The organism is Arthrobacter zhaoguopingii, assembly GCF_009828605.1.
Taxonomy (GTDB): Bacteria; Actinomycetota; Actinomycetes; order Actinomycetales; family Micrococcaceae; genus Arthrobacter_D; species Arthrobacter_D zhaoguopingii.
Window position 1 is genome coordinate 1 of sequence record NZ_WIAE01000012.1, and the last position, 56,488, is coordinate 56,488.

54 protein-coding genes and 2 pseudogenes (1 of these 56 cut by a window edge) are annotated in these 56,488 nt (G+C 65.5%); 26 read left to right on the top strand and 30 right to left on the bottom strand.

What is annotated here, in order from left to right; genetic code table 11:
* Together GVV77_RS14420 and GVV77_RS14425 are read right to left on the bottom strand one after the other, a co-directional pair.
* Positions 1-160: MerR family DNA-binding transcriptional regulator (locus tag GVV77_RS14420; RefSeq protein WP_159619512.1), on the bottom strand; the 160-nt coding region annotated here is incomplete at its 3' end.
* 255 nt (positions 161-415) lie between these two features.
* The gene (locus GVV77_RS14425) at positions 416-964 is read right to left on the bottom strand and encodes a small multidrug efflux protein (RefSeq protein WP_159619514.1); all 549 of its coding nucleotides are present in this window, start codon (positions 962-964) and stop codon (positions 416-418) included.
* 608 nt (positions 965-1,572) lie between these two features.
* On the opposite strand from GVV77_RS14425, the gene GVV77_RS14430 reads away from it, so the two are divergent.
* Positions 1,573-5,016, top strand: coding sequence for a phosphodiester glycosidase family protein (locus GVV77_RS14430; protein ID WP_159619516.1), 3,444 nt, complete (start codon positions 1,573-1,575; stop codon positions 5,014-5,016).
* 93 nt (positions 5,017-5,109) lie between these two features.
* Here the strand turns inward: GVV77_RS14430 and GVV77_RS18620 are convergent, their stop codons facing one another.
* Positions 5,110-5,268, bottom strand: a complete 159-nt coding sequence (locus GVV77_RS18620) for a hypothetical protein (protein ID WP_425483373.1) — start codon at positions 5,266-5,268, stop codon at positions 5,110-5,112.
* A 102-nt stretch (positions 5,269-5,370) separates the two neighbouring features.
* Positions 5,371-5,640 (bottom strand): aldehyde dehydrogenase family protein, encoded by a 270-nt coding sequence (locus GVV77_RS18625; RefSeq protein WP_425483372.1) that lies wholly within the window; start codon positions 5,638-5,640, stop codon positions 5,371-5,373.
* On the opposite strand from GVV77_RS18625, the gene GVV77_RS18535 reads away from it, so the two are divergent.
* From GVV77_RS18535 to GVV77_RS14450, 4 genes are all read left to right on the top strand, one after another.
* Positions 5,529-6,065: a putative immunity protein gene (locus GVV77_RS18535; protein WP_343033060.1), complete on the top strand. Its 537-nt coding sequence runs from the start codon at positions 5,529-5,531 to the stop codon at positions 6,063-6,065. The two genes, GVV77_RS18625 and GVV77_RS18535, sit on opposite strands and share 112 nt — an antisense overlap.
* A gap of 101 nt (positions 6,066-6,166) precedes the next feature.
* On the top strand, positions 6,167-7,033 hold the full coding sequence (locus GVV77_RS14440) for a DUF2382 domain-containing protein (protein WP_159619518.1): 867 nt from the start codon (positions 6,167-6,169) through the stop codon (positions 7,031-7,033).
* A 156-nt stretch (positions 7,034-7,189) separates the two neighbouring features.
* Positions 7,190-7,813: a hypothetical protein gene (locus GVV77_RS14445; protein WP_159619519.1), complete on the top strand. Its 624-nt coding sequence runs from the start codon at positions 7,190-7,192 to the stop codon at positions 7,811-7,813.
* A gap of 1,173 nt (positions 7,814-8,986) precedes the next feature.
* Positions 8,987-9,835, top strand: a complete 849-nt coding sequence (locus GVV77_RS14450) for an SGNH/GDSL hydrolase family protein (RefSeq protein WP_246199851.1) — start codon at positions 8,987-8,989, stop codon at positions 9,833-9,835.
* Between the two features lie 173 nt (positions 9,836-10,008).
* Here the strand turns inward: GVV77_RS14450 and GVV77_RS14455 are convergent, their stop codons facing one another.
* From GVV77_RS14455 to GVV77_RS14480, 6 genes are all read right to left on the bottom strand, one after another.
* The gene (locus GVV77_RS14455; protein WP_159619520.1) at positions 10,009-10,365 is read right to left on the bottom strand and encodes a YciI family protein; all 357 of its coding nucleotides are present in this window, start codon (positions 10,363-10,365) and stop codon (positions 10,009-10,011) included.
* 412 nt (positions 10,366-10,777) lie between these two features.
* Positions 10,778-11,986, bottom strand: coding sequence for a cysteine desulfurase-like protein (locus GVV77_RS14460; protein WP_159619521.1), 1,209 nt, complete (start codon positions 11,984-11,986; stop codon positions 10,778-10,780).
* 67 nt (positions 11,987-12,053) lie between these two features.
* Positions 12,054-12,944 (bottom strand): ketopantoate reductase family protein, encoded by an 891-nt coding sequence (locus GVV77_RS14465; protein WP_159619522.1) that lies wholly within the window; start codon positions 12,942-12,944, stop codon positions 12,054-12,056.
* 403 nt (positions 12,945-13,347) lie between these two features.
* Positions 13,348-13,569: a GNAT family N-acetyltransferase gene (locus tag GVV77_RS14470; protein ID WP_343033061.1), complete on the bottom strand. Its 222-nt coding sequence runs from the start codon at positions 13,567-13,569 to the stop codon at positions 13,348-13,350.
* Positions 13,566-13,916, bottom strand: coding sequence for an ArsR/SmtB family transcription factor (locus tag GVV77_RS14475; protein WP_159619523.1), 351 nt, complete (start codon positions 13,914-13,916; stop codon positions 13,566-13,568). The genes GVV77_RS14470 and GVV77_RS14475 overlap by 4 nt, the downstream gene beginning before the upstream one ends.
* A gap of 63 nt (positions 13,917-13,979) precedes the next feature.
* On the bottom strand, positions 13,980-14,720 hold the full coding sequence (locus GVV77_RS14480) for an aquaporin (RefSeq protein WP_159619524.1): 741 nt from the start codon (positions 14,718-14,720) through the stop codon (positions 13,980-13,982).
* 45 nt (positions 14,721-14,765) lie between these two features.
* Between GVV77_RS14480 and GVV77_RS14485 the strand changes: the two genes are divergently transcribed.
* From GVV77_RS14485 to GVV77_RS14510, 6 genes are all read left to right on the top strand, one after another.
* A complete protein-coding gene (locus tag GVV77_RS14485) occupies positions 14,766-15,437 on the top strand; it encodes an arsenate reductase/protein-tyrosine-phosphatase family protein (protein ID WP_159619525.1) in 672 nt (223 codons plus the stop codon).
* A gap of 190 nt (positions 15,438-15,627) precedes the next feature.
* Positions 15,628-16,050 carry an arsenate reductase ArsC gene (locus GVV77_RS14490; RefSeq protein WP_159619526.1) on the top strand — a complete coding sequence of 141 codons (423 nt, stop codon included), beginning with the start codon at positions 15,628-15,630 and terminating at the stop codon, positions 16,048-16,050.
* A gap of 35 nt (positions 16,051-16,085) precedes the next feature.
* Positions 16,086-17,087, top strand: a complete 1,002-nt coding sequence (gene trxB, locus GVV77_RS14495) for a thioredoxin-disulfide reductase (protein ID WP_246199841.1) — start codon at positions 16,086-16,088, stop codon at positions 17,085-17,087.
* A 43-nt stretch (positions 17,088-17,130) separates the two neighbouring features.
* Positions 17,131-18,462: an NAD(P)-binding domain-containing protein gene (locus GVV77_RS14500; protein ID WP_159619528.1), complete on the top strand. Its 1,332-nt coding sequence runs from the start codon at positions 17,131-17,133 to the stop codon at positions 18,460-18,462.
* Positions 18,459-19,121, top strand: a complete 663-nt coding sequence (locus tag GVV77_RS14505; protein ID WP_159619530.1) for an arsenate reductase ArsC — start codon at positions 18,459-18,461, stop codon at positions 19,119-19,121. Before GVV77_RS14500 ends, GVV77_RS14505 begins: the two co-directional genes overlap by 4 nt.
* A gap of 164 nt (positions 19,122-19,285) precedes the next feature.
* Positions 19,286-19,432 carry a hypothetical protein gene (locus GVV77_RS14510; RefSeq protein WP_159619532.1) on the top strand — a complete coding sequence of 49 codons (147 nt, stop codon included), beginning with the start codon at positions 19,286-19,288 and terminating at the stop codon, positions 19,430-19,432.
* Here GVV77_RS14510 and GVV77_RS14515 read toward each other — a convergent pair.
* On the bottom strand, positions 19,429-20,724 hold the full coding sequence (locus GVV77_RS14515) for an FAD-dependent oxidoreductase (RefSeq protein WP_159619534.1): 1,296 nt from the start codon (positions 20,722-20,724) through the stop codon (positions 19,429-19,431). The genes GVV77_RS14510 and GVV77_RS14515 overlap by 4 nt on opposite strands.
* Positions 20,725-20,786: 62 nt before the next feature.
* On the opposite strand from GVV77_RS14515, the gene GVV77_RS14520 reads away from it, so the two are divergent.
* Positions 20,787-21,449, top strand: coding sequence for a TetR/AcrR family transcriptional regulator (locus GVV77_RS14520; protein ID WP_159619536.1), 663 nt, complete (start codon positions 20,787-20,789; stop codon positions 21,447-21,449).
* A gap of 221 nt (positions 21,450-21,670) precedes the next feature.
* On the opposite strand, the gene GVV77_RS14525 is transcribed toward GVV77_RS14520, so the two are convergent.
* Positions 21,671-21,991: a hypothetical protein gene (locus tag GVV77_RS14525; protein ID WP_159619538.1), complete on the bottom strand. Its 321-nt coding sequence runs from the start codon at positions 21,989-21,991 to the stop codon at positions 21,671-21,673.
* Positions 21,992-22,278: 287 nt separating this feature from the next.
* Here GVV77_RS14525 and GVV77_RS14530 point away from each other — a divergent pair, with 287 nt between their 5' ends.
* The 3 genes from GVV77_RS14530 (at position 22,279) to GVV77_RS14540 (ending at position 29,443) form a co-directional block, all read left to right on the top strand.
* Positions 22,279-23,799, top strand: a complete 1,521-nt coding sequence (locus GVV77_RS14530) for a CYTH and CHAD domain-containing protein (RefSeq protein ID WP_159619540.1) — start codon at positions 22,279-22,281, stop codon at positions 23,797-23,799.
* A 314-nt stretch (positions 23,800-24,113) separates the two neighbouring features.
* Positions 24,114-28,046: a Pls/PosA family non-ribosomal peptide synthetase gene (locus tag GVV77_RS14535; protein WP_201293247.1), complete on the top strand. Its 3,933-nt coding sequence runs from the start codon at positions 24,114-24,116 to the stop codon at positions 28,044-28,046.
* 41 nt (positions 28,047-28,087) lie between these two features.
* Positions 28,088-29,443: a M1 family metallopeptidase gene (locus tag GVV77_RS14540; RefSeq protein ID WP_159619542.1), complete on the top strand. Its 1,356-nt coding sequence runs from the start codon at positions 28,088-28,090 to the stop codon at positions 29,441-29,443.
* 139 nt (positions 29,444-29,582) lie between these two features.
* Here GVV77_RS14540 and GVV77_RS14545 read toward each other — a convergent pair whose 3' ends face one another.
* The gene (locus GVV77_RS14545) at positions 29,583-30,296 is read right to left on the bottom strand and encodes a 4'-phosphopantetheinyl transferase family protein (RefSeq protein ID WP_201293248.1); all 714 of its coding nucleotides are present in this window, start codon (positions 30,294-30,296) and stop codon (positions 29,583-29,585) included.
* The gene (locus GVV77_RS14550; protein WP_159619544.1) at positions 30,268-30,798 is read right to left on the bottom strand and encodes a winged helix-turn-helix transcriptional regulator; all 531 of its coding nucleotides are present in this window, start codon (positions 30,796-30,798) and stop codon (positions 30,268-30,270) included. The genes GVV77_RS14545 and GVV77_RS14550 overlap by 29 nt, the downstream gene beginning before the upstream one ends.
* 151 nt (positions 30,799-30,949) lie before the next feature.
* Here GVV77_RS14550 and GVV77_RS14555 point away from each other — a divergent pair, with 151 nt between their 5' ends.
* Positions 30,950-31,432 (top strand): hypothetical protein, encoded by a 483-nt coding sequence (locus tag GVV77_RS14555; RefSeq protein ID WP_159619546.1) that lies wholly within the window; start codon positions 30,950-30,952, stop codon positions 31,430-31,432.
* Positions 31,433-31,496: 64 nt separating this feature from the next.
* Complete coding sequence (locus GVV77_RS14560) at positions 31,497-32,339, top strand: GAF domain-containing protein (RefSeq protein WP_159619548.1); 843 nt, start codon at positions 31,497-31,499, stop codon at positions 32,337-32,339.
* 192 nt (positions 32,340-32,531) lie between these two features.
* Here GVV77_RS14560 and GVV77_RS14565 read toward each other — a convergent pair whose 3' ends face one another.
* A complete protein-coding gene (locus tag GVV77_RS14565) occupies positions 32,532-33,080 on the bottom strand; it encodes a TetR/AcrR family transcriptional regulator (RefSeq protein WP_159619550.1) in 549 nt (182 codons plus the stop codon).
* Positions 33,081-33,139: 59 nt separating this feature from the next.
* On the opposite strand from GVV77_RS14565, the gene GVV77_RS14570 reads away from it, so the two are divergent.
* On the top strand, positions 33,140-33,973 hold the full coding sequence (locus GVV77_RS14570; RefSeq protein ID WP_246199843.1) for an SDR family NAD(P)-dependent oxidoreductase: 834 nt from the start codon (positions 33,140-33,142) through the stop codon (positions 33,971-33,973).
* A 366-nt stretch (positions 33,974-34,339) separates the two neighbouring features.
* On the opposite strand, the gene GVV77_RS14575 is transcribed toward GVV77_RS14570, so the two are convergent.
* From GVV77_RS14575 to GVV77_RS14585, 3 genes are all read right to left on the bottom strand, one after another.
* Positions 34,340-34,603, bottom strand: coding sequence for a toxin-antitoxin system YwqK family antitoxin (locus GVV77_RS14575; protein WP_159619552.1), 264 nt, complete (start codon positions 34,601-34,603; stop codon positions 34,340-34,342).
* 324 nt (positions 34,604-34,927) lie between these two features.
* Positions 34,928-36,160: a saccharopine dehydrogenase family protein gene (locus tag GVV77_RS14580; protein WP_159619554.1), complete on the bottom strand. Its 1,233-nt coding sequence runs from the start codon at positions 36,158-36,160 to the stop codon at positions 34,928-34,930.
* A 344-nt stretch (positions 36,161-36,504) separates the two neighbouring features.
* Positions 36,505-37,425 carry a LysR family transcriptional regulator gene (locus tag GVV77_RS14585; RefSeq protein ID WP_159619556.1) on the bottom strand — a complete coding sequence of 307 codons (921 nt, stop codon included), beginning with the start codon at positions 37,423-37,425 and terminating at the stop codon, positions 36,505-36,507.
* A 121-nt stretch (positions 37,426-37,546) separates the two neighbouring features.
* Here GVV77_RS14585 and GVV77_RS14590 point away from each other — a divergent pair, with 121 nt between their 5' ends.
* Complete coding sequence (locus GVV77_RS14590; RefSeq protein ID WP_201293249.1) at positions 37,547-37,990, top strand: ester cyclase; 444 nt, start codon at positions 37,547-37,549, stop codon at positions 37,988-37,990.
* A gap of 621 nt (positions 37,991-38,611) precedes the next feature.
* On the opposite strand, the pseudogene GVV77_RS14600 reads toward GVV77_RS14590, so the two are convergent.
* From GVV77_RS14600 to GVV77_RS14630, 7 genes and pseudogenes are all read right to left on the bottom strand, one after another.
* Positions 38,612-38,956: pseudogene (locus GVV77_RS14600) on the bottom strand (LLM class flavin-dependent oxidoreductase); the annotation flags it as partial.
* Between the two features lie 22 nt (positions 38,957-38,978).
* The gene (locus GVV77_RS14605) at positions 38,979-39,584 is read right to left on the bottom strand and encodes a TetR/AcrR family transcriptional regulator (protein WP_246199844.1); all 606 of its coding nucleotides are present in this window, start codon (positions 39,582-39,584) and stop codon (positions 38,979-38,981) included.
* A gap of 256 nt (positions 39,585-39,840) precedes the next feature.
* Positions 39,841-40,233 (bottom strand): ester cyclase, encoded by a 393-nt coding sequence (locus GVV77_RS14610; RefSeq protein ID WP_159619560.1) that lies wholly within the window; start codon positions 40,231-40,233, stop codon positions 39,841-39,843.
* A 289-nt stretch (positions 40,234-40,522) separates the two neighbouring features.
* Positions 40,523-41,197, bottom strand: a complete 675-nt coding sequence (locus GVV77_RS14615) for a DsbA family oxidoreductase (RefSeq protein WP_159619562.1) — start codon at positions 41,195-41,197, stop codon at positions 40,523-40,525.
* 112 nt (positions 41,198-41,309) lie between these two features.
* Positions 41,310-42,002 (bottom strand): NADPH-dependent F420 reductase, encoded by a 693-nt coding sequence (locus tag GVV77_RS14620; protein WP_159619564.1) that lies wholly within the window; start codon positions 42,000-42,002, stop codon positions 41,310-41,312.
* A gap of 132 nt (positions 42,003-42,134) precedes the next feature.
* Positions 42,135-43,352 carry an MFS transporter gene (locus GVV77_RS14625; RefSeq protein WP_201293250.1) on the bottom strand — a complete coding sequence of 406 codons (1,218 nt, stop codon included), beginning with the start codon at positions 43,350-43,352 and terminating at the stop codon, positions 42,135-42,137.
* A gap of 116 nt (positions 43,353-43,468) precedes the next feature.
* Positions 43,469-44,152, bottom strand: a complete 684-nt coding sequence (locus GVV77_RS14630) for an SDR family NAD(P)-dependent oxidoreductase (RefSeq protein WP_159619568.1) — start codon at positions 44,150-44,152, stop codon at positions 43,469-43,471.
* A 109-nt stretch (positions 44,153-44,261) separates the two neighbouring features.
* Here GVV77_RS14630 and GVV77_RS14635 point away from each other — a divergent pair, with 109 nt between their 5' ends.
* Positions 44,262-45,182 (top strand): helix-turn-helix transcriptional regulator, encoded by a 921-nt coding sequence (locus tag GVV77_RS14635; RefSeq protein WP_425483374.1) that lies wholly within the window; start codon positions 44,262-44,264, stop codon positions 45,180-45,182.
* A 354-nt stretch (positions 45,183-45,536) separates the two neighbouring features.
* On the opposite strand, the pseudogene GVV77_RS14640 reads toward GVV77_RS14635, so the two are convergent.
* Together GVV77_RS14640 and GVV77_RS14645 are read right to left on the bottom strand one after the other, a co-directional pair.
* Positions 45,537-45,686, bottom strand: a pseudogene (locus GVV77_RS14640) (IS982 family transposase); the annotation flags it as partial.
* A gap of 331 nt (positions 45,687-46,017) precedes the next feature.
* Positions 46,018-46,509 (bottom strand): hypothetical protein, encoded by a 492-nt coding sequence (locus GVV77_RS14645; protein ID WP_159619570.1) that lies wholly within the window; start codon positions 46,507-46,509, stop codon positions 46,018-46,020.
* Positions 46,510-47,270: 761 nt separating this feature from the next.
* On the opposite strand from GVV77_RS14645, the gene GVV77_RS14650 reads away from it, so the two are divergent.
* Positions 47,271-48,215, top strand: coding sequence for a metallophosphoesterase family protein (locus GVV77_RS14650; RefSeq protein ID WP_246199846.1), 945 nt, complete (start codon positions 47,271-47,273; stop codon positions 48,213-48,215).
* 728 nt (positions 48,216-48,943) lie between these two features.
* On the opposite strand, the gene GVV77_RS14655 is transcribed toward GVV77_RS14650, so the two are convergent.
* Both GVV77_RS14655 and GVV77_RS14660 read right to left on the bottom strand, forming a co-directional pair.
* A complete protein-coding gene (locus GVV77_RS14655) occupies positions 48,944-49,876 on the bottom strand; it encodes a DMT family transporter (protein ID WP_201293251.1) in 933 nt (310 codons plus the stop codon).
* 272 nt (positions 49,877-50,148) lie between these two features.
* A complete protein-coding gene (locus GVV77_RS14660; RefSeq protein WP_159619574.1) occupies positions 50,149-50,832 on the bottom strand; it encodes a histidine phosphatase family protein in 684 nt (227 codons plus the stop codon).
* Between the two features lie 200 nt (positions 50,833-51,032).
* Here GVV77_RS14660 and GVV77_RS14665 point away from each other — a divergent pair, with 200 nt between their 5' ends.
* From GVV77_RS14665 to GVV77_RS14685, 5 genes are all read left to right on the top strand, one after another.
* A complete protein-coding gene (locus GVV77_RS14665) occupies positions 51,033-52,004 on the top strand; it encodes a glucosyl-3-phosphoglycerate synthase (protein WP_159619576.1) in 972 nt (323 codons plus the stop codon).
* A gap of 2 nt (positions 52,005-52,006) precedes the next feature.
* Complete coding sequence (locus tag GVV77_RS14670) at positions 52,007-53,134, top strand: glycosyltransferase (RefSeq protein WP_246199847.1); 1,128 nt, start codon at positions 52,007-52,009, stop codon at positions 53,132-53,134.
* Positions 53,131-54,141, top strand: a complete 1,011-nt coding sequence (locus GVV77_RS14675) for a Gfo/Idh/MocA family protein (RefSeq protein WP_159619578.1) — start codon at positions 53,131-53,133, stop codon at positions 54,139-54,141. Before GVV77_RS14670 ends, GVV77_RS14675 begins: the two co-directional genes overlap by 4 nt.
* The gene (locus GVV77_RS14680) at positions 54,138-55,238 is read left to right on the top strand and encodes a zinc-binding dehydrogenase (protein WP_159619580.1); all 1,101 of its coding nucleotides are present in this window, start codon (positions 54,138-54,140) and stop codon (positions 55,236-55,238) included. The genes GVV77_RS14675 and GVV77_RS14680 overlap by 4 nt, the downstream gene beginning before the upstream one ends.
* Positions 55,239-55,387: 149 nt before the next feature.
* Complete coding sequence (locus GVV77_RS14685; RefSeq protein WP_159619582.1) at positions 55,388-56,077, top strand: Type 1 glutamine amidotransferase-like domain-containing protein; 690 nt, start codon at positions 55,388-55,390, stop codon at positions 56,075-56,077.
* Positions 56,078-56,334: 257 nt separating this feature from the next.
* Here the strand turns inward: GVV77_RS14685 and GVV77_RS14690 are convergent, their stop codons facing one another.
* Positions 56,335-56,488 carry the 3' portion of an MFS transporter gene (locus GVV77_RS14690; protein WP_159619584.1) on the bottom strand. 1,061 nt of this gene lie beyond the right edge of the window, so the window shows 154 of its 1,215 coding nt (coding positions 1,062-1,215); its start codon lies off the right edge, out of view — the gene reads right to left on this strand; it ends in the stop codon at positions 56,335-56,337.

Below are 56,488 nucleotides of genomic sequence, written 5' to 3' on the forward strand. Positions count from 1 at the left end.
GCCGGATTTTCAGGAGGCGGACGAGGTGTCTGACCTGGTATTGCTTATAGCCGTTGGACATCCGGTCGGGCTGCTCGAGAAGGCCGATCTGGTGATAGTGACGGACCGTGTTCACGGTGGTCCCGGCCAGATCCGCGATTTCGCGTGTGCTCCATCCCATTCCTGGTCCTCTTTCCTTGATTGCCCTTCGGCGGGTGGATATTGATGCGCCCCACCGGGGGTTCGTGATCGGGTGTCCGAGTGCTTGGACACCATGGTCTCATCAGGTTTTCGCCACCCGCTCATGGGAGGGGGGTGCCCCCGACGGGGGCGGGTCCGGGATGATCGAGCGGACCGCCTCGGTGACCGGGCCCGGGCCGCTGGTGAGTTCCGGGTTTCTGCCGGCCCGAAACAGGTGAGGAGGTCAGGGAACTCTTTACCAGCCGAGCAGGCCCAGGACTCCGGTTGCGGCCGCGGCGACGGCGGCGGTCCATAGGATGATGGCGATGGCCTGCCACACAAGCACCCGCTGCTTGCTGACCCCTGAGGCGATGAAGAACGCTGCGGTGAGCTGGGTGGGAAGGGCCAGCGGCGCCAGCAGGCTTGCCCCCGGCACGCCGAACCTGGTCAGCCATCCCCGCAGGCGGGTTTGGCCCTTGGCCTGCCGGGCCGACCGCGGGGCCGATCCCGGGGCCTCGAGCGTCTGGACGGTGCCGCCGTCGGGTCCGCTGCCGCCTGCCCGCCGCGCGACGACCATCTGGCGGGCACGCGAGCTCAGCAGCACCACCACGAGGACGCTGAGGAAATTGCCCACGGCGCCGGCGATCCCTGCAACGATCGGATTGACTCCCGCGATGATGCCCAGGGCCGCCGAGCCCTCGCCCTCGACATAGGGGATCATCCCGACAAGGCCCACACCCAGCGGCTGCAGAACCTCCGGGACCTGATTCACGAAGTCCTGAAGGCCTTCAGATAGAGCAGACATGCTATTCTCCTTGATGTTTCCCGGCCGGGAGTTCCCTCGCCGGCCTGGTCGGGCCCTCGTGTGAGGGCCCTGAATGTTCTGATGTCGTCATTGAAGACCCTGTGCCAACAACAGGGTCAAGGGCATGTGACCAAACCCACGTCGCACAAGCCGCGGACGGTGTCGGACTCCCCGCTTCAACGGGACAGCTAGTGGATGCACCACGCAATCGTCTGCCAGTTACGCGTACTTGTAATGGATTACCGCACTAGAACTGTCCTGATCTTGAAGGGAAGCTTTGGTCGTCCATTCTTCTTCTTTGGTAGTCCATTCCGGACTAAGTCGTTACGAGCGAAGTGGCAGACGGAGGCCGCGAACTCGAGGTGAATGGTCAGATTTGCGGTGGGGACTGGCTTGCGGGTGACGTACTGCCAGTCCCGTATGGTCGGGAGTCAAGCGAGCTCGGGGCAGTCCCATCCGGAGCCGGATGACACCCCCAGGCTGTCTGGTTCCGGCGTGTCTGCGATGCCGCGCTGAGCTAAGCGCCGGAAGGCGGTGGTTGCTGTCGGTTCACCGCGTCGTTGTGATTCGGTCATTTTTCGTTCCGGTTCGGCTGGGACGGTGGGTCCGTGAAACCTACATATAACCGAGCTTTACTTTCCGGCATCGTCGTCCCGATGGTGCTGCTCGCCGGTGCGCATCCGGCATCTGCTGCTCTGCGTCCGGTGAGCGGCGTCCTCGACAATGAATCCGTGCCCGTCCAGGAGGGCGCTGACAGCGCCCAGGGCCGCGGCCCAGCAGCCAGCTCCAACCTCAATGATTCGGGGATGCTGCTGAAGGAACCTGCAGGGCCCGGACGCATACTCCTCGAGGAGGAAGAGCGCCCCGTTGCTCCCGGTCTGGACCTGAGATCGTTTGAATGGCTCGACTCCGCCGGGTTCATGCGCGGAGATGTCCTCACCGCCAAGCTGGGTACCCCCGGGTTGAGCCTTGATTACGTGGACGGTGGGTCCGTCACCGCTCCGGGGCCGCTGGAGAACCATGTCGAGAAGGCGGGCGGGGTTGCCGGGGTCAACGGCGACTTCTTTGACATCAACAACTCCGGTTCCGCCCTCGGCGCGGTGCTCGGACGCACCAAGGGCGTTGTGAAGGGCCCCAACCCGGGTTGGCCGAACGCCGTCGGCGTTGACACGAACGGGCTCGCCCAGATGACCGAGATGCTTCTGGAGGGAAGCATCGTCACCCCGACAGCTACCCTTCCCCTCAAGGGCTTGAACCAGAATGTCCTGGCCGCCAACGACATTGGGGCGTATACGTCCCTCTGGGGTGCCTATTCGCGCGATCGGGCGACGACGGGCGTCGCCGCAAAGGTCGAGGTGTTGGTCACGGACGGCGTGGTGACACGGATTTCACCGACGCCGGGTGAGGGCACGCTCAAGGAGAACACCATCGCCTTGGTCGGACGCGAGAATGGCGCCAAGGCGCTCTCCGGGCTGAAGGTCGGGGACAAGGTCACGGTGTCCTACGGATTGAAGAGCTCCGCCGGTGAGATGGCGGTGGCCATCGGTGGCAGCCAGCCGCTCCTTCGGGGAGGGGAAGTGCTTCCCCAGGGCGACAAGAGCGTGCATCCCCGCACCGCGGTCGGGTTCAGCAAGGACCGCTCCACGATGTTCCTCGTGACCCTCGATGGCCGGATGGCCGACAGCCGGGGGATGTCCCTGGAGGAACTGGGATCCTTCATGAAGGAGATGGGAGCCGATACCGCCCTGAACCTGGACGGCGGGGGATCCTCGACGCTCGTGGCCCGCGACGCCGGCAAGGCTGGGGTCGATCTCGAAAACACGCCGTCCGACGGTTACCAGCGGGCCGTCCCGAACGGGCTGGCGCTGTTCGCCGAGAAAGGCTCGGGACGCCCGACCGGACTCCGGGTGGTCCCAGAGGCGGGCGACGCCGATGAGAACGCCCTCCGGGTCTTTCCCGGACTGACCCGCGAGCTCGACGCGCTGGCCCATGACGAAACCTACGCGCCCGTCGACGCGGGTGCGAAATACAGGTCGACCCCCGCGGCCGTCGGAGAGATCGATAATGACGGGACATTCACCGCACGGCGCAGCGGAGATGTCACCGTCACGGCCTCGACGGCCGGGGCCGCCGGCGAACTTCCCCTGGTCGTCCTCGGGGACCTTGAACGCGTGCGGCCCACCGCGGAGAAGGTGTCCCTCAAGGACGCCTCGGATGCAGGGGAGTTCGGTCTGGTCGGCTACGACGCGGACGGCTTCCAGGCACCCATCGACCCCGCCGACGTCACACTGGAGTACGACACCTCCAAGATCTCTATCGAGCCGAACGCAGCGGGCGGCTTCTCGGTGAAGCCCGTAACGGATTCCGCAGGCGTCGTTGTCACGGCCACTGTCAAGGGAGTCGTCTCCCATGTGGCCGTCTCTGTGGGACTTGAGAGCCGGATCGCCGCCGGCTTCGATGACGCGGCGGCCTGGAAATGGTCCGGGGCACGCTCGACCGGATCCCTTGCGCCCACCCAGGGACGGGAGGGCGGAACCGCACTGCAGATCAACTACGACTTCACCCAGTCCACGGCGACGCGCACCTCGAACGCAGCACCTCCGAAGAACATCCTCATCGAAGGACAGCCCCAGACCATCGGCCTGTGGGTCAAGGGCGACGGCAGGGGCCAGTGGTGGTCCTTCTCCCTCCGCGATGACAAGGGCAATTCCTACCCGCTGTACGGGCCTCACATCACCTGGACGGGCTGGCAGTATGTCGAGGTCGACGTCCCACAGGGCATTGCCTTCCCCATGACGCTGACCCGCTTCGGCATCATCGAAACCGCGGCGACCGCCAAATACGCGGGCTCCGTGGCGATCGATGACATCACGGTCAAGGTCGCACCCAGCATCGACACCCCGGGCGCCGCGCAGGTCGCCGACGACGTCGTCATCTCCGACGGACAGGCCCTCGACGGTGAAGACTTCACATTCGCCGTCGTCTCCGACGCGCAGTTCACGGCATCGGATCAGTCGCTGGTCCCTGCAGCACGGCGGACTCTCCGGGAAGCACTCGCGGCCGATCCGGAATTCATCGTGATCAACGGCGACTGGATTGACACCGCCTTCCCTGACGACCTGGCCCTCGCACGCAAGGTCATCGAGGAGGAGATCGGAGACAAGAAGCCCTGGTACTACGTTCCCGGCAACCACGAGATTTACGGCCCCGGGACAGTAGATCCGTTCGAAGCTGAATTCGGGCCGGCGCACCAGAGCTTCGTCCACAAGGGCACGCAGTTTGTGCTCCTGGATTCCTCGACCGGCAGGCTTCTGGGCGGTGGCTTCGACCAGTGGCAGATGCTCCGCGACTCCCTGGACACCGCAAGGGACAACCCGGCCATCAACGGTGTTGTGGTGTTGACCCACATGCCCACCCGCGACCCCAGTCCGATCAAGGTCAGCCAGCTTTCAAGCTCCGTTGAGGTAGGCGTGATTGAGGACTGGCTTTCGCAGTTCCGGCGCGCCAGCGGTAAGGGCGCGGCCTACATCGGCTCCCACGTTGGATCCTTCTCAGCAAACTCCGTCGACGGCGTCCCGTATATTGTCAACGGAAACGCAGGAAAGGCACCCTCCACGGCTCCTGCCGAGGGCGGATTCTCCGGGTGGTCGTTGGTGGGGATCAACCCCTCCGCCGATCCAGCCCCGCTGAAGGCCCGCCACCGTTCCGCACCGGAATCTGACAGCGAGAACCCCTGGCTGGAGGTGGAGATGCGCCCCCACGTCGACAAGCTCACCATCGACAACCCGGGAACCATGGCCGCCGGCACCTCGGTGAGTCTCGACGCCCACGTCACCCAGGGACGGCGGACCTTTCCCGTCGCCTACCCGGTGAGCGCGGACTGGACATCGGAGAGAATTCACATCGGCGCAGCGGAGGACGCAGCCGGAGGCAGCATTGCGGCCTACGACCCGGAAACCAACACCCTGACCGCGTTGCGGGCCGGCGAGGGCACCCTCTCGATCACCGTCAACGGAGTCACCGAAACCACCCCGGTCACCATCACCGGGTAAATCAGTGCACACAACGGACCCTGCCTCTTTAGGGCAGGGTCCGTTTCCGTGCTGTGTACCCGGGGCCATCGACTGTTGCGCCGCCGGTAATGGCTACGGCACCGGAAGCCACCGCATCGGTGAACAGTTCGCGAACCCTTGCACGGCATCTGCGTCGGTCAGCGGTCCCAGTGTGGAGGTGGGCGCGGTGCCACGGCGGACGGTGACCGTCTCCATCGTTACGGCGAGATTCGCCGTGAACGCGTCCGCGATGGCTTGGTGGACGAGGAACGGGTTGGCAGCGGTGCAGGATGAGGTTCAAGACGCCTTCGGGCAGGCCTGCGTCCTGCATGATGGCGGCGAACAGTGGGGAGGTCAGGGTGTAAAATCTGCAGGTTTGAGCACCATTGCGCAGCCGGCGGCGATGGCGGGAGTGATTGTGCGGGCCGCCATGGCCCGTGGGAATTTCCGGGGCGTGATGAGCAGACACGGGCCCACCGGATTCTTGGCGGTCAGCAGGCGGGTTTTGCGGTGTGGACAGGGTCCGCACTTTGGGTCTCGGACTGGGCCGTACCGATGCCGGTTCGGGCCGGATTGCGGATGATTTTGGGGGAGCGGCGGGTTTCTATCATCAGCTTCTTGCATTGTGGGCCGCTAGCTGCGCCGAACATGTTCTAGGGCTCTTCGAGAATTCAACCCGTGATGATGACCGGCCTCGTGCGGCAATCGCAGCAGCACGAGCCTGGACGCTCGGCGAAGCGAAGATGCTGCTTGCCCGCGCGATCGGAGGACACGCGATGGGTGCTGCGCGTCCTTTGCCTGGCGCTCCACGATTCGCTGCCTGCCGCGATTCAGCAGGGGCAGCCCAAGTTCCGATGCGGTGTGCTCCCGTACCCGTGCTGCATGGATTCTGCCGGCGCCGGTGCACATATCCGCGACCGCACTCGAAAGAATCAGAAGTTGCGTTTGACTGCCACTGCGGTCAGAGTAGTAAGCATGCTGATAATCAATTGTCCGTGACAGTGAAGCGATCGCCCGGCGGACCAATCGCGGCCCCGGCGCCACGGTAATCGGCCGGGCGGAGTCAGGGCTGCAATGAGCTTCTTAACTCTTGAGGTACCCGCTGCTCCACCGATTCGCCTTCATCACAATCACAATGTAAGGAAAAACCGTGATCACGCAGCAGAATCTCGACACCATCCTGTCTAAGGGCGGCAACGTTGTTGACGCCCAGGGCACCAAGATCGGTTCCATCGGCCAGATCTACCTGGATGACCACACCGGGGATCCCAATTGGGTCACGGCGAAGACGGGGCTCTTTGGCACCTCCGAGTCCTTCGTTCCCCTTGAGGGCGCCAACGCCGACGGCAAAGATGTCAAGGTCCGCTACAGCAAGGACCAGGTCAAGGGTGCACCCCGCATTGAAGCGGACGGTGCGCTCAGCCCCCAGGAAGAAGACACCCTGTACCGGCACTACGGTCTGGCCGGCGGACAGCAGAACACCACCCCGAACACCACAACGGCGCCCCCTGTCAGGGGAAAAGGCAAGACCACCACCGGTTACGAGCCCGGTTTCCAGCACGGCGACGAGCGAATCGACCGCTCAGGCGACGGCAAGACGGTGGGTTATGACACCTCCGGACCGACCACCGATGAAGCGATGACCCGCTCCGAGGAACGGCTCCGGGTCGGAACCGAAACCCGGGAAGCCGGCAGGGTGCGCCTGCGCAAGTATGTGGTGACCGAACACGTCACCAAGACGGTTCCGGTCCGGCGCGAAGAGGTCCGCATTGAGCGCGAACCCATCACCGATGCCAACCGGGGCAACGCCATGGACGGGCTTGTGATCAGCGAAGAGGAGCACGAAGTCATCCTCCATGAGGAGAACGTCATCATCGACAAGGAAGCCGTTCCCGTTGAGCGGGTGCGCCTGAATAAGGAAACGGTCCAGGCCCAGGAAACCGTGTCCGGTGAAGTCCGTAAGGAACAGATCGAAATGCTGGACGCGGACCAGCCAGGCAAGACCGACCGCCGTTAGTTGACAGAACCCCCGGGAGCCGTCACCGGCTCCCGGGTACGTTCCTTTGACGCACCGGCGTGCGGTCTTTCGAAGGGCACGACACAAATATGTCCGTCACCCGGCTTGCGAGCGCGGTGCCGGACAAGAATACGAAACACCATTCCAAGGAGAGTCATGGCACAGGACCACACCGCAGGAGCAAGCACACCCAAGGGCCGGCGCAACGACGTCGTCAATGCCCAGAAAGAAAAGTTTGGCGGCATCAAGTTCGGGTCCGCCTTCTTTGGTTGGCTCACCGCGATCGGCATGACGGTCATCCTGAGCGCCTTGGCCACCGCGATCGGCGTGGGAGTCGGAGCAGCGAACAGCACCGATGCCGGCGAAGCCGCCAACCAGGCAACGCAGAACGCGGAAACCGTCGGTATTGTCAGTGGCATCGTGCTGGCACTCATTTTGTTCCTCGCCTACTACTGTGGTGGCTACGTAGCGGGCCGTATGGCCCGCTTCGACGGAGTCAAGCAGGGCCTCGCAGTCTGGCTGTGGGGCATCATCATCGCCATCGTTGTGGCCATCCTCGCCGCAATCGCCGGAGACCAGTTCAACGTCCTCTCACGCATCGGCGGAGCGCCCAGCATCCCCGTCGACGGTAGTCTTTTGAGCGCAAGTGGTCTCATCGCCCTGGCCATCGCCGTCCTGGTTCCCCTCATCGGGGCGATCCTTGGCGGCAAAGCCGGCATGCATTTCCACCGCAAAGTCGACCAGGCCGGCATCGACCACCAGGCCGGGCTGACCTCCTAATCCGATACACCAGGCCGGGCCGGGCGCGTAATTGTGAGCACAGCGCGCCTGGCCCGGCCATCTTCCATCACTCCACTTGATTGTTGAGGTAAGGCATCATGCCAAACGAAACCACCACGGACCCGCGAGACAGCTCGACACCCCCCGCCGGACAGGACTCAGCCGACCAGGACGTTCTTGATGAACCTTCCGCGGGGGATTCCGGGCAGGCAGAAGCCTTTCTCGAGAAGCTTTCCGAAGCTCCCGCCCTCGAAGAGGACGAAGACAGCCTGGTGAGACCTCAGAACAGCTGACCCCGATGATTTCCTGGCATCACCGGTTGGGGGAGTCCAGGCCTGCAAAAGGATGGGATCAGGCGCCCGCTGGGCGGGCTTTTGGCTGTGACCGGCCTGATCAGCACCGCCATCAGATGCGTTCCGTAGTTCGTCTCCCGACGACCAGAGCCCGCACGTCACTGGCCCTCCAACCCAGACATCAGCACTACCTCAGGGACCGTGAGGAACTGGACGAACCTGCCCATCAGAGGACCCCTTCATCGTTACGTCGACGCCTGGTCACCTTTATCCGGATCCGTACCAGCCGGTGATCCCCACACGTCCTATCAGCCGTTCCCTTCCCGTGCACGCCAGCACGTTGCGCAGATGCGACGTGTTTCCTGGACAAAGCGCACGTACGTAAGACCCGTTCGATGTTATGCACGGTGGATCTCCCATCCAGCGGATCCCATCGGACGGCAGTTACTCAAGGCTTTCGGCATGGTCGCTGAATTCGAAGCGGACCTCACACGCAGGAGTCAGCGCGTCAACGAGATGCACTCGGCGGAAAGCGACCCGTTCAGACGACGTACTACTACGACGATGAAGACGACATTGGTACCTCGCCCGCATCCGAGAAGCCGGGGGCAGAAGCCGCAGAATGTGATCCGAAGTCTCCGGAACAGCCTCTCTGACTTATCACCGTCAGAAGCAGACCTCGCAGGGAGTGTGGACAGTGTCCACACTTCCTGAGGTGCCTGAACCTAGTGCCGTTCAGTCGCGTATACCCCACCGGAGAAAATGCCCGGTGAGGGTAGCCCAAGCGCTGCAGCGGGCGCAGGCGTCACATACAGGTCGAGGAGGCTACCTAGGGTCGCGTTGGGCGGTCCCGGCTTGGCAGGATGGACAGGTGAGCGAAATTCAGCCAGTCCATCCGGCCGACATCTCCTCCACGGAGGCCGTCGCCGTCGCGGTACCGCACCCTTGGCGGCGCTACGTCGCCCTGGGGGATTCCTTCACCGAGGGCATCGGTGACCCAAGCACCGATAGCATCGGCGGGAACCGGGGCTGGGCCGACCGGGTGGCCGAGGAGCTCGGCTGCGGCTGCAGCAGCTTTTCCTATGCGAACCTCGCGGTGCGCGGACGGCTGCTCCAGCAGATCATCGATCAGCAGGTCGGGCCCGCGCTGGCACTAAAGCCGGACCTCGTGAGCATTTCGGCAGGCGGCAACGACCTGCTGCGTCCCGGAGCGGATCCGGACCGGATGGCGGCCCGCCTCGATGCGGCTGTGCAGGACCTCGGCAGCGGCGGCGCGACGGTCGTGCTCTTCACCGGGCCGGACGTACGCGACACGGTCCTAGGGGGGATGCGCCTGAAGATGGCGGTCCTCAATGAAAACCTCCGCGTCATCGCCGCACGGCACGACGCCTTAATCGCCGATATGTGGGCACTGCGGCAGCTTTCCGATCCGGGCATGTGGGCCGAGGACCGCCTTCACTTCTCGCCCCTGGGGCACCACACGGTGGCAATGATGGTCCTCGATACGCTCGCCGTGAACCACACCCTGGAACCGATGCATGCCAAGCCGCTTCCGCCGAGGACCTGGCGCATGGCCCGCACCGAGGATGCTGTCTGGGCCCGCGAGTACTTGGTGCCGTGGGTGCTGCGGCGGCTGCACAACCGCTCCGCGGGCGACGGGATCACTCCCAAGCGCCCGGAGGCGACGACGATCTTCGGTCCATGCATGCCCCCTGGTGCAGGAATTTAGAAGGGCAGGAGAGCGGAAATACATCCAGGCGGTGCGCAGCGGAAAAGGACAACCTGCCCCGACGGGATGGCCATTCCTGAGAAACCAGAAGCGGAAATGAAAGCTCCGAGTAGGAGAAACACCTCGTGGTGACGCTCGCCGCAGGGCGGTAGGTAGCTTGTTGCGGTGGGGTTTCACGCGGTAGGCGTTGTGATGCCGCCGCTGTGAACGGGACGAACTTCGACTCCGCCGGTGCTTGTGCGGACTGCCGGGTTCAGGCGGGCGATCGCTATTGCGGCCTCAAGGTCGGGAGCTTCGAGGACATAGAATCCTGCCACGAACTGCTCGGCCTGCACGAAGGGGCCGGCTGTTGTGCCGTCTTGGCGAATAGACACGGCGGATGCGCGAGGGGTGAGGGCGTAAGCAAGGGACATCGACCCCGAGGTTTGAAGGTCCCGTGCGTGTCGGTCATTCTCAGCCAGTTCGGACTCTGCTGCTTCCACAGCATGAAGGGATTCGTCCGTGTAGATGAGGATGGCGAAGTGGGGCATCAGTCGGCCTTTCGATGAATCGATTGGTACCGCACCTGAGGCAAAAGGAGGATCCTCGCTTCGGGGCGGGAGACACCGCTCGATGAAGGTGTGGGGTGTGCCTACTGTACGACGAGGTTCTGATGTCATTGGTGAGTTCACGCACGATGTCGAGACGAAACACGTTAGACAGGTCACTGAGACGAAAAACCGCGAGTGAATTCGTGAGGCGGTTAGTCAGCGTCAGACTACTAAGCCTGTCCTGGATCGCTTTGGGTTTTCGAGACGCTCTGGAACGGCTCGGCGTCCGCGGCCGCTGCGGTCAGGTTGCTGGCCCAGGCACCCTTCACCCATCCGGACCGGCGGCATTCTGCTCGTCGTCCCGACAGGCATCGGCGCACAATCCGTGCAGCGCAGATACCCTCATCTCGCGCTAGGAAGCAAGGAACTCGCCGAGCGCGGCCAGTAGGCGGTCGACGTCATCGTTGTTGTTGTACGGCGCCAGACCTATTCGCAGGGCGGCGCTGTCCTCAAGATTCAGGCGGCGGAAGGCCTCGTACGCGTAGAAAGAGCCGGCCGGCGCCAGAATGTTCCGATCCGCGAGGAACCGGTAGGCGTTCGCGGAGGACCGGCCCGGGAAGGTCACAAGCAGTGTCGGTGTCCGGTCCTGGGCTTTGGAGTGCAGCGTGACGGCGTCGCCCAGATCGGCCAGCCCTGCCTCGATCCGGGAGCGCAGCGCGAGCTCGTGCTCATCGACGACGTGGGCGGAGTTGAGAAGGCGCGCACGGCGTCCGGTCGCGGCGCCGGGCGCGATCGCGGCGAGGAAATCCACGGCTGCCGTGGCGCCGGCCATGATCTCGTACGGGAGGGTGCCGAACTCGAACCGCTCAGGAACCTCGTTCGTGGACGGCAGCAGCTTGTCCGGCTGCAGCGACTCCAGCAGCTCCGGGTCGGCCACGAGAACACCGCAGTGAGGTCCGAGGAATTTGTAGGGTGAACAGGCGAAGAAGTCAGCTCCCAGCGCCTTCACGTCGACCGCCGCATGAGCGGTGTAGTGCACCCCGTCCACATAGACCAGAGCGCCGACCGTGTGAGCGGCGTCGGCGATGCGACGCACCGGCGGTTTGGTGCCGAGCAGGTTCGAAGCGGCGGTGATCGCTACCAGCTTCGTGCGCTCGGTGATCGCGGCTGCGAGGGACGCTTCGTTGATCTCCGTCGTCTCCGGGTCAAAATCGATCCAGCGCACGGTGGCACCGACCGCGTCGGCTGCTTGCAGCCAGGGGCGGAGATTGGAGTCATGGTCCAGGCGTGAGACCACGACCTCGTCACCTGGCTGCCAGGTCTTGGCGAGGTGGCGGGAGAAGTCGTAGGCGAGCTGCGTGGCGCTTCGCCCGTAGACGACACCGCGAGGATGCGCCCCGAGCAGGTCAGCCATTGCCGCCCGGAACCCGCTGACCGCCGATTCGGCGTTGCTCTCCGAGACCACTCCGAAGCCGCGGTTGGACAGCGGCCCGGTGATGGCATCGGCTATCGCGGCTCCCACGACGGCGGGGGCCTGCGTTCCTCCGGGCCCGTCGAAATATGCGGTGCCGCTGAGCAGGGCGGGGAAGTGCGCGCGGAAGGACTCGATGTCGAGGGTCATGTTGTCACTTTCTCAGGTGAGCGTCGAAACGGGAAACGGTGCGGGCACGAGCCGTGATGGATCAGTCTTAGAGGTTTGCTCTGATGGCGATGAGTGTCAGGTCGAGCAGCGGAGTGGGTTGCTGCAGCGCCTTCGCCCGGAGTGCGTAGTCGCCGAGGATATGGTCAACCTCCGATGGAAGTCCTGCCGCGAGGTCCCGGTACAGCGACGTGGTGAAGGAGGATCCCGGGTCGATCAGGAGCGCCACTGCCTGACGGTGCGCCGGATCCGATACGGGGTGTCCTGACTGGGTGGCGACGGCCTCGAGCTCCTCGATTGCCGCGCGAATCGCGCCTTCGCCGCCGGCGTCGAGTATGCGGCCGATGGGAGCATGGAACAGGCAGTTGACGACACTGGCAGCGGCGATGAACGCCCATTTGTCCCATAGGGCGCCCACCACGTCATCGGTAACCGAGAAGTCGATGCCCGGGACGTCGAGTGCGTCGCGGATGTCGTTCGGGATCGGAGCGTCTGTCAGGGAACCCACCACGAGTGAACTCATAGGCGTCTTCTGGTGAACGACGTACCCGTCGAGGGTCGCCACGATGCGGGCCAGCCCGCCCAGTACCTGTCCCGGATACGCTCCTTGGAGTTCGTCGATGTGCGCCATGCCGTTGAGGATTGGAAGGATGCGCGTGTTCGTGTCAATGAACGGGTGAACGTCCGTCACCGCGGAGGAGAAGGCTGTCGCCTTAACCGCGATGAGCACGAGATCGAAGGCCGGCGCCGTGTCGGAGGTCGTGAGCACCTGCACCGGCTGGGTCCGGTCGGCATCAGGGGATACGAACCGTAAACCGTCACGGCGCAACGCTTCTGCTTTGTGATCACGGACGAGATAGGTGACGTTCCTCCCTGCCTCCTGCAGCAAGGTTCCGAAGGCGCCTCCGGTGGCTCCTGCCCCTACAACGAGTATCCGCACAATGATTCCTTCTCCTTAATAACTAACTACCTGACGACCGATTCCCACCACACGCTGACCTGCACGATGAGCTGTTTGGCTCCTCTGCCCATTATCAGTGGCGGGCGACAGGCGGATGAACGCGCCAGCCGTCTGTCGCCGCGGGTAGCCTCTCGCCCTGACCGGCGGAACCTGGTGGCGTCGGTTGAGGCAAGACGAGCCGCCCGATGAGAAGCACCGCGGGAATCAGCAGTCGAAGCCAGTACTCAATCTTGCTCCGCCGTCGATCCGGCCCCTATCCGTCCATTAGCTCCCCTCGTTCACCCTGACGTGAACCTACCCAGTCCATTACCTCGTCAGGCGGCCTCTGATCGCCGTTCAATGAGCAGGGTGTCCCGCCAGGGTCCTGCCAGTGGTCCGTGGGTCATGTGGGCGATGCGGGGGAGACGGCCGCCCAGCCAAGAATTCTGCCGTCCACGGTTCCGGCGACGAAGCGGTGCAGGGCCAACCTGGACCTATCGAACCCATCCCAGTCCGACGCCTCGGCTTCGAAGGTGGCGTGGCCGGTGTCGATGCCCTCCTGGTAGATGTATCGGACGGCCGGCCAGTCCTCCTCACGCATCGGGCGGACTGCTGCCGCGGTCATAGCCGTGCGAGGCTGCCGGCGACGTCGTCCAGGGCGCCGGGAGTGAGCGAGAAGTAGGCCCAGATGCCACGCTTTTCACGCTGCAGCAGGCCCGCGTCGAGAAGGACCTTCAGGTGGTGGGACACGGTGGGCTGGGTCAGGTTCAGCGGGTCGGTCAGGTCGCAGACGCAGACCGTCCCGGCAGGTGCCGCCTTGATCATGGAGAGCAGGCGGAGCCGGTTCGGATCGGCCAGTGCCTTGAAGACCACTGCCCGCGCCTTCGCCTGGGCGGCATCCAGGGCAGGGGGCCCCGCCGGGGCGCACGATGCCTCGCCGGAGGCCGGACCAAGGACGGGCTGCAGGTTCATGCACCCATTATGGGGTATCGACGGACATCAATGTCGTCCGCCTTCTGCGGCCCTGCAGCGGAGTCATTTTCTGGCCAGTTGCCCATCATGGGGAAGCACGACGTCATCCGCGGTGGCGGAAGCGGAAGGAAATAGGACCAGGACCAGGACCAGGCCTGCCGCGGCGCCGACGAGCTGGGCGGCGATGAAACCCGGGACCGAGCCCGGGGCGATGCCGGCGAAGGTGTCGGTGAAGATCCGGCCGACCGTCACGGCGGGGTTGGCGAAGGATGTCGAGGACGTGAACCAGTAGGCGGCCCCGATGTAGGCGCCCACCGCGGGTGCGGCGAGGGCGCCGCGTTTGGTGGCGGCCAGGGAGAAGATCAGCAGGATCAGCCCGGCGGTGGCCACGACTTCGCCCAGCAGGTGCCCGCCGGTGGCCCGATGGGTGGTCGAAAGGGAGGTTCCTGCCTCGAACATGGCGTTCGCGGTGACGCTTCCCCCGATGGCGCCGAGCGTCTGGGCGAGGACGTAGATGCCCAGCTCGGTCAGGGTCAGCCCGGCCCCACTGCGCCGCTTGAGAATCCAATCGACCAGGGACACCGCCGGATTGAAGTGCGCGCCGCTGACCGGGCCAAAGATCAGGATCAGCACGGTCAAACCCAGCACGGTGGCGGTGCTGTTCTGCAGCAGTTGCAGCCCGACGTCGGTGGGGGACAGCTGCTGGGCGGCGATCCCCGATCCGACCACGGTCATTACGAGCAGGCTGGTGCCGAGGAATTCGGCCAGGGCGCGGCGCCACAACGGCGGCAGGGGTGAGGTCATGGCACCAGCTTGACTGACTACATTCTCTCAGTCAAAGTTGAGTCAATGAATACTGAACCAGTCGAACTCCGTCAGAGGGCCGCCAGGCATGCCGCTTTAGCGGATCCGGCGCGGCTGCGCATTGTCGATCTGCTGACCCTGGGGGACTTCTCCCCGACGGAACTGCAGGCCGAGCTGGTAATGCCCTCAAACCTGCTGTCCCACCACCTGCGCACCCTGGAGGAGGCCGGTCTGGTGACGCGGCACCGTTCAGAGGCCGACCGGCGCCGCAGCTACATCCGGCTTGCCTTCGGCGCCCTGGACGGCCTGATCCCCGGAGCCGCACACGGGGCCCGGCGGGTGCTCTTTGTCTGCACCCGCAACAGTGCCCGGTCCCAGCTCGCGGCCGCGCTCTGGCAGCGGGCAAGCGACATCCCCTCAAGCTCGGCGGGAACCCACCCGGCGGACCACATCGCCCAAGGTGCCCTCGACGTCGCCCGCCGGCATGGACTGGACCTCGCGGACCGAACCCCTCAGGGCCTGAACGAGGTGGCAGGAGAGGGGGACTTCGTCGTGACGGTGTGCGACAACGCCCACGAGGAACTCACGACCATGAGGGGGATCCACTGGTCCGTGCCCGATCCACTGCGGGCCAACACCGAGGAGGCCTTCGAGGATGCCTTCGCTGACATCTCCCGGCGCGTCCATGACCTTGCCCCCCGCCTCCACGCTGCCTGATCGCCACCGGGTCGCCCTGCACCACGGGCGACCCGGAGCGGCACCAGCCGGGCCACGTACAAGTATTGACAATCGTCGATTCCCCGTCCGATACTCCGTATATCGACATCCATCGATGCGTGTGGGTCCGTGCGGAGATCGAATGAACCAGCACCACCATCCCAAGCCCATCCCACCCTCAGGAGACCCAGTGAGTACCGATACCGCCCAGAAGCCCTCCGTCCTGTTCGTCTGCGTCCATAACGCCGGCCGGTCCCAGATGGCTGCGGCTTTCCTCAGCAGCCTGTCCCAGGGCGCCATCGAGGTCCGCTCGGCCGGTTCCCAGCCGGCGGAGAAAATCAACCCCGCGGCTGTGGAGGCGATGGCCGAGGTCGGCATCGACATGTCCGCAGAGGTCCCCAAAATCCTGACCACCGAGGCCGTGAAGGACTCCGACGTCGTGATCACCATGGGGTGCGGCGATGAATGCCCGTTTTTCCCGGGCAAGCGCTACGAGGACTGGGTGCTGGAGGACCCCGCGGGCAAGGGCGTGGAGTCCGTGCGCCCGATCCGCGACGAGATCAGGGGCCGCATCGAGGAATTGATTGCCTCGCTGGCCCCCGCCGCCAAGTAACGCCAGATCCCGACCCGAGCATCAGGAGATTCCCCGTGGGACAGACCGTGAGCGCCACCTCAACCTCCGAGCAGCTGATCATCATCGGCTCCGGCCCCGCCGGGTACACCGCGGCCACCTATGCCGCCCGGGCCGGGCTGGAACCGCTGGTCCTGGCCGGGTCGGTCACCGCGGGCGGTGCCCTGATGAACACCACCGAGGTGGAGAACTTCCCCGGCTTCCCCGGCGGCATACAGGGCCCGGAGCTGATGGGCGGGCTCCAGGAACAGGCCGAACGGTTCGGCGCGAAGGTCATCTTCGACGACGTCACCGACGTCGCACTGGCCGGTCACGTCAAACGCGTCGGTACCGGTGGCGGCGAGACTTACGAGGCCCCGGCAGTCATCCTGGCCACCGGCTCGGCGTACAAGGAACTCGGCCTGCCGGAGGAGAAAAAGTTTAGCGGTCACGGGGTGTCCTGGTGCGCAACCTGCGACGGGTTCTTCTTCCGCGACCAGGACATCATCGTCGTCGGCGGCGGGGACTCGGCCATGGAGGAAGCCACCTTCCTGACCCGCTTCGCGAAGTCCGTGACCGTCGTGGTCCGCAAGGACGAGCTGCGGGCCTCGCGCATCATGGCCCAGCGGGCCAAGGACAACCCCAAGATCAGCTTCGCCTGGAACTCCGCCGTCACCGCCATCCACGGACAGGACAAGGTCACCGGGGTGACCCTGACGGACACCCGCACCGGGGACGCCCGTGAGCAGGTGGCCACGGGCGTGTTCGTGGCCATCGGGCACCTGCCGCGCACCGAGCTGGTCGCCGGTCAGGTGGAGCTGGACGCCGAGGGCTACATCAGGGTCGACGCGCCCACCACCGTTACCAACCTGAACGGCGTGTTCGCCTGCGGGGATGCGGTGGATCACCGCTACCGCCAGGCCATCACCGCCGCCGGGACCGGCTGCGCGGCGGCCCTGGACGCCGAACGCTACCTCGCGGCGCTCGATGACGCCGACAGCATCGCCACCGCCCTGGTGGAAGAACCCACCCACGCCTAAACGCCACAACACCGCCCCGCCGCGGGAGGAGACCGAGGACCTCATGGCATCACCGACCACGCTTCCCGTCGCAGTGATTGGGGCCGGGCCCGTCGGCCTGGCCGCCGCGGCGCACGTGCTCGAGAACGGCCTCGAACCGTTGATCTTCGAAGCCGGGCTTGCGGCCGGGGCAGCCATCGAGCAGTGGCGGCACATCCGGCTGTTCTCGCCCTGGCGGTACAACCTCGACCCGGCCGCTGTCCGCCTGCTGGAGGCCTCCGGCTGGGTACCCCCGCGGGCGACCGCGGTGCCCTACGGCGGGGAACTGATCGATCACTACCTGACACCCCTGGCCGCACTGCCGGCGATCAAGGCCCGGCTGCAGACCGGGGCCCGGGTGACTGCGGTCACCCGGTCCGGGATGGACAAAACCTCTACCCGGAACCGGGAGACCACCCCGTTCACCGTCCGGGTCCGACACCGGGACGGCGGAACCCGGGATTACACCGTCGCGGCGGTCATCGATGCCTCCGGCACCTGGTCCACCCGGAACCCGCTGGGCGCCTCCGGCCTGCCCGCCCCCGGAGAGGACGCCGCAGCGGACCGGATCTCTGCGCCGCTTCCCGATGTCGCCGGCCGGGACCGTGCCTCGTTCGCCGGCCGCCGCGTCCTGGTCGTCGGGGCCGGCCACTCCGCCGCGAACACCCTGATCAGCCTTACGGATCTGGCCAGGGACGACCCGGCGACCCGGATCGTGTGGGCAGTCCGAGGGGCGTCCGCCGAGAAGGTCTACGGCGGCGGCGACGCGGACGGACTGCCCGCCCGCGGACAGCTCGGATCACGCCTGCGGCGCCTCGTGGAGGCCGGCAGGATCGAACTGCACTCCGGCTTCGGCATCACCTCCCTCACACCCACCGACTCCGGCGTGAGCGTCGAAGCCGTTGACGGGCGAACCCTGCAAGTGGACCTTGTGGTGCCCTGCACAGGCTTCCGCCCCGATCTAGGAATCCTGCGTGAACTCCGGCTCCACCTTGACCCGGCCGTGGAAGCCCCGGTGCAGCTGGGCCCGCTGATCGACCCCGAATTCCACTCCTGCGGCACCGTCCCGCCGCACGGCGCCCGGGTGCTGGCCCATCCCGAGAAGGACTTCTACCTGGTCGGCATGAAGTCCTACGGCAGGGCCCCGACCTTCCTGCTGGCGACCGGATATGAACAGGTCCGCTCCGTCGCGGCAGCCTTGGCCGGAGACCGCGAGGGCGCCGACACCGTCCACCTCGAACTCCCCGAAACCGGGGTCTGCTCCACCGACGCCGGCACCAGTTTCGAGGTCCCACGGCCGGACCGGCAGCAACTGAACCCCATCCAGACCCAACCCACCATCGGAGCCTCGCCATGACTGATCACCACGAAACAAGCCGCTTGGGACTTCAGGACAACACCGAGGTCCTGCAGCGGATCAGCACCCGCCTCGGCGAGAGGTTCACCGGAGTCTTCGCCGCCGAAACCGTCGAACGCTACGTCTTTGAGTCCTACACCGCCCTGGCCCGCACCGCGAGAATCACCACGTACCTGCCCGCCACCACCGAGCACTTCGCCAGTGACCGGCTCAACGCCCTGGCCAAATCCAAGGGAGAGGCCGCCTCCGAGGTACCCGAGGTCCTGTTCGTCTGCGTGCAGAACGCCGGACGCTCCCAGATGGCCGCGGCCCTGCTCGCTGTGGAGGCCAGGGGCAGGATCAAGGTCCGCTCCGCCGGGTCGATGCCGGCGGCCGAACTCGACCCGGCGGTCGTTGCCGTCATGTCCGAGATGGGGCTCGACCTGTCCCGGAACTACCCCAAGCCCCTCACTGACGACGTCGTCCGCGCCTCCGACGTGGTGATCACCATGGGCTGCGGCGATTCATGCCCCATCTACCCTGGCAAACGCTACGAGGACTGGGACCTCCCGGACCCGGCCGGACAAAACCCCGATACCGTCCGGGACATTCGGGACCGGATCCACGACCGGGTAAAAATCCTCGTCCACTCACTCTCTCAGGAACCACCGCGCGGATGACCCGGGCAACACCCTGCCCACCCATACACGCCCGCGGCGCTCCTTACGCCGCAGGAACGGTGGCTGACCCCAGCTCGCCGGGCCCCGATGAATCCTCCCGCAGGGGGCTCCATCACCGTCCACTCCGCCGGCATGACCCCGGGTGAATCCCTGAACCCCCGGCGGTGGAATCACTGTCCGAACTGGGCATCGACCTCCCCAACGAACACTCCGTGGTTCCCGTAGGCCAGCACCGTTCAGTGGGATTCGGACTGGGCGAGGAGGTCTACGCCCGGTCGGTCACCGCGGTGCTCATGGCCGATTCCATCTAGGCGGCGTGGTCGGTAGGGGTGAGGGTGCGGCCGCGAACCTGCTCGTAGCCGCGCACGAGGGCGGATCCTACGCGGGTGGGGACAAATGGTGAGAGAACGAATCCCTGCTCGACGGTCTCGTGCCGCCAGTTCGTCACGGCATCACGCGCTCGAGTCATGAGGTCCAGCCATACGCCCCGCCGATGGTCCCCGAAGCGTTGCAGGACCTTGGTGTGGAGTTCATCGAGGCTTCCGCCGCCGGCCAGGTGACGTGCCAGAATGCGGGAAAAGATCTCTGCGTCTTCGATGGCAAGGCTGGCGCCCATGCCAATGGTGGGCAGAAACGCGTGGGCGGCGTCACCGAGCAGGACGACGGGCAGGCCAGCGGTGTAAGGCTGGGCCAGTGGATCGCTGTCGCGCATTGACCACAGGTAGACATCCGGGCTGACCCAATCTTCGACGAGGTCGAGTGCCTGCACAACCAGGCCGCCAGGACCGGGAACGTCCGCAGCGATCCGCCGGGCGAGGGACCGCCGCTGCACGCCCGAGAGATTCTGCCAGGCAGCATCGGGTGGAAGCCCTTGTGAAACCCAGATGTGTGCGCGTGTGGCGTGATCGAAGCCAAGCGCCAGTGTCAATCGGCCGTTGCCGGCAGGGAACCAGACGGCGGTGGCGAAGGAACCCCGCATGAAACGAATCGTGCCGCCGTTGGCAATGCTGGAAAATCCGGGCGGCATATTGCCGTCCGGTGCTTTTGTTTCGTCCACCAGCAGGTAGATGGCGCTGAAGCCGCGGTCATGGGTCACCGCGTCAGCGGGGAAAAACTGCCTGCGGGCGACGGACTGCACACCGTCGGCGGCAACGAGCAGATCGAAGCGGCGGGCGGGCTGACCATCCGCGAAGGTGACGTCGACCCTTCGTCCACCGTCGGCCGCCACGATGGCGTTGACGTCGTGTCCCCGAAGCAGCGGTGCGGCGCTCAGGGACGCTAGATCCGTGAGGAACTCCCGGCGCAACACACCGATCGACCACCGCGGGTCGACTCGCAGCGCCAGCTGCCGGTGACCGTTCCTGTTGTAGAACTCGATCCGGTCGACGGGGTTACCGCGGCGCCGGGCCGCGTCGTCGGCCCGTACCCGGTGTAGGGCTCGCATTGCGCGGGCCTGGATGCCGTACTCGACGCCCGGGTAATCCGCGGAGCTGTTGTAACGATCGAGCACGGTTATGTCGACCGATCCCGGCGGCGCGTACCGCTGAAGGGCTACAGCGGCCGTGAGGCCGGCCGGCCCGGCGCCCAGAATGCCGACCTGCATTTTGCTATCCAGTCGCATAGCAAACTTTTGACCCGCGTTGCTGTTCCTGTCAAGATGTGGCGATGACGTCTCCGCGGCCCCACCGGGCTATCCGCCGCACCACCGGTCGCCGTCCCGATGCGGAGGCTGCGGAAACCAGAGCGAGATTGGTGGCGGCCGCCCGTACCCTCTTCGCCCAGCGCGGCGTCGACGCTGTCGGCACCCGTGAGATTGCGGGGGCCGCAGGCGTCACCCACGGCTTGGTGCGTCACCACTTCGGCTCGAAGCAAGGCGTCTGGCAAGCCGTCGTGGACGCCGCGGACGCGGAGTTCGCAGCCACCCTCCAGCCGCTGGCGGACGCCATCACGCGCACCGAAACCGAAAGCCCCTGTGAGCCAGACACGGCAGCCTTTATCGAAGGCTTTATTCGCGCCTGCGCACGCCAGCCCGATATTGCTCGGCTCCTCGTGCACGAGGGCTCAGTCCCTAACGATCGCCTCGACTACCTCCTCGGAAGTCTCAACAGCGCACGGGCCGCCGTGGCCCCTGTCGCAGCACGCTTACGAGCCGGCGGTGCCCTGCCCGACGTAGACGACGACGAGTTCCTGCTGCTACTTCTGCTCGCAGGCATGCTGCCCTTCGGCGTCCCGGCGCTTGCGCAAGGAGTACTCGGTCAGCCCCTCTCCCCGGACCGTCACGCGCGCGTTCTCCTCGCAACGCTGTTCAGCGGCACCAGCGACCGCTAACGACAGGCGCTCGCAGCATTACGTCTGGACAGAAGCCATTTGATTCATCGCTACATTCCACGCCGGGCTACGCCCAGCATGCCGGAAGCCTGCCCGGGCACCGACAGTATTGACGGCTATCAACGTTGAGGAGTGGTGTGCGCCGCCGGCTTCTTGTGACCTGAGCGTCGCAAGGTGGAACCTGACTCTTGGCCCACTTCTCCGCCGTCGTTCTTCATTCCCTACCCCGGGGTGGGCGCCTCGAAGGTACGATCGCGCGCAGGAACGGAAGCCGGAATGCTTTGAGGATCAACGTCAACCTTGTCCATCATGGTTTGGACGTGACGCAGCATTGGACGCAGTTCACTTTGACGTATCTCCCGTAATGAGGTGATCGGGCGGCCGGTGCACACCTCAATTACCCTGGCAAGTTCGGGAAGGGTGCGAACGCGCGCGTTGTAAAGGCTCTGCTGCAGCATGAGTATCTGACGTTCACGCAGCGGACTATCCGCACCACGAACAGACAGCGCGTGTACCTCACCCAGGTCGATATCCGGATTCACAATCCGAGCCTAAACTCCCGCGGTGTCCGACCGGTTGGCGGAGTGTGAAAGTCCCGTGAACATCCCGGTCAATCTCCACGTGATGGAGGATGCCGTGAAGTGCGACCGGGAACGGCCACGCCGACCCTGACCTGCCGCGCGCTCACCGGCCGGCACGACGACGGCCCGCCAAACCACTATTAACGGGTCCGCGGTCGCAAGGCAAGCTTTGATGCCCTAGGCAGCCGATCCGTCACGGGCCTATCGTGTTTCTGAAATTTCCCCGGTGGCGCAGATAAACTCCGGCTATGGATCCCACACCGGTGGTGGAAATTGAGCGGAAGTACGACGTCGGGGACGGGACCGCGGTTCCGCCTCTGGAGCACCTGCCCGGCGTTGCCCGCGTGGACCCGCCGGCGGAGCACCGGCTGGAGGCCACGTACTTCGACACCGCGGACCTGCTCCTGGCATCCCTGCGCATCACGTTGCGGCGGCGGACCGGCGGCGGTGACGCAGGTTGGCATTTGAAGCTTCCCCTGGCCGCGGATGAACGGTGTGAGTACCGCGAGCCGTTGGGAGTGGAGCCCGACGGCGTCCCGGAACCGCTGCTGCGGTTGATCCGTGTCCACAGCAGGGACGCGGCCCTGGTTCCGGTGGTGCGGCTGCGGACCCGGCGCACGGTTCACCGCCTGCGCGGCGAGAGCGACGATGTCCTGGCCGAGTTCAGTGAGGACCGGGTCAAGGCAAAGGTTCTCGCCCCGAAAGGATCTGAACTGCACTGGCGGGAGTGGGAGTTCGAACTCGTCGACGGATCCCGGGAACTGCTCGATGCCGGGCAGGAGCTCCTTGCGGCCGCCGGCGTCCGGCTGGCCGGGCACAGTTCCACGCTGGCACGTGCCCTGGGCCCCCGCCTGAACCGCGGCACCGCGGCATTGCCGCCTCCCAAGCGCAAGGCTTCCGCCGCCGACGTCCTGCTTGCCTACCTCCGGGAGCACGTCGAGGCACTGAAGGATGAGGACCCCCGGGTGCGGTTGGACGCCCACGCCGCTGTCCACGGAATGCGGGTCGCCACCCGGCGTATCCGCTCAGTGCTGGCGACCTACCGTGAATTGCTGGCCGACGCCGACGCGGTGAATTTCCTGCGCCAGGAGTTGAAGTGGCTGGCCGGTGTTCTTGGCGAAGCCCGGGACGCCGAAGTCATGCATGAACGGCTCAAAGACCTGGTCGCCGCGGAGCCCGTCGAATTGGTCATGGGTCCCGTCGTGCGCAGAATCGATCTGCAGCTCGGAGCCGACTACCACAAGGCACATACAGACGTGGTCAATGCACTGAACGGGCAACGGTACTTCCGTCTGCTTGACGCGCTCGAAGCCCTGCTTGCCGCCCCGGCCCTAACGCCGCTGGCCTCCGGACGCGCGCACAAAGTGATTCCGAAACTGATCAGACGCGACGTGAAACGGCTGCGCAAGGCAGCCCGGAAGGCAGTGAGACATACCGCCGGCACCGGAGACGACCCGGCCCTGCACGAAGCACGCAAGGACGGCAAACGCCTGCGCTATGCCGCCGAAGCAGCAGCACCGATCAACCCGGCGCGGGCTGCACAACTGGCCGACGCCGCCCACGGCGTGCAGAAAATCCTCGGCGACCACCAAGACAGCGTTGTCACCCGCGAGCTGCTGCGCCGGCTCGGCGCCGAAGCGTTCCTGGAGGGCGAAAACGGCTTCACCTTCGGCCGCCTGCACGCACTTGAGCAATCCCGCGCCTTGAAGGCCGAGGCCCGATTCCACCGCGAATGGAAGAACTTCCGTACCCCGCCACTGAAGAAATAGCGGTTACTGAAGAAGGAACGGCCAGGACCTGGGCTGGCCCTGACGGCACCGTACGGCCAGGAAGGCTTCGACGAACGGCAGTGCCCGATCTCGGAGGTATTGCTCCACCAGCACAAGGACCTGCTGGGACCGGGCCTGATGCGTCCGGCTGATGGCCGCGATGTAAAGCCGGGAGGTGTCGGGTCCACGACAAGACGCGGCGGTGGATATCATTCCGTCGCACTGCACCGGAGCTGCGCCACACTAGTGCCGGGCGGGGGACGCGCCCGGGCGGCGATTAGCCGAAGGAGCCAGTCCTCGGACAGAATGGGACCGTGAGAGCCCTCCGTCCGCAGCTGGCCCGCGCTGCCCATGCGGCTCCGCCACGCACCCTCGTCCACGTGCTGAGGGAAACCGCAGAACGGTTTCCTGACTCATCCGCCCTGGATGACGGAGATACGTCGCTCAGCTACGCGGAGCTCCTCACCGAGGTGAAGCGGCATGCCACAGCGCTGCATGAGGCCGGCATCGGTGCCGGAGACAAGGTCGGGGTCCGGATCCCTTCTGGCACAAATGAGCTGTACGTGGCGATCCTGGCCATTCTGCATGTCGGTGCGGCCTACGTTCCGGTCGACGCCGATGATCCGGACGAGCGCGCCCGCCTGGTGTTTGAGGAGGCAGGGGTAGCCGGGATCGTGCGAGCAGGTGAGATCATCACCTCCCCGGACCGCGTGCGGCCCTTTCCCGCGCCCCGCCAGGCAACCCCGGACGATGACGCGTGGGTGATTTTCACGTCCGGATCCACCGGCACCCCGAAGGGGGTGGCGGTCACCCACCGCTCCGCGTCGGCCTTTGTGGACGCCGAAGCGCGCCTGTTCCTGCCGGATGAACCCGTGAACACCTCCGACAGGGTACTGGCCGGGCTGTCCGTGGCGTTCGATGCTTCCTGCGAGGAGATGTGGCTGGCCTGGCGCAACGGAGCCTGTCTGGTCCCGGCCCCGCGGTCCCTGGTCCGAACGGGAATGGATCTGGGTCCGTGGCTGATCACCAACGGCATCACCATCGTCTCCACGGTTCCCACCCTTGCCGGGCTCTGGCCGGCCGAGTCGCTTGAAGCGGTCCGGTTGCTGATCTTCGGCGGCGAGGCCTGCCCGCCGGACCTGGCCGCCCGCCTCGCGGTGGACGAACGTGAGGTCTGGAACACCTACGGGCCCACCGAGGCGACGGTGGTGGCGTGCGCCGCCCGGATGGACGGGGCGGGACCGGTGAGGATCGGGCTGCCACTGGACGGCTGGGACCTGGCGGTCGTCGACCCGGACGGGATTCCCGTGGGGGAGGGGGAGAGCGGGGAACTGATCATCGGGGGTGTGGGCCTGGCCAGGTACCTCGATGCGGCCAAGGACGCGGAGAAATACGCGCCCATGGCCACCCTGGGCTGGGCCCGGGCGTACCGCAGCGGTGACCTGGTCCGCTACGAAAAGGAAGGCCTCGTCTTCCTCGGGCGCGCTGACGACCAGGTCAAACTCGGCGGGCGCCGGATCGAACTGGGTGAAATAGACGCCGCCCTCCAGACCCTGCCCGGCATCCACGGCGCCGCGGCCGCGGTGCAGACCACGGCCGCAGGCAATCAGGTCCTCATCGGCTACCTGGCGCCCGCCCCGGGCACCGCCCCGGATCTGGCCCGTGCGCGGGAACTGCTGGCGGATCTGCTGCCGGCGGCGCTGATCCCCCTGCTGACCACCATTGGATCCCTCCCGGTCAAGACCAGCGGAAAGGTCGACAGGAATGCCCTGCCCTGGCCGCTGAACTCGACCCCTTCCGGGGACTCCGGTCCGGCCCTGAACCTGGATCAGCGGACAGCGTGGATCGCGCAGCAATGGGCCGACGTCCTGGGCTCGGCACCGGAAAGCCTGGACGCCGACTTCTTCGCCCACGGCGGAGCGAGCCTGGCCGCGGCCAGGCTCGTCTCGGCCCTGCGCGTGCGCTACCCGACCATCACGGTCGCGGACATCTACGCCCGCCCCCGGCTCGGCGCCCTCGCGGAACTGGCCCGCCTTTCCGACCCGGAGGGCGGTGACGAAGCCGCCGCCGGGACGGAACGCACCGTCAAGCCCACCGCGGTGAAGTCCCAGATATTCCAAATCCTGGCTGGGATACCACTGCAATTGCTGGTATCCATGCGGTGGCTGACGTATCTGATGGCCATTAACAACCTTCTCGCAACTTCGGGGGCGCTGCGGCTGGCCCCCGTCGTGTCCTGGTGGTGGGTGCTTGCCTCCTGGGCTGTCTTCGTGAGCCCGTGGGGACGGATGGCCGTCTCAGCCGGGGTGGCCCGGGTTCTGCTGCGCGGCGTCACACCCGGCAGTTATCCGCGCTCCGGGAAGGTCCACCTGAGGTTATGGCTGGCCGAACAGATCTCTGACCTGTCGGGCGCAGTCAGCCTTGGCGGCGCGCCGTGGATCCCCTACTACGCGCGTGCGCTCGGGGTGAAGATCGGCAAGGACGTCGACCTGCATTCCGTGCCCCCCGTGACCGGGATGCTGAGCCTGGGGGAGGGCTGCTCGATCGAACCGGAAGTGGACCTCTCCGGGTGGTGGATCGACGGAGACCTGGTGCACATCGGAGACATCCGGGTCGGTCCGGGCGCCACCGTGGGCTCACGCAGCATCCTGATGCCCGGCTCGAGGATCGGAGCCGGCGCGGAGGTTGCCCCCGGCTCGGCGGTCACGGGCAAGGTCAAGGCCGACCAGCGGTTTGCCGGTTCACCGGCACAACGCCTCGGCAAAGCACAGCACGAGTGGCCCGCCCCGCTGCCGGGACGGCCCGGTACAAGGTTCTGGTTCCCCGCCTACGCCCTCGCATCGGCACTTTTGGCCACCGTCCCCTATCTATCCGCCGCTGCGGGAGCCGCGTTCGTGGCCGGTGCCATCGAAGGCCAGGACTCGCTCTGGTCCTCCTGGCCCGTGCTGCTGTGGGCGGTTCCGGTAGCGGCGCTCATCTGGTTCCTTTCCAACATGATCCTCATCGCAGCCATTGTCCGGCTCCTTGGGCGCAACCTTGCCCCTGGCCACTACCGGGTCCGGAGCCTCACCGGCTGGCGGGTCTGGGCCACCGAACGCCTCCTTGACCTCGCCCGGGACCTGCTCTTTCCGCTCTACGCCAGCCTGTTCACTCCGGTCTGGCTGCGGCTCCTCGGAGCCACGGTGGGCCGGAACGTTGAAGCATCAACAGTGCTCCTCCTGCCGTCCATGACCACGGTTGGAGACGGGGCGTTCCTGGCCGATGACACCAGAATCGCCTCTTACGAACTCGGCGGCGGCTGGATGAAGATCGGCCCGGCCAGAATCGGGAAACGGGCCTTCGTCGGCAATTCCGGCATGACAGGGGCCGGGCGCAGCGTCCCGAAAAACTCCCTTGTTGCCGTCCTGTCCGCGACACCGGTCAAAGCCAAGTCCGGAACTTCCTGGCTGGGCAGCCCGCCGGTCCGGCTGCGCCGGGCCCGGATGGACATGGACCAGAGCCTGACCTTCGACCCTTCCCTGCGCTTGAAAATCTACCGCTCCTGCTGGGAGCTGGGCCGGGCGGTCCCGGTCATCCTGACCGCCGCGATTGCCGCCGGTATCCTCGCCGTCCTTGACCTGATCACTGCGTGGAACGGGTACCCCGCCGCGGCGCTGCTCGGAACCGTGGTAGTCCTGGGCGCCGGCGGTGTCGCCGCGGGAAGTTCCGTCGCGGCGAAATGGCTGCTGGTGGGTCGGATCCGCCCGGGAGAACACCCGCTGTGGAGTTCGTTCATCTGGCGCAATGAGGTCGTTGACACCTTCGTCGAGATGGTTACCGCACCCTGGTTCGCCCGGGCCGCCGCCGGCACCCCGGCCCTGGTGTGGTGGCTTCGAGCACTCGGTGCCCGGATCGGGCCGGGTGCCTGGTGTGAAAGCTATTGGCTCCCGGAAGCGGACCTGGTCAGCCTGGGCGCGAACTCGACGGTCAACCGCGGGTGCGTCATCCAGACCCACCTCTTCCACGACAGGGTAATGAGCATTGACACCGTCACCCTCGACGACGGTGCCACCATGGGCCCGCACGGGGTGATCCTGCCCGCCGCCAGGATAGGCGCCGGGGCCACCGTCGGCCCGGCTTCCCTGGTCATGCGTGGCGAAACCGTTCCTGCCGGAAGCTACTGGATCGGCAACCCCGTCAGCCCCTGGACCGCCCCGCCGGGCACAGAGCCGCCCACCACCCCTGCCTCGAAAGCCCTGGCACGGTGACCCTCGACCGCCAGCCCGCGCCCACCGAAGGAACCACGAGCATGCCAGCCACCGCTGCCCACGGTCCTGCCGATTCCTACACGCCCGGCCACGGAAGCCGGGATTACCGGGTCTCCCGCTATGAGCTGGACCTTGACTACCGGGTCAGTTCCAACCGGCTCGCCGGCCACGCCACCATCACGGCACAGGCATCCACCACACTCGCCACGGTTGTCCTGAACCTCGCCGGGCTCCGCGTGCAGAAGGTCCAGCTCGCCGGGCAGCGAGTGAGACGGTTCGTTCACCGCGGCACTCAGCTGATCATCACTCCGGAGCGGCCCCTGCCCGCCGGCACCTGGTTCAGCCTCGACATCCGCTACGGCGGTACCCCTGCACCCCAGCTCGGGAACTGGGGCGAGGTCGGTTGGGAAGAACTCACCGACGGGGTCCTGGTGGCCGGGCAACCCACCGGTGCGGCTTCCTGGTTCCCCTGCAACGATCATCCGGGCCAGAAGGCCAGCTTCGGATACACGATCACCACCGACGCCAACTACCGGGTTATCTGCAACGGCGTCCTGGTCTCCCACTCCGCCAAAGCCAGCCGAGAAACCTGGGTTTTCGACCAGCCGGAACCCATGGCCAGTTACCTCGCCACCGTGCAGATCGGCCGTTACGACCTGCGGACCCTGATGTTCCCCGCCGACACGACGGACCACCGGGCAGGGCGCCGGCCCGTCCTTCAGTACCTGGGCGCACCGCCGGCCCTCATGGCCAAAGCCCAGACCGCACTGGCGCGCCAAGGGGAGATGATGGAAAGCTTTGAGACCTTATTTGGGCCCTACCCGTTCGCCACCTACACCGTCGTCGTGGCCGGTGACGAACTCGAAATCCCGCTCGAAGCCCAGTCCCTGTCCGTCCTTGGGCCCAACCACCTCACGCAGGACTGGGAATCCCAGCGCCTCATCGCCCATGAACTGGCCCACCAATGGTTCGGGAACTCGCTGACTGCCACCACATGGGCCGACATCTGGCTCCACGAAGGATTCGCCTGCTACGCGGAGTGGCTCTGGTCCGAGGCGTCCGGGAACTCCACGGCGGCAGACCGGGCCGGGGCCGCATGGCGTGGGCTGTCGGTGAGCCCGCAGGACCTTATGGTGGGCGACCCGGGGCCAGAGAGCATGTTCGATGACCGGGTCTACAAACGAGGCGCCCTCGCGGTCCACGCCCTCCGCCGGGCCGCCGGAGACGGGCCGTTCTTCAGTTTCCTCCGAGCCTGGACAGAGGAATACCGCTTCGGATCAGTAACAACCAGTGACCTGTGCGGCACCGCCGACCGGATCTGCGGTGCCGTCCCGGGCTTCGATGCCCGCACCATCCTCACTCCCTGGCTGTACCGGCTGCCGCTGCCCGCACTCTAGAGCGCTCCTCCGCATAAGCTTCGGCCAGAATCCTTCCCACGGCCTCTGCGGGGGAACCCGCCGTGAGGCCAGGTCGTTCCAACGACCGCAGCCAGCTGTCCGGACCCCGCGCCGCACGCGGCCACCGGTAAAGCCGGCGTCACTGGATGGTAACGGCCGTCCCCAGATGGCCGCGGCCCAGCGTTCCGGAACTCGACCATCGCCCGGGGAAAGTATTGCGCCGTCTTCCCCTCACCACCGGCCCCGGAACTCGGAGAGCTGCGGTGAAGGTGAACTCATCGGGCTGCAATGTTATTGAGCAGTCCGTGAAATCGAGCCATTGTCCGGTCAGAGGGAACCATGCCTTGAACACGCTCTCCTTCGCGCTGAAGAGGAGCCTGTCCCAGGCAATGGCCGGACGTGACGCGGAGAGGGACGCGATCGCGCTTCTCTCGTCCTCACGGGCTATCACCCCCAGCACGCCGTCGGGCAAAGGCATGTGAAGTTCGGCGTCAATCCCGACAGAGGCGACGGAAGGGACGCGGCCAACAGCCGCGGCCCGGTACCCCTCACAATGGGTCATGCTCCCCACGACGCCGACGGGCCAGAGCGGTGCACGCTGCACTCCCGGTACAAGAGGGCCGGGCTGAACGCCGAGCCGCGTGAGAGCCCTGCGGGCACAGAGCCGAACCGTCTCAAATTCGCGGCGCCGCTCATCGAGGGCATTTTCGAGAACCGCCTCCTCCTCCGGATAGAGCTCCACCGCGAATGCGTCGGTGAAGGCCTCCTCTGCCATGACATCGGCCGGGACGAGGTTCGGGATCAGGGATGACGTCGGTGAAGCCTCAACCACAGCTGCCAGCCCGCCGCTCATCGGCGGATGAGTCAGGGGACCTGTCAGGCGCGGCCCGTCCCATCCCGCGGCTAATGACCCAACGGGACATCGCCGTTCCAAGGGCCGGGATTGGATCGGGCCGAAACGCTGCCCGGTTCCACCTTGTCCCTGCACTGTGCGCAGGCCAGCCGCGGCTGAGGTGATGATCCGCGTGCCGGAAGTCGACCGGCGCGGTCAGGTCCGAGTGTTTCCCCCGTTTTTCGCCCCACGCGGCGAGGACCATGAGGACCGGGCCGAGTTCTTCGCCGGCCGGTGTCAGGTGATACTTGGCCCGCGGGGAGTGCTGTGAGTACTGCTCGCGGCGGATCCGTCCGGCGTGCTTCAGCTCCCGCAGCCGGGTGGTGAGCACCTCCCGCGGTGCCCTCGTCGCCGTGAGGATCTCGTTGCACCGGCGCCGGCCGTAGTCCAGTTCCCGAAACATTACGGCCCAGCGTCCGCCAAGGATAGTCATCGCGTCCGCGATCGAGCACCGGTCAGCCATGGACATCAACCCTACCGGGAGGTTCCGGCCAGACCCTGCAGGAGCCGGCCAATCATCTTGACGCGGTAGGAGTGCGGGAGCGGGGAAAGCACCCGGGCGAGGAAGCGGTGGCAGGACTGCCCAGTTGTGCCGCTCCACGCGGGAGGTGACGGTGGCGATCGGCCTGATCGACCTGGACGATTTCCCCCTCGTCAACAACACCTTCGGGCATGCCGCTGGAGATGCAAGCATTCGAGACACCTTGGATGAGGACCTTCCCAAATTGCTGGACCGGCTCCATGGGGCGGTCAAGGAACCCTTCGAAGTGGACGGGCAGCAGGTTCGAATCGACATGAGTATGGGGATCGCGCTGGTGCCCCAGGACGGGACCGGCAGCCGCTCAAACCCGCTCGGCGCCGACGAGGCGCTCGACTGGGCAAAAGGACGGGCCACTGCCACCGCAACCCGGTGGGAGACCGCCGACCCCTCCGGCTCCCCTCCAGTCGACGGCGGCAATGCCGGAATGAAGCCGGTACGCCGCGCCCACGATGTCCCTACCCTATTAGTGCCGCTCCGGTCGAGTGTGTCCGTGTTTTGCTGCCCGGGCCTGCCTTCACTATCCTCGACCCTAAGCACGCTGATTGATGGTGCCTAGGGATCGGCCGCCCGCCTGCCGGGAGGGGATGGCCGCTCCCGTGAACTGGGTTCGAGGTTTTTCCATGGACGAACAGACACAGCAGCAGCTCACCGTGACCGCGGCCGCCCAGGCAGGGCTGGGTCCGGCGGAGCTGTGGATCGCCTACTACGCCATGGGTGGCTCCCTGTCCCAGGTGGAGGTGAAGGCATACCTGCTGGGGGAGCAGGGAATCCCCCAGCTGGAAGGCGACATCCTGGCCCTTACGCTCAATGAGATCCTGCCAGACACCGCTTCGGAGCTTCGCGTCCCCTACAGCACCGATGGTCAGGGCATGAACACCGACAGCACTTCCAGCGCCGGCGACGGCACCCCGGAGGCCGCCGGTATCGACGAGGCCGGCGACATTTTGGAACGGGCGCTGGAGGATCTGGGCGCCGCCGGTACCTCCTTCCTCACCCCGACGCAGGCCGAGGCGGAGCGGCTGCGGGCGGTGGAGCGGACAGGGCTGGTGGACACCCCAGCCGAGGAGCGCTTCGACCGGATCACCCGTCAAGCCAAAGAACACTTCGGGGTCAGCTCCGCCAGCGTCGCCCTAATCGCCAAGCAGCGGCAGTTCCTCAAATCTGTCATCGGCCCGCTGGGCCAAAACACCCCGCGGGACATCGCACTCTGCAGTGAGACCATCCGCCGGGCCGGCCCGATGATAATCAACGACACACTCAACGATCCCCTATTCAAGAACAACCCGCTCGTCACCGGTGAGCCCCGCATCCGCTTCTACGCCGGCTACCCGCTGATTGGTTCTGGCGGCTGGGCCGTCGGTACCTTGTGCATCATCGATCAGAACCCCCGGGACTTCACGGTGGAGGATCAGCAGGTGCTTCGGGACCTGGCCGAAGACGCCCAACGCGAGATTGATGACTGAAGGCTCCCTGCTTCACCACCGCGCCGACGGGAGCGACGCGGAATCACCGATAACGACTCCTCCACCAGCCATGCGGCGCTCACCGCCAACATCGGGGAACAGCTCCGGCCCCCACGCGGCGGTCATACGGTGATCACTGGGTTTGGGCACGATCGTGTACCGAGTGCGGGCCGGCGGTGCCCACCGCTGATCTCAGCTCGTACCGGAGGCGCTCAGCACTCGCTCGACGTGAGCTTCTGCCCACGAGTTGTCGAGGGTGCCGCTGCGTAGCAGCCAGCGGTGAAGGAGGGGCCCGACAAGGATTTCCGCTAGTTCCTCAGCTCTTTCTACCCCGCCGCGGTGGAGGCGTCCGGCAACGGCCTGCATCTGGGGTTCGAGCAGCAGCTTGCGGTATTGAGTCGCCAGTATCAGATCGGTCTGGATCGCGGCCGTGACCGAACGCAGCAGCGGCTCCGTCGTTGGATGGCAAAGTTCGGCGATCGTCTCTTGTACGAGCTCGATGAGGTCAGCTCGCAGATTGCCGCTGTCTGGAACAACGACGATGCCATCAGGGCTTTGGCTGCGTGCCAGAAGGGCGTCGAACAAGATCGCCCCCGTTGACGTCCAGCTGCGGTAGAGCGTCTGCTTACCCACTCCAGCTCGCGAGGCCACACCCTCCATTGTGAGCTTGGTGAAGCCCTCAAGGGAGGCAAGAGAGAGTACCGCTTCATGGACGCGAGCACGCGTTCTCCTACTAGCCATCTACTTACCCTAGCTCAAAAAACGAGACGGTCCGTCTCGTTTTTCGGTAGCCTGTGTTCATGACAACCTCGCAGACCTGGATGATCACGGGAGCCGGACGCGGGCTCGGACGCGCCCTTACGCTTGCCGCGTTGGAAGAGGGGCACACGGTGGTTGCCACCGTCAGAGGCGAGCATTCCCTGCCCGCGTACGACCGGCTGCACGTCCACCGGTTCGACGTCCGCGATCGTTCCGCAGCGGCCGCCGCCGTCGATGCCGCTGTTGCGGCATTTGGGCGCCTGGATGTTCTGGTGAATAACGCCGGTTACGGACTTATCGGAGCAATTGAGGAGGTATCCGAAGAGGAAGTGCGGTCGCTACTCGATACGGATCTTCTTGGCCCCCTATGGCTTTGCCAGGCTGCGCTTCCGGTCATGCGGAAGCAGGGTGGAGGCCATATCGTTCAGATCTCCACAGTCGGAGCGGTCGGGACGATGCCAACTCTCGGTCTGTATAACGCGGCGAAGTGGGGCCTAGAGGGATGGACCGAGGCGATGGCCGCGGAGGTGGCCGCATTCGGGGTCCATGTGACCATCGTTCAGCCCGGCTCGATTGACACCGATTGGGCCAGCAGCAGCATGCGGTTTGCGAAACCGATGCGCCCCTACGACGACCTCCGCACGACTCTCTTCGGGACACCCGACGTTCCGTGGCCGGTCGACGGCACTGCCGGAGGTACAGCACCTGCCGAAATCGCCGCGGGGATCCTCACCCACATTGCCGACCACGACGCCTGCCGGCTCCGACTCCTTGCCGGCGACGACGCGCCCGGTCAGGTGAAAGCAGCGTTGGAGAAGCGCAGACAGGACTACGCGCTCGACCCGCGCTGGCAGCCATTCGAGCAGGGCAATTAGAATTAGCCGTCTGCTCACCCAGTCAGTCTCCATCGCAGGTGTTGCGTCGAGCACAACCGAGTGCCGCAAGGGGATGGGCTTACGTGCAAGTGTTCTTGATTGCACACACTGTTCTCGACGGGTGGCTATCAGCTTCGAGTCAGCTCCAGCGTTCCCAAGTCCGCCGTGACCAGTGCTGCTGGTACTCCCGGGCTTTGGTCTCGTCGATGCGCCGAGGTGCAAAGTGTCTAGTGTGGCCTCAGGCGCATCTTGGACAGGTGGTCCAGGCCATGAGGGGCATAGGCCGTTCGCTCACCGTCCCGTAAGTGGGTGGGTTTCAGACGCATGGTGAGACGGTAGGACTGTCACAGCAGCGAATAGCCGGGTTCACTCATGCTTCGCGCGGGGGCGACCACGATCAGTCACTTTGTAAGGTTTGCCGTCTTGATCATATGTGGTCCATTCACCAATCGGCTCACCTGCCTCGAAATGCCCGGACCGCTTCAGGGTGCCATCGATTCTGTACCACTCCCAGTAGCCGATCGGGTTCCCGCTCTCGATCCGCCCCTTCGACCACAGGGTAGTCCCGTTCGCGTGGTACTTGATGGTGTAACCGTCGATGATCTCGACCTTCTTCGTGTTTGCAGCCATGCACCAACTTTATGCCGCGAGCGATTCTTAGACGCCTATGTCGCAACAACGTCCCTCGTCCCGTAGGCCGGTCCCATGTCGTGCGGTGTCCTGGAGCCCGCTGGTTGGATGCGCCCTGCAGGCGTTCGAGGTACGTATACCCAGCATGGTGATGTGCACGATGAGGGGTGCCAACAGCAACGCGTTTTCCACAGGTCCTCGACTGGATGCTCTGTCTCCGCACACCCCATTAGTGAGGTGTGCATGAAGGACCCATTGAGCACCGGTAGGTATTGCTACGCCTCAAGCGGATTGTTGGTTGGGCAGAGTGCACCACTTCCTGCGTCAGGTGAGGGAAATGACTTCGTAGGTATGGCCTGCGGCGCGCAGCCGCTCAACCAGGACATCGCCGAGGGCGGTCGCTGGGGTCAGCGATCCCGCGGCGGGCGGCAGGCGGTCGCCGTCGAGGGCAAGTGAGAGCGCTGTCTCCCCGGCCATCACGGCGGTGGCGGTGTATCCCGGGTCGCCGGGCCCGGCTACGACGGCCCGGTACCGCCGGCCGCTCTCGGTGGAGGCAGTCACCTGAGAACGGAACCAGCCTGAGCGCCGCGCGGCCTCGCTCGGGCCTTCACCGGGCGAGGGAAGGACGCGGTCCAGTAGTTTCCTCGTAGGGGGTAGGGCCAGTGCGGCTCCGAACACCCGAAGGCCGAGCGCCGTCGCTCCGGCGATGACGGCACCGGCGGGCCCCCGACCCGTGCCCATCACCTCGCCGTACCGCAGGGACCGGCCGTAGGCCCAGCCCTGCAGGGCGTTGCTGCGGCGCACGATCCGCGTATTCGCCGCTGCCATGATGAAGGGCGCGGTCCGCAGGCCGTCCTCCGTACGGCCGACCCACCCCAGATCCGCCGGCTGCCGGGTCGAGGGTTCCGCCGTCCGGTCCGGACTGAGGGAGTAGGGATCGCCCGCGAGCGATCGCAGCACAGGGTCCGACCGCATGCCGTCGAGCTGCCCACGCATCGACTCGATGGTGCCGCCGCTGAAGCCACCCTTCGCCCTGGCGACGAGCTGCACCCCGGTCAGTCCGCCCGCGCCGTCGGCCTCCACGGCCTGGTGTAGGAGGAGCACCGCGAGGTCCGACGGGACGGAGTCGTAGCCGCAGGCATGGACGATCCGTGCACCGGTAGTCCTTGCCAGGGCGTCGCAACGGTCGATGGCTTCACGGAGGAAGGACACCTCGCCCGTCAGGTCCCCGTAGTGGGTGCCGGCGCGGGCACACGCCTCAACGAGGGGCAGTCCGTACTTCGCGTAGGGACCCACCGTGGTGAAGAGAACCCTGGTGCCCGCGGCCAGCGCAGCAAGCGAGCCGGGGTGATCCGAATCAGCCTCGATGAGGGCCCACTCGTGTACGGCGACGGGCAGTCTGGACCGTACGGCCTCGAGCTTCACTCTCGACCTCCCGGCGAGCCCCACGCGCAGGTCCGGCGGAGCGTGGTCCGCAAGATATCCGGCGATGAGTTCACCGACGAAGCCGGTCGCACCGAAGAGGACGAGGTCGTGGTCGCGCGCTGGGGCCTCCATGCCAGCAGTCTTCCACGGCAGCGGCCGGACCGACGCCGCGAAGTGCCTAGCTCTCCTGTACCTGAAGCGCCCCGTCACCCCGAAACTAGATCGCAGATCATTACTGGATCGCGAGGGCCGATGTCCTGACCAATCATCTACTCGTCAGGTGTTGCGTCGAGTACAGTTTGCGCATCATCGGCCATGCACAGAAGGATCGCTCTTTAGGACCCGGTGAGGGTTTTGCGAAGGCGTATGGGCTACGGACTGTTGCTGCTTGAAGGTGGAGTGCTGGGCGGCTTCAGTGCAAGTGGGCCGGACCCTGTAAAGCAAACGAATGATTTGCTGATCCGTGCGAGATCACTTCATGTGGGTGGGTGAGTGCTCCAGGAGCGTGCTTCATCGACGAGGGCGCGCACCGCGGCGGTGGCGGGCGGGCTGGGCTGGGCGGTAGTGACGGCCCAGGTCGTCCGTCTAAGGGAGGTGCCTGTAGCGCGGACCGGCACCCAACACACCCCTCGGGGAATAACCGCAGCGACGCTGCCCGGCACGAGTGCGATGCCCAGGCCCGCGGACACCAGACCGAAGCGAGCGGGCCAGCCATGAACCGAGAAGGCGATCTTCGGGTCGGGCAGGTCCGGCCAGGCGCCGAACTCGGGCGAGCCGTTGGTGCTCGCGCCCACGATCCACCGTTGGTCGGTCAGGTCGTGCACGCTGACCTCGGTGCGACCGGCGAAAGGATGGGCTTCTGCGACAGCGACCCCGATGCCGCGTCCGCCGCGCACCTCTGTAAGGTCGAGGCCATCGAGCTCGTAGTCAGGCAGTCCCTGACCGGTCGCCAGGACGGCGACCTCCAGGCGGCCCCGCCGCAGGGCTGTGAGCTGGGACGGTGTCGAGGATTCCATCAGCTGAACCTCCACGTCCGGGTGTGCGGTGAGCAGGCGCGCTACCGCGCGCGGAATGAGGTGCGCCATCGCGGTGGGGTAGCCGCCCAGAACCAGACGCCCAGCGAGCCGGTCGTGTATCCCGGCCAGTTCCTGCTTAGCGGCTGCTAAGCGTTCAAACACCTGTCCGGCATGCCGGACCAGCACCTCACCCGCTGCTGTTGGACGCACCCCCCGCGCCCGCCGTTCGAACAAGGGCCCGCCAGTTGCCCGCTCGCTCGCCGCGACCTGACGCGATACCGCGGACTGGGTGTAGCCAAGGTTCTCGGCGGCCGCGCTGAAGGAGCCGGCGCGGGCCACTTCGAGGACCACGCGCATCCCAGTCAGCGTCACTTCCGTCATGACTTCCATTGTATGCCGGGATGGCATGGCTGCGGTGCGATATTGTCGCTTGTGGCATGGATGCAGGGCGTGGAACCTATTAGTGGCCTCCAAGAGGAAAACCATGATTGGAAGGAACCCCATGCCCCTTTACACCCGAGATGAGCTCGTGGCCCGCCTGGTCCGTGCAGGAGAGCTCGAGGTTTCCGGCGAGCACCCAGAGGAGGTGGATTCCTACTTTGACACTGAGCGCTTCCGCTTCCATGGGCCCGACGGTTTCGAATCGGACTACGCCGGGCTCAGCGCCTACTTCGCGTCGTTACGGGACGCGTTCGACGACCGCAGCATCCGGCGCGGCATCGTCGTGGTCGAAGGTGACCTCATCGCCTGCCAGACCTGGATCGAGGGCACCTTCGTCCGCCCCTTCACGCAGTCCCCCGTCGGGCTCCTGCAACCCAACGGAGCCCGGATCGTCATGGACCTGATCAACATCTTCCGGATGGACGATCGGGGTCGGCTTCTGGAGGAGTTCGTGCGCACCGACAACCGCAGCATCCTCAGGCAGCTCGGCGCGACCGAGGCCTGAGCGACTCATCACCCACTTCCGCGACCGAAGGCCCGATGAGAAAGGCCAACTATAAGAAACGGTGAAGCCTGCGAGGTGGCTAGCTCTCGCGCGCACCGTCTAGGGGAGCTGTCGTGCCAATGACAGCTCCCCTACTCCTTCAAGCTAAAGGAGAGACAAACTTTGCGCCAAGTACACCTGATGCAACAGTCGATCAGCCCTCGACTTAAGTGGCTATAGGGATGCTCGAAAAGGTACGACTTGCGTGCGTCCAGCCGGGCTTCCGATTGACTATCAGCTTTGTCGTCGAAGGATCCGTTAACCCGACGGACTGGGGACCTCAGCTATGAGTTGGGGAAGGCCAGTGCTCAGGAAGCGGGTGACTCGTAGGCGGCGAGGTTCTCGGCCAGTTCGATGCAACGCAGGCGGGCCGGGGAGAAGTTGTAGGGCATTTTTCCAACTGCTTCGACTGCGCTCATGCTAGACCGCGACCCGATCCTGCCCAGGCGAAGCAGGGACCGCGAGCTAGCGATTCGTGAGCACCATCACCACGAGCAGGCTTAGGTGGCATCGACCTCAGGTTTGCTCGCGAGAGGGGATAGAGACACAGAAGGCGGCTGCGCGGGATTCGGAGGCCGACCCTCCTTCGCGGATGTCTTTGCCGAACCACGGATAGACAGGCCCCGTGTTGCCGCGGCTGAGCATGAGGTCGACGCGGCCTCCCGCGAGGTGCTGCAGGGTTGCGAAATCCTCCGCGATCTTTACCGGGTCGCTGGTGGTGATCAGAGTCGTGGACGTCGATAGGGTGATCTGCGACGTCAAAGCCTCGATGTAGCCGAGGATGGTCGTGTTGGACGACGAGATGAAGCGCCGGTTGTGGTGCTCGCCAATGGCGTAGATGTCGAAGCCGACCTCCTCGGCGTGGACAGCGACGGAAATAATGGCCGCAAAGTGCTCGGTCGCGGTGACGGTAGTGCCGGTAGAAGGTACGCGAGGGCGGGGATGGGTCTCAGGATGTCAGCGGCAGATTGCGCAGCGCCAGGTCGGCGACGTCCTCGAGGTCGGAGCGCGGGGCCCCGCTGGCGGCCTGCACGGCGATGCCATTGACGACCGTCATGAGGTACCGCGCGAGAAGATGCGGGTTGGCCTGTGGGGGCAGGTCTCCGAGAGCCGCCGCTTGTTCGAACCGCCGTCGGAGGCCGGTGTAGCCGTCCTCACGCCATGCGATGAGCGCATCCCGTGCCACGGCCCCGGCCTTTCCCGCAGCGAGGGAACCCTGAACGCTCAGGCATCCCGGGGGCGAATCGGGGAGGGTGGTTGCCTCGACGGCGCCCATCACGAACGCGTGCGCTACCTCCGCCGCGGTGTCGCGTTCGAGTGCGCGGCTCACATAGGCGGCGGGGCCGGCCGCGTACCGCGTCATCGCCTTGCGGAAGAGGGATTCCTTGTTGCCAAACGCCGCGTACATGCTCGAGCGTGTGATGCCTAGCGCGTCGGTGAGGTCTGTGAGGCTGGTGCCCTCATAGCCTTGCGCCCAGAACACCCGCATCGCCCGCTCCAGGGCCTGGTCAGTGTCAAACTCCCTGGGCCGCCCTCCAAGATTTACGGATTTCACGGCGTCACCTTCCTGCTCTATACATGACACGCGGGTCTCGGGTGAAGCTTAGCGGGTCTCCGGGACCTGCGAACACGAAGGTCCCGGGACCGGCTGAGGTGCGGGCGACGAGCCCGCCGGGGCGTTCGCACGGACCGGCACAGGTGTCCGGTTTCTGGCCGATCCTGCGCCGGCGCCCATGCGCAGCGGGCGGGGGTTGATCGGGAGATCGAACCCCGCCCGCATGCGGCTTCGCAGCCCCTGGCGTGGGACGCCGCTAGCTGGCGAGCTGCTTCTGCAGAGCCTCCGCGTCGTGAAGTGCCGACATGTGCACGAACTTGCCGTCCCGCACGGTGTAGATGGCGTACTCGACGATCTCGAACTTCCTGCCGGTCGGTGCGGCGCCAAGCCATTCCTTGGTGGGGGTTCCGGTATTGATCAGGCGAACGGCGAGGCTGTCACCATGGATAGCCAACTCCTGGGTCTCCCAATGGAAGTCCGGAACCGGGTCGATGATGCTGTGCAGCTGAGCGACCAGCGCCTCACGGGTGCTTGGCTCGCTGTGCATGACGATCGATTCGTGGACGAACTCATCCATCCGGTCGAACTCGTGCGCGTTCAACGCCTCGATGTAGCGCTCGTAAAAGTCCCGCAGGTTGAAATCAGACATGGTGGTGCTTTCCTGTTCTTCTCTGTGCCAAGGTGGCCGTCAATCATCAAATAGTCACGAAGACCTCCGCTAGAAAGGTGCGGAGGTTGTACTCGCCATTAGGTGTAACTGCGCAAGTACAGGTTCTATTCCGATCGATCCAGATCATCGCCATCTTGGTCGAGGTCTCCTGAAAGATGACCGACGCACCCGGTCCGGGTGCTCCCAATCTGGGCGGGTCAACGGCGGCTTCCGACGTCCGAGGGAGCGGACCTAGGGCTGCTGGGGCGGTGTTGGCCGCAGTCGCCGTTCATGGTTTCGAATGGGCGGTAAGTGACCTCTCGGACCATGCCTTGTCGAGCGCTTCTGCCATCACCGAAGCGTCCTGCAGACCCGCGAGACCGTACTTTCCGTCGATGACGAAGAACGGCACGCTGCGGATCCCGTAGGAGCCGGCGGCAGCCTGGTCGGACCGCACCGCCTCGAGGTGTTCTTCCGCCTGCAGGGCACGCACGGCGTCGTCACGATCGAGTCCGATCCCCTCGGCGATCTGCCCGAGCTGTTCAAGATCGGAGACGTTGCGGCCGTGAGTGAAGTATGCGGCAAAGACTGCTTCCTCCGCTTCCAGTTGCTTGCCGTGTGCCTTGCTGTAGTGGATGAGCTGGTGGGCGCGTGAGGTGTTCGTGAGCAGGGCGGTGTCAAAGTTCAGATCGAGTCCAAGACCCCGGCCCCGCTCGGTGACTTCCTCCAGCAGGGCTGCAGCCTGGTCTGGGCTCATGCCCCTGTTGGCCACGTTGAAGTCCAGAACGGACTGGGTCTGACCGGGGGGCAGTTCTGGCGCGAGTTCGAAGCTGTGAAACTCCACTTCAATCGAACGGTTTTCCATGTGCGAGGCGCCGGTGAAGGACTGCACCGCTTCTTCCAGGCGCCGCTTGCCCATGTAGCACCAGGGGCACATGATGTCGGCCCACACGTCGATTTTCATGCTGGGAGCGCTGGCCTGTCGCGGGGAGGTGCTGGGGGTAATGCCTGCGGTGCTCATGATTTCTTGTTCTCCTAATCGTCGGGGAGGGAGTATGTGGGGTGGGTATCCCGGATCAGCGGCCGAGGCGGCGCGCGAGCTGCAGGTTGCGGATGAGCTCCTCCCTGCTCTGGCCGTCGACGTGGTGTCGCCACATCGGGGTGCCTGGGGCGCTGCGCCAGGATTCTTTCAGGGGACTGTTCTCGACAGCATCGAAGCCAAGGTCGTTGTAGAAGTCCGTGACGAACTCGACGGCCTCGGGGTAGTCACTGGAGACAACCAGGGCTTTCCGATCCGCAGCACCGGCGGGTCGGGCCAGACGGATCAGAGCAGGCTGGGTGTCGCTGGGGACGCGGATCTGGGCCCGTGCGTGGAACTGGACATGGGTGAACGCCTTGACGATTTTCGAGGCCGGAAGCTGCTCTTGGCGCAGTTCGTGGATGGTCTTCAGGCCGGAGTCGACGTCGGGGAAGTGGCCGTCGCGCCAAACCATGTAGTTGTTGTTATCGATGACGATCTTCCCGGCGAGCCCTTCGGCCGGCAGGAGGTCGTCCGGGGAGTAGGGAAAGCCCAGGAAGGCGACATCCGCTGCGGCTGCCGCGTCGGTCGCGTATGCGGCGGAGGCCAGCGGGCCGAGCTCGCGAACCAGTCCTGTCAGGGTTTCGGGGTTACGTGAGTTAGCGATGACGACGGTGTAACCTGCCGCCACTGAAGCACGAGCGAGCGTGCTGCCGGCCTGGCCAGCACCGAGTATGCCGATGGTTGTCATAAAAAGTGCTCCTTAGGGCAGGCGTGGCGCGGGTGCGCTGGCCTTGAAAGTGGGGTTGTGACTCGCGATGCTGGGATGCAGCCGGTCCCGTCCGGCGGCGGTTCGACTTATGAGCCGCCGCCGGGCGGGGGTTTAGTTGCTTACTGGAGTGGGGATGTGGTTCGCCCGTCGGCGGAGGCTGGTGAGGACCAGTCCGCCGAGGAGGGCGAGGATACCGCCGATGATGAGGGTTGCGCTGGCCGATACGCTGTCGACCAGCACGCCCCCGATGATTGCGCCGACCGCGATTGCGGTATTGCAGACGGTGACGATGAGGCCGCCGATTTGTTCCAGGCGTGCCGGTTCGGTGTGCGCTCCCCAGCTCAGGACGGTCGTCGGGACGCCGCCGAAGCCGAAGCCCCATAGGGCGACGGCGATGAACAGGCCGGCGGTCGATCCGCTGGTCAGGACCATGGTCAGCATGCCGGCGGCCACCAGGAGGGGGAACAGGAAGACCGCGGCGCGGAGGGACCGGTCGACGATGGGCCCGCTCAGGGCGGTGCCCAGGACATTGGCGATGCCGAAGACCAGGAGCATGACAGCCAGGCCCCCGGCGTCGATGTTCGAGACGCTTTCCGCTGCCGGGCGGATGTAGGTGAAGCCGCTGAAGTGGCCGCCGAAGATCAGCAGGATGGCGGTGAGGCCGGCGATGACGATACCCGAGCGCAGCGTGGCTCCAAGGGCGCGCAGGCCGCTGACGGCCGTTGGGATGAGGTGCGGCAGGGTGGCCGTCTGCGCGATGAGCGCGATGAGCCCGACGCCGGCGCCGAGGAAGAACACCCCGCGCCAGCCCCAGATTTCTCCCAGCCACGCGCCAAGGGGAACAGCGACGACGGTCGCGACGGACACGCCGGCGTTGATGATGGTCAGGGCGCGGCCGAGGTGGTCACCGGGAACCAGCCTGGCCGCCATCGCGGTGGCCATGGCCCAGAAACCGCCCAGCGCGATGCCGAGGAGGACCCGTGCCAGAAGCAGCACGGTCAGGCTGGGTGCCAGGGCCACGATGACATTGGACACGATGGCCAGTGCGGTCAGGCCGATCATGACGAAGCGGCGGTCCATCCGTGGAAGCACCACGGCGATGAGCAGCGCCGCGAACGCGCCGGCGATGGCGGTCACGGTGACGCTTTGGCCCGCGGCACCAATGGATACCTCCAGGTCGTCCGCGATCCGCGGCAGCAGGCTCGCAGGAAGGAATTCGGACATCACGATGGCGAAAATCCCGATGCCCAGGGAGATAACGCCTCCCCAGGAGGCAGGCCGGTGGGGTGTGGATTCTCGTGCGGATTCGTGTGTGGTGGTGCTGGTCAAGATGTCATCTCTCTGGTGCGGAAGGGCGTGGGCGTGGGAGAACATTCGGAGCCGATGGCAGGGACGGGGTACTGAGGTGAGCGCGGGGCGCTCACCTCAGCACCGCGGCCCGGCCGCTACCAGGAAACGTTGCCGTTCTCGTCCTGCAGCGTGCCGGTGGGGCCGTCCGCACCAAGGGTCGCCAGGCGGACCACGACGCGGGCGGACTCCTCCACCGGCCGGCCCACTCCGAAGGCTGCTGTCATGTCGGTGGCGGTCGTACCGGGTTCGACGGCATTGAACTTGATGCCTGGCTGGGACTTGGCGTACTGCACGGTGAGCATGGTCGCCGCAGCTTTGGACGCCGAGTAGAGCGCCAGCGGCAGATTGAATTCGGGTCGCTCGGGGTTGGTCACGGCCCAGAACGATCCAGCGGTGCTTGAGACGGCGACAACATTGGGGTTTTCCGACTTGCGGAGCAGGGGAAGCGCAGCCTCCGTGACACGGACAATGCTGACCGCATTCGTGTCAAAGGCGTGAAGGGCGGTGGGTCCGTCCAGCTCCGTGGGCAGAACTCCGGCATTGTGGATCAGGACGTCAAGGCGGCCTTCGCGCGCCTCAATCGTCGCGAGAGCGTCCCGGACCGAAGAATCATCGGTGACGTCAAGCTGTACAAAGCGCGCACCGATGGCCTCGGCCGCCTTCCGGCCCCGCTCCGAATCGCGTGCGCCGATGTAGACGACGTGCCCGAGGTCCACAAGCTGACGAGCGGTCTCGAAGCCGATGCCTTTGTTGGCCCCTGTGATCAAGGAGATAGTCATGATGTCCTATCGAAATAGATTGCGTGAATGGGTCGTTGACGACGGTATGCGCACACACTCATCCCAACCAGAGCCCTCCCGAGACCGGGGTGTGACAGGACCCCCCCTAATCCCATCCCGCAGCGAACCCGTACCGGGAGCTCGAAGAACTTCAGGGGCCGGGACCGGTGGCCCAGCCAGTGCGCTCGGGGCCTACCTGCGAGCCCGGAGGGAAATGATCAGCCCCGCCCAAGCAGGCATCCGCGCCGTCGGCGTCCGTCGTGTCCCCGGCCTCCGGCGCGAGGAGGTTGCCATGCTCGCCGGTATCAGCGCCGACTACTATCTGCGCCTCGAACGCGGCCGCGACCGCCACCCGTCGCTGCAGGTACTGGAAGCAATAGCCCGGGTCCTGCAACTGGATGACGACCACTTCACGCACTTGCTGTCCCTGGTGGCCGAAGTTCCGCGCCAGCGTCAGCGCCGCCCGCGCAGGGAGATCGTCCCGCCCGGGGCGTTGAAGCTCCTTGAGTCGCTGAATCAGCCGGCTTTCATCGAAGGGCGTTACTTCGACATCCTCGCGTCCAACACGCTCGCCAAAGCGCTCTCGCCACGACTGGACACCGGGAGGAACCAGCTCCTGGACTTGTTCCTGGACCCGGCGGAGCAGGCACTGCAGCCGCAGTGGAAGGACGTCGCGGAGTGCTTCATCGCCAATCTCCGCCAGTCCGTGGGAACCGACATCGACAACCCCAGGTTCGTCGAGCTCGTCGGTGAGCTTTCCCTGACCAGTCCCCTCTTCGCACAGCTCTGGGCCCGCTATGAAGTGCGCGGGCAGAAGGGAACCATGCTCCGCTTCAATCATCCACAAGTCGGCGAACTGCTTCTCAATCGCGAAAGGCTGAGCATCGGCGGTGCCGACGGTCTCATGCTTGTCGTGTACCACCCGGATGCCGCTTCCCAAGACGCAGACAAGCTCTCACTGCTCGCATCAGCAGGCCTACCGGTCACCTCCGGGTCAAAGCTTTCCCGAGCGGTCCGTTTCTCCAGCTGACCTGGCATCTGGATGAGGGGTGCGGGTGCGGCAGGAACCACACCGTCATGACATCGAGAGGGTCATCCGTCCATTCGAGAGCGCACTGCCCGCTCCGCTGCCATAAGCTGACGAAATATGGATCATCAGGGATTGGGTTAGACGCGATGCATCTTCTCAGCTTTATAGGATGGAGAATTTCCAACCCTAGCTGATGCTTGTTTCTCCGTGTCTTGCTCTACTAGAAGCCTGTCGAGGCAAAAGTTCAGGCCGGCCTCGAGATGCGCCGCAGAACCGGTGGAGAGAAGGATCCTCACGCCTCCTTCGATAGCGGCGATGACCGCTGCCGCCGTGAGCTGCGGATGGGGGGATACTACGCGAGTGTGACGCGCAGTATCCGTAGCCGGCATGCCCGGCACAATCGGAGAGTTTGACGGTTTCTCGCGACGTGCCGCAGGGCAGCGGGGTGGAATCGACCAATCGGAGCGCGTCATGCCAGGACGGGGTGTCCTTGGCCAGGGCAGTAGGAGAGCGGTTGTCAGGAAGGGCCACTGCTGGGCCTTAGCCCCAGCTCGCTCCGTCTGGTCAGGAGATGAGCCCACTTGAGGCAGTCTCATGTCCATGGACCATCGACCGTGGGACCGATGGCGTTGACGGTACGGATCTCAGATCTGTTGCGTGCAGGCGGTGTCCTGGTCACACCACGTGCCGCATCAGCTAATCCCTCAGCTGAACAAGGGGATCGGCACACGCGTGCAGCCAGCTGTATCACGCTAGGTGTTGCCAGGTCGCCTCGTCTGGAGGAGCACCGGTGGATGGTGTCCAGCGCGCCGCATCGGATGCTGATGGATACGGCTCACACATCCGGGATGTCCCGTGGAATGCCGGCGTGTCCACCGATGACCTTCATCAGGTAGACAGGGCCGAACCAACGTTGCGTAGATGGACCCGACACAAGATCTAGGGTGCTGAGGGCCAACCCGACACCATTGGCAGTCAGCCGGCGAGGCATACGCGGCGGAACGACCAACTCCAGAGCTGCTGTCATGGAAACGGCCGCCAGATAGCGCGCCGCTGCCCGCCGCCACGACCCGTCTGCAATCAGCGGCAGGACGATCGGCTGAACATGGGCGACCGCGAAGACCAGGCGGGAGCGAAGTGGTGACTGCGCATACTTCTCCCGCGTGCCGCGCATTTGGAATGCAACCAGACCGCCAACAAGATCGAAGGCAACGAGGCCGACCACTGTGCCCCGCCCAACCCCTATCCTGCGAAAGGTCCCTGCTGCCGCCGCGGTGGCTGACAAGGTCGCGCAGGCGAGAACCGCCGCCGAGGCATTGCGTCCCATGGGGCCGACTACCTCCCCCCACATGCGCGCAAAAGGCCGTCCTCGCATGCTCCGATTATGCCGGAGACGACCCTCGGCAACCACCGAATCGCCGAACGTGCTTTTGCACGCGCAACCGCGGTGTTCAGCTCAGCGCGCCGACCCTGAGGATGCTGAGACTGGCAGAAATTGCCGATTACCTAGCATATGACGTTGACGGAATTCCTTGTCCGTTGCTGGTGGGGGAGTGCCTCACACCGGGAGCGGCGCAGCGGGACAATGGGCAGTCACTTCTGCGGGATGGGCGTAGAGCCTGGTCCCAGCTCCCAGCTCCCAGCTCCCGGCTCCCAGTTATCGGCTTCGCTTGCAGTGGCGTTGTAGAGTTTTTCCCCTGCGAGCGTGCCGGCGATTGCTGTTGTCGGGCATTCACCGGCCCTTTCAACCGTCGGCGGGGCCTGGACGGCGGGTGACTTCCCGGATACGGCAACGTTCCTTGGCGGACAGGCCGTCCGCGGAAATCGTAGAAACATGAGCGATTTTGACGCAGTGATTATCGGCGGCAGCGCTGCCGGACTGTCAGCGGCTCCGATGCTGCCCCCATGCTCGCGGCATCAGGGGAGACCTGATTCAATAATCTGCGACCGCGGAGCAGTAGCGCAACCGCCGCTAGGCCAGTTCCGCACCACCATAGGTCTGCCGCCCCCTCGAGGGGGGCGGCAGCTCTGGATCCATGGAGCTATCGGATGCAGTCAACACTTTCTCGTCCCCGATCCTTTCGGGGAGTGGCCGCAACGGTCGCAACCCTCGTGGCGCTCTCCACCGCGGGGTGCACCAGTGAGCCCGAACCGCCCGAGGAGGTTCGGATCGCTGCGGTCGGCGATATGAACGGTGCCGAGAACACCGCATCTGACAGCCCGTCGGGGCGGAACGGTGCGGCGATCACCGAGCTCGTGGAGAACGATGAGATCGACGCGTTCCTCGGGCTCGGGGATTTCCAGTACGACACCGCGTACTGCGAGGACTACGTGGACTATTGGATGCCGCTGTGGGGCGGCACGATGCCCAAGCTGTACTGGGTGTCCGCCCCCAACCACGACTGGGAACCGGGCCGCAATGAGAACCTCGACAACTTCATGAACGGCCAGTGCCCGGGGTCTTCGAAGAAGTCCGCGATTAACGAGGAGAGGGGGTGGATCTTCAACGGGGAACCGTATTCGAAGGACTTTGGGAACTGGCATGTCGCGTTCCTGTCCTCTGCACTCTGGCGGTACGACAAGTCGGAGGCCCGGGCGGCGACGAAGTGGCTGGACAAGGACCTCGCTGCTGCGAAGAAGGACGGAAAGCACCTGGCAGTGGTCTACCACGAACCGTACTTCACGTCGAGGACGGAGTCACACAAGCGGGCCACCAGCCACAAGCCGTGGATCGACGTGATGTGGAAGCACCGGGTCCGTCTGACCCTCTCAGGGTCACAACACAACTACGAACGGTCGTGTCCGGTGAACAACGACGATGAGTGCGTCCGGGACGGGATGACGGCATTCCAGGTGTCAACGGGGGGGACCGATCTCCGCCCCTTCACTAGCCGCCCGTCCTACATCGAGAAGCGGTTCAGCGACACCCACGGGTTCCTTCGGCTGACCCTGCGGGACGACGGGTCCTTCGACTGGAGATTCGTTCCAACCTCCGGGCCGAGCAGGGACTCGGGTACGCGTTCCGCACCATAAGAAAAGGTTGTGTCGCAACCGACCTCGCAGGCGCGCAACTGCGCTCTTCGTCAGGAGGCACGCTAGGAAGACATAGAAGGAACAGCAGTGGGGGGGGAGGGGGAGTCTCTCACGTGTTGGGTTCTCAATGGGGATAACTCGGCCGATACTTCCAGCTCTTCGGAGATTTCACAGTTCCCCGCTGGTGGGTCGTCCTCAGCACCAGCACCCAGCCGGCGATTCCTGCCGAAGATGCGTGCAATGGCCTGACGAACCCGCTGATCTTACGCTCCACTCCGGCAGCGGCGCTCGTACGAACTGTTCACTGGGGTTCGCAGATGAGCACTACTCCACCCGCTGGAGCGGCTGCCACCAGCTTCCGTCACGTTCGATCAGGATCGGCACATGCCCGAATATTTGCCAGGAATCTTTGTGATTGCTGCTGGCTAGCGATCAACGCCCGGTAGAAGATGGGTCACCGAGCGCGGGAAGGATGATTCAGGAGGAAACGAAGGTCAAATCGTCCTGGGTGCGAAGGGTCACTGCGCAGAATCTTGGGTTCTCACGACCCAGCCGACAAGATGCCCATCATGACGGCGGCGCCGATGCACGCTGGACACGGTGTGTTGCATAGCGCTCCCGGCTTCTGCCAACCCAGTTCTACCAGTTCCTGGATACCGCACCGAAACCTGGTCGATGCGCGTCACCCGGCCTGAATGCGGTCGCCGCCGCCGATTCCCTTGCTGCCACTACTCCCTGGGAGGCAGAGAGCTGACGCGTTGTCCGACTGAGCGCGCCCTAGGCTTAGACCGGGCGAGAACGACGCCGGCCACAATGATCAGGGCACCGAGCGGCTGATGCCAGGTCAGCGATTCACCCAGAATGGTCGCACCTGCGACCACGCCGACTACCGGGGTTAGATAGGTGACGGAGGAGCCAATGGTCGCTCCCCAGCCCGCGATGATCTGGGTGTTCCAGAGATAGGCCATTCCGGTGCTCAGGCACCCCAGACCGAGCATGGCGACGGCAATCGGCAGGTTGAGGCGAGCGGGTCCGGTCGAGAAGACCGGAGCGAGGGCGAGCGTGGTCACTGCGCCGAGGCCCACCTGGACGAACGCCACTGAAGCGGCAGGGAGACGGAGGGGGCTAATGAACTTCCGGATCCACACCATGGCGATTCCATAACACAGGGTCGCTCCGAGGCAGAGCATCTGACCGCGGAGGTTTGATGCCGAGGCACCAAGGCTCCACACTCCCACCACGACGGCCACTCCAAGAAAACCGGTCAGAATGCCGACGGCAGCCCGGGGTGTCAGCCGTTCTTCCGGAAGGGCAGCGAAAGCGATAAGCCCGGTGATGAGCGGTGTCGTCGCGTTGTAGATGCTGGCGAGACCGGAATCGATTTCGGTCTCTGCCACAGCGAACAGCGTGAAAGGGATAACACAGAGAAACAGTGAGATGAAGAAGAGGTGCGCCCACACGGCAAAGCCTCGAGGAAGGCGGTATCGTCCGGCCCCGACCACGATCGCCAATGTTGTTGCACCCAGGACCATCCGCCCGAGTACAACCTGCTGAGGGGACAGACCCTCCAGCGCGATCTTGATGAACAGGAAGCTCAAACCCCACACGGCAGCCAATAGCACGAACCGCAGTGCAAGGGCTACGTTACTCATCGGGGTCATGGAGGGGAGACTACGAGAAGCCGTGAAACCGAACCGGCGGGAATCGGACGGTGCATCGAATCCGGAGGTAGCTCGCAGAGTACGCCCGCCGTCCCACTCATATGGATGAACGCGTCCAGTCCGCCGTGAAAGCTCTCTGCGGCGCCTCCCGGAATCTGGAGGAGGACAAGCGAATTACTGGAGCGGTGTTGGCTGGTCCGACAAGTTCGCGTCGGTCTCGAAAGAAGTACCGCGCCTTGTGCAGGCGGCGTGCGTTCGGTCCCGGCCTGGTCCTATCCGTCGTGCTCCGCCGGCAAATCGTCGGCCAGCATCGATGAAGTGGCCGGGAGGGTCCGGGCGTTGTAGTCGATGATCTGCCAGCCGCGGTCGGCGTGTTCTTCCAAAACGGTCCAAGCGCAGTTGGCCATGCCGGCGAACATCTCGCGCATGTGGGCAGGGGCGTCAAAAAAAGCCATCAGTCCGCTGCGCAGGGCGGCTCCGTGGCCGACCAGGACACCGGTTCCGCCGTCCCGCAGGGCCAGGGCCGCCTCCCGCATCACGGTTTTCATCCGATCGTTCACCTCCGAGGGCAGCTCGGCGCCTGGGACCCGGTAATTCTCCTCGGTGAAGAACTTCCGATGGATATCCGGGTGTTGCTGACGGAACTCCCCGAAAGTGGTGCCCTGCCGGATGCCCACATCGTATTCGCGTAGCCGTTTGTCAAGGACCGTTTCGAGGCCGGTCAGTCGAGCCAGTTCGTCAGCGGTATGCCGGGCACGTTCCAGATCGCTCGACCAGATGAACTGGGGCTTGAGGGGTGCCAGGAGGTTCGCCGCCCGCCTCGCCTGGCGGCGGCCGGTAGCGTCGAGCGGGATGTCTGCGTGGCCCTGCGCCTTCTCCAGGACGTTCCATTCGGTCTGGCCATGCCGCCACAACACGAGACGGGGACGTGGGCCGTCGGCCCATACTTCCTGCATCAGTTGCCCTCACTTCCGCTTGTTTCCAATGGACAGGACCGTGATCCGGACCTGGACCGGTCCTGTCCAGGCGCTCGACGGTTCCGGATTGAAAGGGTACTGAGCTATTCCCAAAGGGCTGGCGGAACCGTAGGCTTCGAGCTGATCCTATCGATAGCCGGGACGGGGACCACCGGCGCCCTTGCTGAAAGGGAACCGGCATGCGTGCAGAGGTCCAGGATTGGTATTCGGCCCGAAGTTTTCAGGGCAGCGTGTTCGACCGGTGGGACCTCGTGGCGCGCAAGCAGGGCCAACGCGTCAGCGTGGTGCTTCCTGCGAAGAATGAGGCCGCAACCATTGGGGCGATCGTCACCGCGCTGCGTGTCGAGTTGATGGAGGAAGCTCCGCTCCTGGATGAGCTCATCGTGATTGATTCGAACTCTACGGACAATACTTCCGCCGTAGCGGCGAACGCCGGAGCGCGGATCGCGCACCAGGACCAGATTCTCCCGGACGCCGGATGCATTCCCGGCAAGGGCGAAGCGCTGTGGAAGTCCCTTGCCATCGCCTCGGGGGACATCATCGTGTTCATCGACGCGGACCTGCAGGGGTTCGACGCGCAGTTCGCCGTTGGCCTGCTCGGCCCGTTGCTGACCGACCCGCGGATCCAGTTCGTCAAGAGCTACTACGACCGCCCTCTCGACAACGGGGTCCGGGTCATGCCGGCGGGTGGTGGCCGCGTGACAGAGCTCGTGGCGCGCCCCCTGCTGAATCTGTTCTGGCCCCAGCTGGCTGGGGTTATCCAACCGTTGGCCGGTGAGTACGCCGCCCGCCGCAGCCTGCTCGAATGCATACCGTTTGTCTCCGGTTACGGCGTAGAGATCGGCATGCTGATCGACGTGCTGGAAACAGTCGGCCTGGGCGGCATGGCCCAGGTGGACCTCGGCGAACGCCGTCACCGCAACTCCAGCGATGGCGAGCTGGCCAGGATGGCGATGCAGATCCAGCTCACCGTGCAGTCGCGGCTGCACCGGCGCGGGCTCGCCCCGGCCGGCCCGCCCGCCGTGGAGCTGACCCAGTTCCTGCGTGACGGCGACCACTACGTCGGTGACAGCACCGTCATCGGGGTGTCCGAACGCCCCCCGATGCTGGAAATCGGCCAGCACTCCTTCACCACCGGCAAGTGGGCCTGAGCATGCGGATCCTGATCAACGCCGGACCATGGCTTCCCGTCCCTCCTTCCGGCTACGGCGGCATTGAAACGGTCATCGCCACCCTGGTCCCGGAACTGCGCCGCGCCGGCCAGCACGTCACCCTGGCCACCGTCGGCGCCAGCACGATCGAAGCGGACAGCTACCTGCATCCGGTGGCCGAGCCGCAGTTCGCCTCGATCGCCCGGCCCTACAACCAGGTATCGGGTATCGCTCACGCCCAGATGCAGGGGATTGTGAAGGCAATCTACGACGGCGGCAGCTGGGATCTCGTCCACGATCACCTTGAAGTCGTGGGGCCGGCCGTCTTTGCCGCCATGGGCCGGGCCGCCCCGCCGGTGCTGCAGACGATGCATTGGGACCTGGCCAAGCACAAGGCGTTCTACGAATCATTCGACGGCCGCGGCCGGGTCCGGTTCGCGGCGGTATCGCAGTCCCAGCTGGACAGGGCACCGGAGGCACTGCGGCGCCAGACAATCGGCGTCGTCCCGTTGGCGGCTCCGCCGGCGCTCGAAATCCACGCGGACAAAGCAGACCACGCCCTGGTGCTGGCCCGCATCACCCGGGACAAGGGACAGGATGCAGCCGTTCGGATCTGTCGGCAGGCGGGCCTGCCGCTGGTGCTCGCGGGGCCGGTCGCCGGCATCAACGATCCTGAAGAGCTGGATCGCCGTCTGGCCGCCGGCGACGCCCAGTTGATGTCCCATCCGGATGTTGCCTACTTCGAGGACGAGGTCCGTCCGTTGCTCGACGGCGACCGTTACCGGTGGATCGGAGGAATCGGCGGCGAGGTGAAGGAACGTGTACTGCGTTCCGCGCAGGTGCTGCTGGCGCCCAACCGGTGGGCCGAGCCCGGAGCAACAGGGGTGGTGGAAGCCCTATCACGGGGCGTTCCCGTCGTCGGCACGCCGCTGGGAGTGCTGCCCTCACTGGTGCAGCACGGCCGCACCGGGTTCCTTGCCGCCCACGAACAGGATCTGGCCGGGTTCCTTCACAAACTGGACAGTATCAATGCTGAGGACTGCATCGAGGCGGCGTCGGTCTGGACGCCGGAGGCGATGGCTGCCAGCTACCTGCGTCTGTACGACCAACTACTTTCGGAGGTCCCATGACCGTGAACGTAGCCCTCATCGGTGCCGGATCGGTGGGGCAGCGCCATGCCTCAAACCTGCAGAGGCTCGGTGTCCGGATCACCAGTGTCACCGACGCCCAGCCGGCCGCGGCCGAAAGGCTGGCCCGTGACCTGGAAGCACCGGCGTTCACCGACCCCGATACGGCGCTGGACCTGACGGAGGCCGACGCGGTCTATGTGTGCGTGCCTCCCTTCGCCCACGGTCCGGGTGAGCGCGCCGCACTCGCCCGGGATCTGCCCCTGTTCGTGGAGAAACCGGTCGGCCTGGGCCGGGAAACCGCCGAGGAAATTGGAGTGCTCGTCGGAGCCGCCGGTGTAATCACGGGCACCGGCTACCACTGGCGCTGTATGGACGCTATGGAGCACGCACGCGACCTGCTGGCCGAGGCACCGGCCTTGCTGGCCAACGGCTACTGGCTGGACAAGCGCCCGCCGGTTCCGTGGTGGGGCAGGGTGGACCGCTCCGGCGGCCAGGTGGTGGAACAGCTGACCCACATCCTAGACACTGCACGTTTCCTGCTCGGAGAAGTCGTCGAGGTCTACGCCGCCGGCGTCCGGGGGGCCACTGCCGCCGACGCGCTGCCGGCAGGCGGGGCGCCGGACGACGTCGACGACGCCACGGCGGCCACCATGCGCTTCGCCTCGGGAGCGGTCGCGACGCTGGCTGCAACGTCCGTGCTGGCGGCCAAGCACCGCGCCGCTCTGCACACCGTGAGCCGCGGCCTGTACCTGGAATTGTCGGAATCCGGCCTCAGAAGCTTCGACGGCACGTCCCGCAAAGATCTTGCCTGCGGGGAAGATCCCCGCGTAGCGGTGGACCGGGAATTCATCCAGGCCGTCCGCGGCGAGCGGGAATCCACACGCGCTCCCTATGCCGAGGCCCTGCGCAGCCACCGGCTCGGTTGCGCCATCGCTGAATCGGCCCGCACCGGACTCCCGGTGAAGCTGCCCGAAGAGCGCTCCGCTGCACCAGGAGCGCCGTCATGATGCGCCGAAACCTCGTCCTCCCGGCGCCTGGAGTCCTCGAAATTGTCGAGGAGCAGCTGCCCGAAGTCCCGGAGGGCGGACTGCTGCTCGAGACACTTGTCACGGGCTTGTCCGCGGGCACCGAACTGGCGTTCGTGAAGGGGGACCACCCGGGGCTGCGGTCGCGCCTGGATTCCGACCTGGGCCTGTTCCTGCCGGACTCCGCTGGCACTGCTTACCCGGTTCGCCGACTTGGCTACATGGAGGTCGCCCGAGTAGCCGCATCGCGGACCGCCGCCTTCGCGGAAGGGGATATCCTCGCCGGCGCGTACGGGCACGCCACCGCCCATGTGGCAGACCCGCTGAACGACCACCTTGTGCTGCTGGGCGACGACCTTGACCCGCTGCTCGGCGTCTTCGTGGCACATCTCGGACCGATCTGCGCCAACGGCCTGCTGCATGCCGCAGCCGAGGCAACTGGCGGCCAGGCCCGAACCCTCGCCGACGGTGTGGATGGACGTCAGGTGCTGGTCACCGGAGCCGGCCCCATCGGGCTTCTGACCGCCTTGTTCGCCCGGTCACTCGGCGCACGGGAAGTCGCCATCGCGGACTCGGACCCGCTCCGCCGCCGGCTGGCTGAAGAACTGGGATTCCTCGCCCTGGACCTTGACGACGATCCCGGCAGGCTATTGAAGACACGGTGGCGCCACGGGCCGGCGGACCGGGGCGCCGACGTCGTATTCCAGTGCCGCGGACGTCCCGAAGCACTCCACACGGCCCTCCGCGCCGCCCGCCCCCAGGGAACTATCATCGATCTGGCCTTCTATACCAGCGGAGGGGACGCCGTTCGGCTGGGGGAGGAGTTCCATCACAACGGGCTGAACCTGCGCTGCGCACAGATCAGCCGGGTGCCGCGCGGCCTGGCAGGGCACTGGGACAGGGCACGGCTTTCCGCCGAGACCGTGAGACTGCTTCGCTCCCACGGCGATGTGATCCGCAAGCACCTGGTGAGCGATGTCGTACCCTACGAGGACGCACCGCGGCTCATGCGTGAAGTATCGCTGCGCGAACGGCACGTGCTGACCGCCGTTTTCGCTGTGGCTCCCGCATACCTCTGAGTACGAATCCGTTGTCGCCCACAAACCGGCACCTCGCCCGCGTGTCTGGTTGGTGCCCGGGGGAGGGATGAGAATGGTCTGATCGCCGCGTCTGCCAGTTGGGCTGGTGAACCAGGAGAACCGTGTGCCCGGACGGGAAGGAATCGACAATGAGGCTTCTGCTGACATCTGGAGGCATCACCAATGCCTCGATTCACGGGCGGCTGGTGGAGATGCTCGGCAAGCCGATCGAGGACTGCAAGGCCTTATTCATCCCGACCGCGCAATGGGGACATCCCATGTGCTCACCGCAGTCGGTGTGGATGACGCTGGCCCGCCTCGGGCCCGGCCAGCAGGGCCTCCTCGATCTGGGTTGGAAGTCAGTCGGCGTGCTGGAGCTGACGGCGCTACCCAGCGTTGCACGATCCCGCTGGTTGCCCTGGGTTCTGGAGGCAGACGTTCTTCTGGTGGATGGGGGAGAGGCAATCTACCTCGCGCATTGGATGCGGCAGTCGGGTCTGGCAGATCTGCTGCCGTCCCTCACCGACACCGTCTGGGTCGGCGTGAGCGCTGGGAGCATGGTGATGTCTCCGCGGATCGGCGCGCAGTTCTTGGACTGGAACCCCAGTGGGGGCGACGAAGCGCTCGGTGTGGTGGAGTTTTCGATCTTCCCCCATTTGGACTATTCGGGGTGGTCCGCGAACACGTCCGAGAGCGCGCGTCTGTGGGCTATGGAAATTCGTGGACCCGCTTATGCGATCGACGACCAAACGGCGATCTCCGTCGTGGATGGCACGGTGAACATCATCTCCGAAGGGCGCTGGCAGCAGTTCAATTCCGAAGCCGAGCAGAAGCGCTGAGCATCATTCGCTGAGCCGACGAGCGGTGTGGACCGTGTCCACACTTCGGTCTCGGACTGGGCCGTGCCGGTGCCGGACCGGTTCATGGGGAAGCGGCGGGGTAGGTGCATGACTGTGCTGCGGGATTTTGCCTGGTCATCCTCCCGGGTGCTGATTCTCGCCTCGCACACCGGCTGTCGGCCACGATGAACTGGGCCGTAGGCGCACTGGAACCGCTGCACAAGCCGATCCCTCAGCGGGCACTCTCTCGGGCAGGTTCAGCGCGGCACCGGGGTGGGAACCTGTCGCTGTGATTTGGCGGGTGAAGGGCCACCTAGGGCGGTGATGCCGCAGATGATCGCGGCGACGATAAATGCAGGGCCGGGTTCCAGTGTTTCGATCAGGGCGCCGATCAGTGTTGCTCCCAGGGCT

What these genes read in the sequence shown, in the direction of transcription:
- GVV77_RS14505 (WP_159619530.1), top strand. Translation starts at nt 18,459, where the DNA reads ATGACTGATCACCACGAAACAAGCCGCTTGGGACTTCAGGACAACACC.
- GVV77_RS14480 (WP_159619524.1), bottom strand. Translation starts at nt 14,720, where the DNA reads ATGACCTCACCCCTGCCGCCGTTGTGGCGCCGCGCCCTGGCCGAATTC.
- GVV77_RS14585 (WP_159619556.1), bottom strand. Translation starts at nt 37,425, where the DNA reads ATGACGGAAGTGACGCTGACTGGGATGCGCGTGGTCCTCGAAGTGGCC.
- GVV77_RS14685 (WP_159619582.1), top strand. Translation starts at nt 55,388, where the DNA reads ATGAGGCTTCTGCTGACATCTGGAGGCATCACCAATGCCTCGATTCAC.
- GVV77_RS14645 (WP_159619570.1), bottom strand. Translation starts at nt 46,509, where the DNA reads ATGGGACGCAATGCCTCGGCGGCGGTTCTCGCCTGCGCGACCTTGTCA.
- GVV77_RS14460 (WP_159619521.1), bottom strand. Translation starts at nt 11,986, where the DNA reads ATGACCCTCGACATCGAGTCCTTCCGCGCGCACTTCCCCGCCCTGCTC.
- GVV77_RS14615 (WP_159619562.1), bottom strand. Translation starts at nt 41,197, where the DNA reads ATGAAAATCGACGTGTGGGCCGACATCATGTGCCCCTGGTGCTACATG.
- GVV77_RS14530 (WP_159619540.1), top strand. Translation starts at nt 22,279, where the DNA reads ATGGATCCCACACCGGTGGTGGAAATTGAGCGGAAGTACGACGTCGGG.
- GVV77_RS14565 (WP_159619550.1), bottom strand. Translation starts at nt 33,080, where the DNA reads ATGGCTAGTAGGAGAACGCGTGCTCGCGTCCATGAAGCGGTACTCTCT.
- GVV77_RS14470 (WP_343033061.1), bottom strand. Translation starts at nt 13,569, where the DNA reads ATGACCGCGGCAGCAGTCCGCCCGATGCGTGAGGAGGACTGGCCGGCC.
- GVV77_RS14655 (WP_201293251.1), bottom strand. Translation starts at nt 49,876, where the DNA reads ATGACCCCGATGAGTAACGTAGCCCTTGCACTGCGGTTCGTGCTATTG.
- GVV77_RS14425 (WP_159619514.1), bottom strand. Translation starts at nt 964, where the DNA reads ATGTCTGCTCTATCTGAAGGCCTTCAGGACTTCGTGAATCAGGTCCCG.
- GVV77_RS14475 (WP_159619523.1), bottom strand. Translation starts at nt 13,916, where the DNA reads ATGAACCTGCAGCCCGTCCTTGGTCCGGCCTCCGGCGAGGCATCGTGC.
- GVV77_RS14620 (WP_159619564.1), bottom strand. Translation starts at nt 42,002, where the DNA reads ATGACAACCATCGGCATACTCGGTGCTGGCCAGGCCGGCAGCACGCTC.
- GVV77_RS14455 (WP_159619520.1), bottom strand. Translation starts at nt 10,365, where the DNA reads ATGCCCCACTTCGCCATCCTCATCTACACGGACGAATCCCTTCATGCT.
- GVV77_RS14570 (WP_246199843.1), top strand. Translation starts at nt 33,140, where the DNA reads ATGACAACCTCGCAGACCTGGATGATCACGGGAGCCGGACGCGGGCTC.
- GVV77_RS14485 (WP_159619525.1), top strand. Translation starts at nt 14,766, where the DNA reads ATGAATACTGAACCAGTCGAACTCCGTCAGAGGGCCGCCAGGCATGCC.
- GVV77_RS14560 (WP_159619548.1), top strand. Translation starts at nt 31,497, where the DNA reads ATGGACGAACAGACACAGCAGCAGCTCACCGTGACCGCGGCCGCCCAG.
- GVV77_RS14665 (WP_159619576.1), top strand. Translation starts at nt 51,033, where the DNA reads ATGCGTGCAGAGGTCCAGGATTGGTATTCGGCCCGAAGTTTTCAGGGC.
- GVV77_RS14610 (WP_159619560.1), bottom strand. Translation starts at nt 40,233, where the DNA reads ATGTCTGATTTCAACCTGCGGGACTTTTACGAGCGCTACATCGAGGCG.
- GVV77_RS14445 (WP_159619519.1), top strand. Translation starts at nt 7,190, where the DNA reads ATGGCACAGGACCACACCGCAGGAGCAAGCACACCCAAGGGCCGGCGC.
- GVV77_RS14670 (WP_246199847.1), top strand. Translation starts at nt 52,007, where the DNA reads ATGCGGATCCTGATCAACGCCGGACCATGGCTTCCCGTCCCTCCTTCC.
- GVV77_RS14680 (WP_159619580.1), top strand. Translation starts at nt 54,138, where the DNA reads ATGATGCGCCGAAACCTCGTCCTCCCGGCGCCTGGAGTCCTCGAAATT.
- GVV77_RS14545 (WP_201293248.1), bottom strand. Translation starts at nt 30,296, where the DNA reads ATGAGCGGCGGGCTGGCAGCTGTGGTTGAGGCTTCACCGACGTCATCC.
- GVV77_RS14660 (WP_159619574.1), bottom strand. Translation starts at nt 50,832, where the DNA reads ATGCAGGAAGTATGGGCCGACGGCCCACGTCCCCGTCTCGTGTTGTGG.
- GVV77_RS14590 (WP_201293249.1), top strand. Translation starts at nt 37,547, where the DNA reads ATGCCCCTTTACACCCGAGATGAGCTCGTGGCCCGCCTGGTCCGTGCA.
- GVV77_RS14520 (WP_159619536.1), top strand. Translation starts at nt 20,787, where the DNA reads ATGACGTCTCCGCGGCCCCACCGGGCTATCCGCCGCACCACCGGTCGC.
- GVV77_RS18625 (WP_425483372.1), bottom strand. Translation starts at nt 5,640, where the DNA reads ATGCAAGAAGCTGATGATAGAAACCCGCCGCTCCCCCAAAATCATCCG.
- GVV77_RS14550 (WP_159619544.1), bottom strand. Translation starts at nt 30,798, where the DNA reads ATGGCTGACCGGTGCTCGATCGCGGACGCGATGACTATCCTTGGCGGA.
- GVV77_RS14630 (WP_159619568.1), bottom strand. Translation starts at nt 44,152, where the DNA reads ATGACTATCTCCTTGATCACAGGGGCCAACAAAGGCATCGGCTTCGAG.
- GVV77_RS14675 (WP_159619578.1), top strand. Translation starts at nt 53,131, where the DNA reads ATGACCGTGAACGTAGCCCTCATCGGTGCCGGATCGGTGGGGCAGCGC.
- GVV77_RS14580 (WP_159619554.1), bottom strand. Translation starts at nt 36,160, where the DNA reads ATGGAGGCCCCAGCGCGCGACCACGACCTCGTCCTCTTCGGTGCGACC.
- GVV77_RS14500 (WP_159619528.1), top strand. Translation starts at nt 17,131, where the DNA reads ATGGCATCACCGACCACGCTTCCCGTCGCAGTGATTGGGGCCGGGCCC.
- GVV77_RS14540 (WP_159619542.1), top strand. Translation starts at nt 28,088, where the DNA reads ATGCCAGCCACCGCTGCCCACGGTCCTGCCGATTCCTACACGCCCGGC.
- GVV77_RS14515 (WP_159619534.1), bottom strand. Translation starts at nt 20,724, where the DNA reads ATGCAGGTCGGCATTCTGGGCGCCGGGCCGGCCGGCCTCACGGCCGCT.
- GVV77_RS14575 (WP_159619552.1), bottom strand. Translation starts at nt 34,603, where the DNA reads ATGGCTGCAAACACGAAGAAGGTCGAGATCATCGACGGTTACACCATC.